The organism is Pseudomonas sp. YuFO20 (assembly GCF_035064975.1).
GTDB classification, from domain to species: domain Bacteria; phylum Pseudomonadota; class Gammaproteobacteria; order Pseudomonadales; family Pseudomonadaceae; genus Aquipseudomonas; species Aquipseudomonas putida_AE.
The window spans coordinates 1-57671 of record NZ_JAXDEO010000031.1 but is presented as its reverse complement, the minus strand read 5'-3'; the positions used below and the strand labels follow the sequence as shown (position 1 = coordinate 57671).

General features: G+C 55.4%; 52 protein-coding genes and 1 other RNA gene (1 of these 53 running past the window's edge). 24 read left to right on the top strand and 29 right to left on the bottom strand.

Annotated elements, in window-relative coordinates; translation table 11 throughout:
- The 13 genes from SOP85_RS18430 to fabF all read left to right on the top strand — a co-directional run.
- A protein-coding gene (locus SOP85_RS18430) for a sugar transporter (RefSeq protein WP_323627799.1) crosses the window boundary here: on the top strand, positions 1-1125 show its 3' portion. Its footprint begins 306 nt before the window's first position; the window shows 1125 of its 1431 coding nt (coding positions 307-1431); the start codon falls outside the window, past its left edge; its stop codon occupies positions 1123-1125.
- Positions 1126-1272: 147 nt separating this feature from the next.
- Positions 1273-2700, top strand: coding sequence for a hypothetical protein (locus SOP85_RS18425; RefSeq protein WP_323627798.1), 1428 nt, complete (start codon positions 1273-1275; stop codon positions 2698-2700).
- A gap of 162 nt (positions 2701-2862) precedes the next feature.
- On the top strand, positions 2863-4068 hold the full coding sequence (locus SOP85_RS18420) for a glycosyltransferase (protein ID WP_323627797.1): 1206 nt from the start codon (positions 2863-2865) through the stop codon (positions 4066-4068).
- Positions 4069-4070: 2 nt separating this feature from the next.
- On the top strand, positions 4071-5105 hold the full coding sequence (locus SOP85_RS18415) for a polysaccharide biosynthesis protein (RefSeq protein WP_323627813.1): 1035 nt from the start codon (positions 4071-4073) through the stop codon (positions 5103-5105).
- A gap of 4 nt (positions 5106-5109) precedes the next feature.
- The gene (wbjC, locus tag SOP85_RS18410) at positions 5110-6228 is read left to right on the top strand and encodes a UDP-2-acetamido-2,6-beta-L-arabino-hexul-4-ose reductase (RefSeq protein ID WP_323627796.1); all 1119 of its coding nucleotides are present in this window, start codon (positions 5110-5112) and stop codon (positions 6226-6228) included.
- 67 nt (positions 6229-6295) lie between these two features.
- On the top strand, positions 6296-7426 hold the full coding sequence (wecB, locus tag SOP85_RS18405) for a non-hydrolyzing UDP-N-acetylglucosamine 2-epimerase (protein ID WP_323627795.1): 1131 nt from the start codon (positions 6296-6298) through the stop codon (positions 7424-7426).
- An 18-nt stretch (positions 7427-7444) separates the two neighbouring features.
- The gene (locus SOP85_RS18400) at positions 7445-8647 is read left to right on the top strand and encodes a glycosyltransferase family 4 protein (protein ID WP_323627794.1); all 1203 of its coding nucleotides are present in this window, start codon (positions 7445-7447) and stop codon (positions 8645-8647) included.
- On the top strand, positions 8644-9579 hold the full coding sequence (locus tag SOP85_RS18395; protein ID WP_323627793.1) for an NAD-dependent epimerase/dehydratase family protein: 936 nt from the start codon (positions 8644-8646) through the stop codon (positions 9577-9579). The genes SOP85_RS18400 and SOP85_RS18395 overlap by 4 nt, the downstream gene beginning before the upstream one ends.
- Before the next feature lie 25 nt (positions 9580-9604).
- Positions 9605-10648 (top strand): MraY family glycosyltransferase, encoded by a 1044-nt coding sequence (locus tag SOP85_RS18390; RefSeq protein ID WP_323627792.1) that lies wholly within the window; start codon positions 9605-9607, stop codon positions 10646-10648.
- 114 nt (positions 10649-10762) lie between these two features.
- Positions 10763-12757: a polysaccharide biosynthesis protein gene (locus SOP85_RS18385; protein WP_323627790.1), complete on the top strand. Its 1995-nt coding sequence runs from the start codon at positions 10763-10765 to the stop codon at positions 12755-12757.
- 112 nt (positions 12758-12869) lie between these two features.
- Positions 12870-13205, top strand: coding sequence for a ComEA family DNA-binding protein (locus tag SOP85_RS18380; RefSeq protein ID WP_323627789.1), 336 nt, complete (start codon positions 12870-12872; stop codon positions 13203-13205).
- A 206-nt stretch (positions 13206-13411) separates the two neighbouring features.
- Positions 13412-14206, top strand: a complete 795-nt coding sequence (locus SOP85_RS18375) for an SDR family NAD(P)-dependent oxidoreductase (protein WP_323627788.1) — start codon at positions 13412-13414, stop codon at positions 14204-14206.
- Between the two features lie 31 nt (positions 14207-14237).
- On the top strand, positions 14238-15512 hold the full coding sequence (gene fabF, locus SOP85_RS18370) for a beta-ketoacyl-ACP synthase II (protein ID WP_323627787.1): 1275 nt from the start codon (positions 14238-14240) through the stop codon (positions 15510-15512).
- Here fabF and SOP85_RS18365 read toward each other — a convergent pair.
- Positions 15493-16065, bottom strand: a complete 573-nt coding sequence (locus SOP85_RS18365; RefSeq protein WP_323608447.1) for a TetR/AcrR family transcriptional regulator — start codon at positions 16063-16065, stop codon at positions 15493-15495. The two genes, fabF and SOP85_RS18365, sit on opposite strands and share 20 nt — an antisense overlap.
- A 174-nt stretch (positions 16066-16239) precedes the next feature.
- On the opposite strand from SOP85_RS18365, the gene SOP85_RS18360 reads away from it, so the two are divergent.
- The 4 genes from SOP85_RS18360 (at position 16240) to SOP85_RS18345 (ending at position 19615) form a co-directional block, all read left to right on the top strand.
- Entirely contained in the window at positions 16240-16893 is a 654-nt protein-coding gene (locus SOP85_RS18360; RefSeq protein WP_323627786.1) for a GntR family transcriptional regulator, read from the top strand.
- Positions 16894-16908: 15 nt separating this feature from the next.
- On the top strand, positions 16909-17760 hold the full coding sequence (locus tag SOP85_RS18355; RefSeq protein WP_323627785.1) for an urea carboxylase-associated family protein: 852 nt from the start codon (positions 16909-16911) through the stop codon (positions 17758-17760).
- A 399-nt stretch (positions 17761-18159) separates the two neighbouring features.
- An RNA gene (ffs, locus tag SOP85_RS18350) (signal recognition particle sRNA small type) lies at positions 18160-18256 on the top strand.
- 270 nt (positions 18257-18526) lie between these two features.
- Positions 18527-19615 carry a type I restriction endonuclease gene (locus SOP85_RS18345; RefSeq protein ID WP_323627784.1) on the top strand — a complete coding sequence of 363 codons (1089 nt, stop codon included), beginning with the start codon at positions 18527-18529 and terminating at the stop codon, positions 19613-19615.
- Positions 19616-19754: 139 nt separating this feature from the next.
- Here SOP85_RS18345 and SOP85_RS18340 read toward each other — a convergent pair whose 3' ends face one another.
- From SOP85_RS18340 to SOP85_RS18295, 10 genes are all read right to left on the bottom strand, one after another.
- Positions 19755-19973, bottom strand: a complete 219-nt coding sequence (locus SOP85_RS18340) for a hypothetical protein (protein WP_323627783.1) — start codon at positions 19971-19973, stop codon at positions 19755-19757.
- 109 nt (positions 19974-20082) lie between these two features.
- Complete coding sequence (locus SOP85_RS18335) at positions 20083-20985, bottom strand: hypothetical protein (RefSeq protein WP_323627782.1); 903 nt, start codon at positions 20983-20985, stop codon at positions 20083-20085.
- Entirely contained in the window at positions 20982-22388 is a 1407-nt protein-coding gene (locus tag SOP85_RS18330) for a DUF3696 domain-containing protein (protein WP_323627781.1), read from the bottom strand. Before SOP85_RS18330 ends, SOP85_RS18335 begins: the two co-directional genes overlap by 4 nt.
- 567 nt (positions 22389-22955) lie before the next feature.
- Positions 22956-23510, bottom strand: a complete 555-nt coding sequence (locus tag SOP85_RS18325; protein WP_323627780.1) for a tyrosine-type recombinase/integrase — start codon at positions 23508-23510, stop codon at positions 22956-22958.
- Positions 23511-24149: 639 nt separating this feature from the next.
- The gene (locus SOP85_RS18320; RefSeq protein WP_323627779.1) at positions 24150-25070 is read right to left on the bottom strand and encodes a hypothetical protein; all 921 of its coding nucleotides are present in this window, start codon (positions 25068-25070) and stop codon (positions 24150-24152) included.
- A gap of 506 nt (positions 25071-25576) precedes the next feature.
- Positions 25577-26926 carry a helix-turn-helix domain-containing protein gene (locus tag SOP85_RS18315; RefSeq protein ID WP_323627778.1) on the bottom strand — a complete coding sequence of 450 codons (1350 nt, stop codon included), beginning with the start codon at positions 26924-26926 and terminating at the stop codon, positions 25577-25579.
- Positions 26927-27307: 381 nt separating this feature from the next.
- Positions 27308-27730 (bottom strand): hypothetical protein, encoded by a 423-nt coding sequence (locus SOP85_RS18310; protein WP_323627777.1) that lies wholly within the window; start codon positions 27728-27730, stop codon positions 27308-27310.
- Between the two features lie 219 nt (positions 27731-27949).
- Complete coding sequence (locus tag SOP85_RS18305; RefSeq protein ID WP_323627776.1) at positions 27950-28384, bottom strand: hypothetical protein; 435 nt, start codon at positions 28382-28384, stop codon at positions 27950-27952.
- 684 nt (positions 28385-29068) lie between these two features.
- Positions 29069-30376, bottom strand: a complete 1308-nt coding sequence (locus tag SOP85_RS18300) for a site-specific integrase (RefSeq protein WP_323627775.1) — start codon at positions 30374-30376, stop codon at positions 29069-29071.
- 412 nt (positions 30377-30788) lie between these two features.
- Complete coding sequence (locus SOP85_RS18295) at positions 30789-31103, bottom strand: helix-turn-helix domain-containing protein (RefSeq protein ID WP_046819450.1); 315 nt, start codon at positions 31101-31103, stop codon at positions 30789-30791.
- A gap of 272 nt (positions 31104-31375) precedes the next feature.
- Between SOP85_RS18295 and SOP85_RS18290 the strand changes: the two genes are divergently transcribed.
- Positions 31376-33106 carry a putative bifunctional diguanylate cyclase/phosphodiesterase gene (locus SOP85_RS18290; RefSeq protein WP_323627774.1) on the top strand — a complete coding sequence of 577 codons (1731 nt, stop codon included), beginning with the start codon at positions 31376-31378 and terminating at the stop codon, positions 33104-33106.
- On the opposite strand, the gene SOP85_RS18285 is transcribed toward SOP85_RS18290, so the two are convergent.
- Complete coding sequence (locus SOP85_RS18285; protein WP_323627773.1) at positions 33073-33825, bottom strand: substrate-binding periplasmic protein; 753 nt, start codon at positions 33823-33825, stop codon at positions 33073-33075. The two genes, SOP85_RS18290 and SOP85_RS18285, sit on opposite strands and share 34 nt — an antisense overlap.
- A gap of 123 nt (positions 33826-33948) precedes the next feature.
- On the opposite strand from SOP85_RS18285, the gene dnaX reads away from it, so the two are divergent.
- The 5 genes from dnaX to SOP85_RS18260 all read left to right on the top strand — a co-directional run bounded on the left by dnaX (position 33949) and on the right by SOP85_RS18260 (position 39730).
- A complete protein-coding gene (gene dnaX / locus SOP85_RS18280) occupies positions 33949-36006 on the top strand; it encodes a DNA polymerase III subunit gamma/tau (protein WP_323627772.1) in 2058 nt (685 codons plus the stop codon).
- Between the two features lie 67 nt (positions 36007-36073).
- Entirely contained in the window at positions 36074-36412 is a 339-nt protein-coding gene (locus tag SOP85_RS18275) for a YbaB/EbfC family nucleoid-associated protein (RefSeq protein ID WP_007933349.1), read from the top strand.
- Between the two features lie 273 nt (positions 36413-36685).
- Positions 36686-37723 (top strand): NADP-dependent oxidoreductase, encoded by a 1038-nt coding sequence (locus SOP85_RS18270; RefSeq protein WP_323627771.1) that lies wholly within the window; start codon positions 36686-36688, stop codon positions 37721-37723.
- Positions 37724-37785: 62 nt separating this feature from the next.
- Positions 37786-38388, top strand: a complete 603-nt coding sequence (gene recR / locus SOP85_RS18265) for a recombination mediator RecR (RefSeq protein WP_323627770.1) — start codon at positions 37786-37788, stop codon at positions 38386-38388.
- Between the two features lie 193 nt (positions 38389-38581).
- The gene (locus tag SOP85_RS18260) at positions 38582-39730 is read left to right on the top strand and encodes an acyl-CoA dehydrogenase family protein (protein ID WP_323627769.1); all 1149 of its coding nucleotides are present in this window, start codon (positions 38582-38584) and stop codon (positions 39728-39730) included.
- A gap of 146 nt (positions 39731-39876) precedes the next feature.
- Here SOP85_RS18260 and SOP85_RS18255 read toward each other — a convergent pair whose 3' ends face one another.
- The 16 genes from SOP85_RS18255 to ccoN (SOP85_RS18180) all read right to left on the bottom strand — a co-directional run bounded on the left by SOP85_RS18255 (position 39877) and on the right by ccoN (SOP85_RS18180) (position 56041).
- Complete coding sequence (locus SOP85_RS18255) at positions 39877-40425, bottom strand: adenine phosphoribosyltransferase (RefSeq protein WP_046819458.1); 549 nt, start codon at positions 40423-40425, stop codon at positions 39877-39879.
- A 77-nt stretch (positions 40426-40502) separates the two neighbouring features.
- Complete coding sequence (gene fnr, locus SOP85_RS18250) at positions 40503-41237, bottom strand: fumarate/nitrate reduction transcriptional regulator Fnr (protein ID WP_274077968.1); 735 nt, start codon at positions 41235-41237, stop codon at positions 40503-40505.
- Between the two features lie 93 nt (positions 41238-41330).
- Positions 41331-42713: an oxygen-independent coproporphyrinogen III oxidase gene (gene hemN, locus SOP85_RS18245; RefSeq protein ID WP_323627812.1), complete on the bottom strand. Its 1383-nt coding sequence runs from the start codon at positions 42711-42713 to the stop codon at positions 41331-41333.
- A gap of 176 nt (positions 42714-42889) precedes the next feature.
- Complete coding sequence (locus SOP85_RS18240) at positions 42890-43573, bottom strand: sulfite exporter TauE/SafE family protein (RefSeq protein WP_323627768.1); 684 nt, start codon at positions 43571-43573, stop codon at positions 42890-42892.
- A complete protein-coding gene (gene ccoS, locus SOP85_RS18235; protein ID WP_008057874.1) occupies positions 43566-43784 on the bottom strand; it encodes a cbb3-type cytochrome oxidase assembly protein CcoS in 219 nt (72 codons plus the stop codon). Before ccoS ends, SOP85_RS18240 begins: the two co-directional genes overlap by 8 nt.
- Before the next feature lie 22 nt (positions 43785-43806).
- The gene (locus SOP85_RS18230; protein WP_323627767.1) at positions 43807-46257 is read right to left on the bottom strand and encodes a heavy metal translocating P-type ATPase; all 2451 of its coding nucleotides are present in this window, start codon (positions 46255-46257) and stop codon (positions 43807-43809) included.
- A gap of 138 nt (positions 46258-46395) precedes the next feature.
- A complete protein-coding gene (locus SOP85_RS18225) occupies positions 46396-46935 on the bottom strand; it encodes a FixH family protein (RefSeq protein WP_323627766.1) in 540 nt (179 codons plus the stop codon).
- 11 nt (positions 46936-46946) lie between these two features.
- Positions 46947-48362: a cytochrome c oxidase accessory protein CcoG gene (gene ccoG / locus SOP85_RS18220; protein WP_323608436.1), complete on the bottom strand. Its 1416-nt coding sequence runs from the start codon at positions 48360-48362 to the stop codon at positions 46947-46949.
- A 781-nt stretch (positions 48363-49143) separates the two neighbouring features.
- A complete protein-coding gene (gene ccoP, locus SOP85_RS18215; protein ID WP_323627765.1) occupies positions 49144-50127 on the bottom strand; it encodes a cytochrome-c oxidase, cbb3-type subunit III in 984 nt (327 codons plus the stop codon).
- Entirely contained in the window at positions 50124-50309 is a 186-nt protein-coding gene (locus tag SOP85_RS18210; RefSeq protein ID WP_032831505.1) for a CcoQ/FixQ family Cbb3-type cytochrome c oxidase assembly chaperone, read from the bottom strand. The genes ccoP (SOP85_RS18215) and SOP85_RS18210 overlap by 4 nt, the downstream gene beginning before the upstream one ends.
- A 5-nt stretch (positions 50310-50314) precedes the next feature.
- The gene (gene ccoO, locus SOP85_RS18205) at positions 50315-50923 is read right to left on the bottom strand and encodes a cytochrome-c oxidase, cbb3-type subunit II (protein WP_274077974.1); all 609 of its coding nucleotides are present in this window, start codon (positions 50921-50923) and stop codon (positions 50315-50317) included.
- On the bottom strand, positions 50923-52365 hold the full coding sequence (ccoN, locus tag SOP85_RS18200) for a cytochrome-c oxidase, cbb3-type subunit I (protein WP_274077975.1): 1443 nt from the start codon (positions 52363-52365) through the stop codon (positions 50923-50925). The genes ccoO (SOP85_RS18205) and ccoN (SOP85_RS18200) overlap by 1 nt, the downstream gene beginning before the upstream one ends.
- A gap of 481 nt (positions 52366-52846) precedes the next feature.
- The gene (gene ccoP, locus SOP85_RS18195; RefSeq protein ID WP_323627764.1) at positions 52847-53800 is read right to left on the bottom strand and encodes a cytochrome-c oxidase, cbb3-type subunit III; all 954 of its coding nucleotides are present in this window, start codon (positions 53798-53800) and stop codon (positions 52847-52849) included.
- Positions 53797-53994, bottom strand: a complete 198-nt coding sequence (locus tag SOP85_RS18190) for a cbb3-type cytochrome oxidase subunit 3 (protein ID WP_323627763.1) — start codon at positions 53992-53994, stop codon at positions 53797-53799. Before SOP85_RS18190 ends, ccoP (SOP85_RS18195) begins: the two co-directional genes overlap by 4 nt.
- A gap of 3 nt (positions 53995-53997) precedes the next feature.
- Positions 53998-54606, bottom strand: a complete 609-nt coding sequence (gene ccoO, locus SOP85_RS18185) for a cytochrome-c oxidase, cbb3-type subunit II (RefSeq protein WP_274077978.1) — start codon at positions 54604-54606, stop codon at positions 53998-54000.
- A 10-nt stretch (positions 54607-54616) separates the two neighbouring features.
- Positions 54617-56041: a cytochrome-c oxidase, cbb3-type subunit I gene (gene ccoN / locus SOP85_RS18180; RefSeq protein WP_323608432.1), complete on the bottom strand. Its 1425-nt coding sequence runs from the start codon at positions 56039-56041 to the stop codon at positions 54617-54619.
- Between the two features lie 81 nt (positions 56042-56122).
- Here ccoN (SOP85_RS18180) and SOP85_RS18175 point away from each other — a divergent pair, with 81 nt between their 5' ends.
- Positions 56123-56800: an alpha/beta fold hydrolase gene (locus tag SOP85_RS18175; protein WP_323627762.1), complete on the top strand. Its 678-nt coding sequence runs from the start codon at positions 56123-56125 to the stop codon at positions 56798-56800.
- 115 nt (positions 56801-56915) lie between these two features.
- On the opposite strand, the gene SOP85_RS18170 is transcribed toward SOP85_RS18175, so the two are convergent.
- Complete coding sequence (locus SOP85_RS18170; protein WP_323627761.1) at positions 56916-57377, bottom strand: hypothetical protein; 462 nt, start codon at positions 57375-57377, stop codon at positions 56916-56918.
- Positions 57378-57671: the final 294 nt, after the last annotated feature.

The window sequence follows — 57671 nt, the reverse complement described above, 5'->3', positions numbered from 1 at the left end:
TATTTTTCATCGGTGGCTTACGTTTTTTTGTGTGTTTGGTTGTTGTGCTTTGGTCAAATTCTGTTCTTCTTTCTCTCTTCTGCGTGCCAGGCAGGTTTTTTTGTAAAGCAGCAATTGGTAGCGGTTATCTTGCAGGCTGTCACGCAAATTGCATTGATAGTTATCTTCTTCAGGTTCTTTGAAGTTGACTTCAGATATGCCTTGTTTTCGCTGGCTTTAGGATATTTTGCTGGCGCATTTTTTTTGTTGTATACACTTCTCAAGATATTTAGTGCTTTTAATCCTTTCTCTAATGTCGGTTTGTTCAAAGAAAATCTAAGGCTTATTTTTCAGTATGGTGCTGCACTTTCGCCATGGATATTAGGAATGCTGGTGATGGTTGGAGCTGATAGATTTGCAATTGGTTTTTATAATGTTGAGTCTGGCGATGCGTATTTGTCATTGAAGGATCTGTTTGTGGGGGCAGCTGGGTTGTTGAGTATGCCTTTGTTGATGATGGTCCATCCTTTCGTTATTAAACGCTTTAGAGAGGGTGTATTCGCGATTAATGTGATAGAGAGTTCCTCAGGGTTTTTGATAGTCACATTCTCGCTTCTCTGGGGGGCGCTGTATTTTGTAGGGTTTGGATTTTTTGAAGTTGTCACCGGAAAACTTATAACTGTTTCAAAGCTGGCTATTCTCTTTGCGTTTATTGGCGTCTTCTTGAACAGTGCTGCGGTGTATTTTCAAAAGAGACTTGAAGTGCATCGTAAAATGAAACTGCTAGCGTATCTTTCGGTTATTTCTTCGCTCATATCCGTTCTTTTTGCATGGGTCGGCGCCCGGTACTGGGGTGTGATCGGTGCGTCTCTAGGTGTGTTACTCGCGCAAATGCTGTATTTTTGCCTCGTCACCGCGAGTCTGTTCAAGCGTCTGGATTTCTATCGAAGCTTTGGCGCACCCGCGATGGTCTCGTCGCTGGCTTTGCTGGCAGGGTATGCGCTAAGCGTCGGTTTGGAGGTCATCGCCGGGTCAATGATCGAGTGGCAAAGATCCATTTACTGGCTAGTAGGATTTTCGGCAATTTCTCTATTCTCTCTATGGAAAGGGGTGAGGTGGAGTGAATTTATGAAGGCCTCCGTGTAATGGGTCTGCTTGATTTGATCAGGGGTAAGGTTGAGGGCTTGACCGCCTGTCTGGTGCAGGAATGGATTGCTGATGTGCAGTTAGATTATCTTGTGGTATCTGGATGGATCGAGTTCGTTGATAATTTTATAGGTAGGTGTTCTGGTAATGATGCTTCTTGACAAGCTAAGAGTGTGGATTTCAAAAAACCTGGCACCGTTGATATTTTTATCAGCATATTTTGTGACAGTGGTTTTGGGGAATATCTTGTATGCTCTACCCTATGGGCGAGAGCAACTCGAAAAGAACCGCTATACAGCCGATATTCTGCAGTTTGAAACGTTGTTTAGTCCGGGTTATTGGTTGTTGTTGTTGCTTCCATTTATAGTAACTCCAGTTGTAATTGTATGTGTGCGAAAGTTTGCCGGGCAGTACTTGGAGCGTTGGAGTAGGGTATTTCCAGAGTTCACGAAGTCAGAGTATCTGTTTATTATAACTGCTAGTTATTTGTTCGTGCTGTACGCAATGTTCAAGGCCGACGCCTTCTCCTTGTTCTTGGCGGGTACCGACCCGGTTGCATCGGTCGAGGCGAGATTCAAGATCAGGAATCAACTCGGGTTCATACCTTTAGTAGTGCTGATGTCACTTCTACATTATCTCTCCATATATTCACTGGTCAGATGGATAATGGCAAGCAGCCGATTTTGGGTGGTGGCGACCATTGCTAATGCCATCCTGATGTCGGTGTTTCTTGTGCTTCTGAATATGAAATGGCCGATTCTCATATTTTACGCAGGTTTGGTATTGGCCGTTTTTGTTTACTCCAAGCGCTACCCGTATCTAAAGGCAGTGGTTGGCGGCGTTTTACTGATCACAATGTACTTCATGATTTCAGCGTTCGTTTTTCGTCTGATACCTGCGGCGCAGGCACCGGATGAAAATATTCCGCAGATCACTGAGATTACTCAGGGCCCCATTACCTCTGCCACACCTCAAGTGCAGCTGGAGAGTCCAAAAGTTTCTGAAGGGGTTAAAGGTGCAACCGGAGTTGGGGCTATCGATAAAACTTTGAGCGTTGGGCAGGCAGCGGCAAGCAACGCGCCAATGCTGCTATTCAATGTGGTCAATCGAATGGCAATCATATATCCGTATTATTATCAGGTTTTCACAACGGAAGGCCAGGTTTGTGGCGGGATTATTGCTCAGGCTAGAATTGGCCCTGCCTGCCGTCCAAGCACCTTTATCTATAGTCGCATTTTCAATGATAGTTTCAATGGCCGTGGTACTGCCCCTGCGGCGGTACAGATATCAGGTTACGCATTAGGTGGATGGCCAATTGCTATTTTTGCACTGTTGTGTGCATCGGTCGTTCTCGGCTTGTTTGCGTCGCTTCCGTTAAATGCTGGAGCAGTCGTTGGCTCGCTAGCAGTAACTGGTGCAATTGTGGGCTACCATTTTTCCCAGATTCCGGGCGAAGGTCCGATTTTTTACGATCATGGTGTCTTTTGGGTGGTGCTGGGTCTGGTTGTATTCAAGGGATGGCGCACGCTAGGGCGGCGATTTGGGTTCGGAAACCAAACGCTGGACATAAAATAAATAGAAATCGCCGGTCTCTCCTTGCGGTTAGCCGGAAACGAAGTTGCTAAAGGAGCGCAGCCCGACCTCCCTGGTTAAAACAGTAGGTGTGCGGGTTGCCTTTTCAGATGGTGAGTATCCTGTTCGGTGCTATCCATCGAATTGGTTGTTGAGAAGGCGAGAATGGGCAAAAAAATTGTGCTGTTGGGGTTCTACGTAGGCGACTCATATTTTGATAAGTACTCAAAAGATGACGCTTTCCCGCAGATAGCCGCTTACAAGCTTGAAAAGCGATTTCTCGAAGCGCTGCGTTTTGCTGGTGCATGCGTACAAACCATAGCGAGCATTGCGGTATCAACCTATCCGCGTAATAAAAACTGGTATTTTCCTGGTGGTTCTTTTGCAGATGCGTCGGGAACCGGGATCGTCACACCAATTGTAAATCTGCCAATACTTAAAGTGTTTACTCGATTGTTGGGTTCTTTGGTGGGTTTGATCAAGCACAAAAAAAACGGGCTTGATGCTGTTTGTGTCTACGCGGCTCATACGCCGAACCTGCTCGCGGCATTCATAATGCGGAAGTTGTACGGCATCCCTTTTTTTGTCTTTATTCCTGATCTGCCGTCTTACATGGATATGGGAATGAACAGGTCGATGGTGCTTAGGGGTTTGAAGAAGATGGACGCCTACATCATTGATCGATTGATAGCTGCTTCGTCGGGTGTTTTTGTGACGAGCCAGCATATGGTTAAAGATAATTTGGTGTGGTCAGATAAAGAATATTTGGTAATTGAGGGTATATCGAACTCCTCTGCGCTAACTGCGGAGGAGGGAAACAGTTCACCAGATCGTAAAAAAGTCATTTTTTATGCCGGTGGTCTGAATAAAGCATATGGTATAGTTCAATTGATTGAGGGGTTTATTGCGTCCGAGGTTGATGCTGAGCTTTGGCTTTGTGGGCGGGGGGAGTTGGAGGGGTATATTACCGAAGTTTCCAGCACGCACCCGGCTGTTAAATATCTTGGGTTCTTGAGTGCTGCAGAAGTCGAGCGTATTCAATCCTCAGCCTCCTGCCTGGTTCTGAGTCGAAGTCCGGAACAGGCTTATACCCGGTACTCATTTCCCTCTAAGTTACTTGAGTATCTTGTCAGCGGCGTTCCAATTCTAACAACGCGTCTGGCGGGGATTCCTGATGAATATTTCAAATTCGTCAATGTTATCGAGGATAGCACTTCTAGCGGTGTAGGCGCCGCACTGAAGCGGTTTTTTGCAGCTGATCAACAATTTTTGTTGGAGAAGGCTGCTTGTGGTAGAATTTGGGTTTCAGAGACCAAGTCTAGTGTTGCCGTCGGACAAAAAATTGTAGATTTTATGGAGAAAAATAATTGACTATTTTCAGCGGTAAAAAACTGTTAATCACCGGCGGTACTGGCTCTTTCGGCAATGCTGTACTCAAACGCTTCCTGGATACCGATATTGCCGAGATTCGAATCTTCAGCCGAGATGAAAAAAAGCAGGACGATATGCGTAAGCATTACGCAAACTCCAAGCTCAAGTTTTATATCGGCGATGTACGCGATTATCAAAGCGTGTTGAATGCCACTCGCGGTGTTGATTATATTTTCCACGCTGCCGCTCTAAAGCAAGTTCCCTCTTGCGAGTTCCACCCAATGGAAGCAGTCAAGACCAATGTCATGGGTACTGAAAACGTACTCGAAGCCTCCATTCAGAACGGCGTTAAGCGCGTTGTTTGTTTGAGCACGGACAAGGCTGTTTACCCAATCAACGCCATGGGTATTTCAAAGGCGATGATGGAAAAGGTCATGGTCGCCAAGTCGCGCGGCGCAGATGACGATAAAACTGTCATTTGTGGTACGCGTTATGGCAACGTGATGGCGTCGCGAGGTTCGGTCATTCCCCTGTTTATTCAGCAAATTCGTGACGGAAAGCCGCTGACGCTTACCGATCCGAACATGACCCGCTTCATGATGACGCTGGCCGATGCGGTTGACCTGGTGTTGTATGCCTTCGAGCATGGCAATAATGGTGATTTGTTCGTGCAGAAGGCTCCGGCGGCGACTGTGGAAGTGCTCGCCCAGGCATTGACCCAAATGCTCAATCTGCCGGAACACCCGATTCAGGTGATTGGCACACGCCATGGTGAGAAGCTATACGAGGCATTGCTTAGCCGAGAAGAAATGGCATGCGCAGAAGATCGCGGTGAATACTTCCGCGTGCCGCCTGACTTGCGTGATTTGAACTATGCAAAATTTGTTGAGGTGGGTGAGGAGAAGATCTCTCGCATGGAAGATTACAACTCCCACAATACCCAGCGACTGGACGTGGAAGGCATGAAGCAACTCCTCCTGAAACTTGAATTCATGCGCGCTATCCAGCGTGGTGAATTTGCGACTCCAGAGGAGTGACGTGATGAAAGTCTTGATCACAGGGTCAAATGGTTTTGTAGGCAAGAATCTGATCGTTCATCTTGGCGAGCGTAACGATATTGAAGTCCGGTGCTTTACTCGTGCGGACGATATCGAGCAACTCCCTGGACTAGTGAAGGACATTGATTTTGTTTTTCACTTGGCAGGTGTGAATCGCCCGCAAGACCCTGAGGAGTTCAAGACTGGCAATACAGATCTGACCCGCGCGCTATGTGATGCGATCGTTGCGAGCGGGAAGCGTATTCCGGTTCTCTACACTTCTTCCAGCCAGGCTGAACTGGATAACCCTTACGGTAATAGCAAGCGGGGTGCTGAGGAGTTGTTGGAGGCGTTGGCTAAGCAGCACGGCTCGTCCGTGTATTTACTCAGGTTGCCAAACGTGTTTGGTAAATGGGCGAAGCCAAACTATAACTCTGCTGTTGCCACGTTTTGTCACAATGTTTCGCGCGGCTTGCCGATTCAGATTAATGACCCGAGCGCTGTCATTAATCTCGTTTACATCGACGATGTCATCCGCACCTTCATTGCTGTTATGGACGGGAAGTTCTCCTCCGAACGATTTGTGCAGGTGCAGCCGCAATACAGTATTGCCGTTGGAGAGTTGGCGCGACAGGTGCAAGCGTTTCGCGACAGCCGCGATACGTTGATCACTGAGTCTGTGGGTACTGGCCTGATTCGGGCGCTCTACTCAACCTATGTCAGTTATCTGACCCCTGATCGCTTTACCTACCAGGTGCCCAAGTACGGGGATGCCCGCGGCGTGTTTGTAGAAATGCTGAAAACGGGAGATAGCGGACAGTTTTCTTACTTTACTGCGCACCCAGGTATTACTCGTGGTGGGCATTATCATCACACAAAAACTGAAAAATTTTTGGTGATCAAGGGATCTGCGTGCTTTCGTTTCCGTAATGTGATTTCCGATGAGTTTTACGAGCTGTTTACGACTGGAGATCAACCCGAGATCGTGGAAACGGTTCCTGGATGGACACATGATATTACCAACGTCGGGACCGAGGAAATGATCGTGATGCTTTGGGCCAACGAGATTTTCGACCGCGAAGCACCAGACACTTATGCGCGACCAATAGTCTCTGAAGCATAAGAAGCAGGATTTCGCCAACGAGAGTTGTCGGTCGTTTTCATCACCAATTAAAATGTGACGTTAAAAAATGAAGAAATTGAAAGTCGTAACCGTAGTGGGTACCCGTCCTGAAATCATTCGACTATCCCGTGTCATGGCTGCCTTGGACAGAGATTGCGATCATGTTTTGGTACACACTGGGCAAAATTACGATTACGAACTGAATGAAATTTTCTTTCAGGATCTCGGCATTCGTAAGCCTGATCACTTTCTTAACGCTGCGGGTTCTACCGGTGCGGAAACCATCGGCAACGTGATTATCAGTGTCGATCGAGTGCTTGGCGAGGTCCAGCCTGAAGCGCTTCTGGTGCTCGGGGACACCAACAGCTGCATGGCGGTCATTCCGGCCAAGCGCCGCAAAATCCCCACGTTCCACATGGAAGCTGGCAACCGCTGCTTCGATATGCGTGTCCCCGAAGAAATCAACCGTCGTATTGTCGATCACACGGCTGATATCAACCTCACGTATAGTACGATTGCTCGCGATTACTTGTTGCGTGAAGGCCTGTCTCCGGACATGGTAATTAAAACAGGCAGCCCGATGTTTGAAGTACTTAACCATTATCGGGAAGGCATAGATGCGTCGGATGTTTTGCAGCGTTTGAATCTTGAGCCTGGAAAGTTTTTCGTGGTGAGCGCTCACCGCGAAGAGAATATTGATTCCGATAAGAACTTCCTGAAGCTGGTCGATGTGCTTAATCAGACGGCGGAGGTTTTTGGGCTCCCGGTTATTGTTTCGACTCACCCCCGGACACAGAAACGTGTAGATGCCATGGGCGTGAAGTTCCATGCAAACGTGCGCTTGCTCAAGCCGTTGGGCTTCAAGGATTACAACAAGCTGCAACTGGAATCAAAGGCTGTTCTTTCCGATAGCGGCACCATCAACGAAGAATCCTCTATTCTGAACTTCCCAGCCTTGAATATCAGGGAGGCCCATGAGCGTCCTGAGGGTATGGAGGAGGCGGCCGTTATGATGGTGGGGCTGGAGGTTGATCGCGTAATGCAGGGGTTGCACTTGTTGCAGGCGCAGACTCGTGGCGATCAGCGAACTTTCCGCCTTGTTCAAGACTACAGCATGCCTAACGTTTCGGAAAAAGTAGTCCGGATCATTCATAGTTATCGTGACTATGTTATGCGTGTCGTTTGGAAAAAATACTGATCAGGGCGAGACGTATTAATGGTAAAGGTTTTTATTGTTTCGGAATATGTGGGTGCTGAGCAGAATTCTACCGGTTTTTTTTGGTCAAAAATCGTAAATAAGATTGGGGCTGAACTGGGGAGCGTGACAGTCATTTATCCGCGCGCGGATAAGTGCTCAGATTTTTTTTCGAGCCCCAAAATTAAAGAAGTGGCATTCACATCACCGAAGTTTAATAAAAACAAACTTTTGTTCAGGTTGGTAGGTCAACTTTGCCAAGTGGCAGGTTTTTGTTGGCATGTTCTCCGGGATGTCAGGAAAAACGATGTTGTGCTGACCGGGACTAATCCGGCACTGCTTTTGATGGTTATCCCCCTTTTGAAGTTCATCAAAGGCTTCAAATGGGGGGTGCTGGTTCATGATGTGTTTCCTGAAAATTTGGTACCTGCTGGTATAATTAAACCCACCAGTACCATTTATCCCATCATCAATCGACTGTTTTCGAGTATTTATAACTCCGCAGAGTTGTTGATTGTTATTGGTCGCGATATGCAGGAATTGGTCAGACTTAAGGTAAAGGATTCAGCAAAAGTCGCATTTGTGCCAAATTGGGCAGATGAAAAAGAGGTCTATCCTCTACCTCGTCACAGCGCCCCTTTTTTGAAAGAGTTGGGATGGCAGGAAAAAGTTGTATTTCAGTTCTTCGGAAACATCGGTCGTCTGCAGGGCATTGAAAATATTCTCGACTCCATTGCGCTCGTCGAGGATGATCGCGCTGCGTTCATCTTTATAGGGGACGGTGCGCTCGTTGCGAAGGTAAAAGAGTTTGTTAAAAGCAATCCTCAGAAAAATGTTGCCTATGCGGGCTCTATTCCGTTGAAGGACAAAAATCAGGGGCTTGCCGCAGGTGATGTAGCTCTGATTACCCTGGAGAAAGGAATGCTCGGTTTGGGTGTACCCAGCAAGGCCTATTTTTCTCTTGCCGCGGACAAACCTCTTTTGGCGGTTATGGATGATGATGCCGAGATATCCCGAATGATTCGTGAAAACGGCGTGGGGTGGCAGTGCAAGCCAGCAGACCCGCGTGCCTTGGCCGACGTGATAGCGACAATCTGCAACTCAGATCTTGCAGCCTTGAGCGGATGCTCGCTGGCTGTCTTTCGTGAGAGTTACGCTGAGGATATCGCGTTGAACAAGTTCTACGCAAATGTCGCTAATCTCATTGGAAAGAACAAGGTATGAAAGTTCTCATTACTGGCGCCAATGGATTTGTCGGGCGACGCTTGGCGAGCGTACTTCGCTCTGAATACGATCAGCTGATTTGTTGTTCGCGCAGCGCCGGGTCTGGCGCTGAATTTGTTACCTCACCTGCCTTAAGTGCCACCGCGGACTGGGTTCCACTATTGACCGACGTCGATGTTGTGATTCACTTGGCTGGTAAAGCTCACAATTTAGGGGAGTCTAGGGACGTAGCCCTGGAGGGTTTCAAGCGGACGAATGTGGAGGGGACACTGCGGCTGGCAGAGCAGGCACTTGCCTGCAATGTCAAAAGATTCATCTTTATCAGCTCAATTGGTGTCAATGGTTCGTCGACGACCGAGGCTGCATTTAACGAATCTTCTCCGGCGGCACCTCATGCAGATTATGCCGAATCAAAGTTAACGGCTGAGCAAAAACTCGAGGCGTTGTGTCGGGGGTCTTCAATGGAGCTGGTGATAATAAGGCCTCCTCTGGTGTATGCGGGGCAAGCGCCTGGTAACTTCAGGCGATTACTGAAGATAGTCTCATCAGGGCTCCCTTTACCTTTTGCGGCTATAAATAATCGACGTAGCATGATTGCCCTGGATAACCTGGTCGATTTCATCCGCGTCTGCGTGACGCATCCACAAGCCGCCAATGGTCTGTTTCTTGTTTCCGATGGTGTTGATCTTTCCACCGGCGAGATAGTCAGGCTGCTAGCCAAGGGTATGAATAAAAAAGCTCGTCTCATAGCTGTGCCCCAGTTTTTGCTGTTGGCCGGGGCTACTCTACTGGGGCGGCGTGCGATCTATACACAGCTTTGTTGTTCGCTGGTAATTGACTCTTCGAAAGCACAATCAACATTGGGTTGGGTCCCTGTCGTCTCTCCTCAGCAGGCATTGACAGATTCAGGTCGGGATTTCAAGGCCCTCTAATTTTTTTGTGTACGGTGTTCTTATAATGATAAATGCACATTTTCAAACTGAATATTTCTGGTTCCTGTTTCCTGTAGTGATTATTTTATCACTCGGCTTGACTGGAGCCTTGCGTGTTTACGCATTGAAAAACAGTCTTATCGATGTTCCAAATGGGCGCAGCTCACATTCAATTCCTACGCCTCGTGGCGGCGGCGTTGCAATCGTCGTTTGTTTTTTGCTCGTCATGCCGTTTCTCTCCTTGGCCGGACTGGTGAGCTGGTCACACGCGTTGGGATTGATTGGCGCTGGCGCCTGGATTGCGGTGATCGGTTTTCTTGACGATCATGGCCATATTGCAGCTCGCTGGCGGCTATTGGCTCATTTCATCGGCGCGATCTGGGCATTGTTCTGGCTTGGAGGCCTAGCGCCGGTCAGCATGTTCGGAATGACGATCGATTTCGGTTGGATAGGTCATGTCATTGCCGCTTTCTATTTGGTCTGGATGCTTAACCTGTACAACTTCATGGACGGAATCGACGGGATCGCGGGGGTTGAGGCCGTAACCGCAAGCGTTGGTGCTTGCCTGATTTACTGGCTTACCGGTTTCGAGGCTCTGGTCTGGGCTCCCTTGCTGCTCGCCGCCGCGGTGCTCGGGTTCCTCTGCTGGAATTTTCCGCCTGCCCGAATTTTCATGGGGGACGCGGGCAGTGGCTTCCTGGGTATCATACTGGGCATTTTCTCCCTCCAGGCATCCTCCAATGCACCACAATTTTTATGGGTGTGGTTGATTCTGCTTGGCGTATTTATTGTCGATGCTACATTCACCTTGTTGCGACGTTTAATGCGTGGCGATAAGGTTTATGAGGCGCATCGCAGCCATGCTTATCAATTCGCTTCGAGAAGCGTCGGCCGCCATTTGCCGGTTACAGTGGGTGTTTTGCTGATCAACCTGTTCTGGCTGCTTCCGGTAGCCCTGTGTGTTGGAGTATGGGGCTTGGATGGCCTGCTCGGCCTGCTGATCGCTTATGTTCCGCTCGTTCTACTCGCTGTCAGATACCGCGCGGGCGAATTGGAAAAGGCGATTTGAGGTGTATTTCACCTCATTGACAACGTCATTAGAGCTGTCCAGGTGTTTAAATAATGGATTTCTGTTTTCAGGTATCCAGCGCTTGAAGCTTTTCAGGAGTGCGAAAGGGGTTTTATGGATAATGTTCGGGCATATTTGTTAAGCCTTCCGCGTAGACGCAAGCGTATCTTGCAAGTCATCACTGACTGCTTGCTCGTCTGGGCCGCCTTGTGGATGTCATTCATCGTACGCTTGGGTATTGACGAGATGATCAATCCGTTTACCCAGCATTTTTGGTTGTTCGCGGCCGCTCCCGTAGTCGCAATTCCACTTTTCATTCGCTTTGGAATGTATCGGGCTGTGATGCGTTACTTTGGTAACGATGCCCTGATTGCGATAATCAAGGCCGTCAGTCTGTCCGCGTTGATTCTCGGGATGGTTGTGTATTGGTATAGCAATCACCAGTTTGTAGTGCCCCGCTCAGTCATTTTCAACTACTGGTGGCTCAGTCTGATCATGGTGGGCGGGTTGCGTCTTGCCATGCGCCAGTTTTTTCTGGGTGACTGGTTTACAGCCGCGCAGCACGTTCCTTTCACCAGTCGTGACGACGGCTTGCCGCGCGTCGCTATTTATGGCGCAGGTGCCGCCGGCAACCAACTGGTCGCCGCTCTGCGTATGGGCCGCGCCATGCGCCCTGTCGCTTTTATCGACGATGATAAAAGTATCGCCGACCGCGTGATCTCCGGATTACAGGTTTACAAGCCCAAGCACATTCAACGCATGATCGATGTTACGGGCGCACAAGAGATACTGCTCGCTGTACCATCCGTGAATCGCGGGCGTCGGCGTGAGATTCTCGGCTTTCTGGAAAGATTTCCACTGCATGTCCGCAGCGTTCCCGGTTTCATGGATCTGGCCAGTGGTCGGGTCAAGGTTGATGACATTCAGGAAGTCGATATCGCAGATCTGCTTGGCCGGGATGCGGTACCGGCACAGGGAGATCTGCTGGAGCATTGCATCAAAGACCTGTCGGTTATTGTGACGGGGGCCGGGGGATCTATCGGCTCCGAACTGTGCCGCCAGATTCTGATTTTGAAACCAACTACACTTTTGTTGTATGAGCATAGCGAGTTCAATCTGTACAGCATCCTGTCAGAACTGGAGCACCGCGTCGCACGTGAATCACTAACGGTGCGCTTGATTCCGATCCTCGGTTCGGTGCGTAACCAGGACAAGTTGCTGGACGTAATGAAAACTTGGCATGTAGACACGGTATATCATGCTGCTGCTTACAAGCATGTCCCGATGGTCGAACACAATATCGCCGAAGGCGTGTGGAACAATGTGATCGGTACGTTGAATACCGCACAGGCGGCGCTCCAGGCTGGCGTTTCGAACTTCGTGCTGATCTCAACCGACAAAGCTGTTCGACCCACAAATGTCATGGGTAGTACCAAGCGCCTGGCGGAACTGACGCTGCAGGCGTTGAGTCGGGAAGTGGCCCCCGTGATGTTTGGTGACAAGACCAATGTTTCTCGTGTAAATAAAACCCGCTTTACCATGGTCCGCTTTGGCAACGTGCTCGGTTCTTCCGGATCAGTCATTCCGCTTTTTCATAAACAGATCAAATCGGGTGGGCCGTTGACCGTTACCCATCCAAAAATCACTCGTTACTTCATGACGATTCCCGAAGCCGCGCAGTTGGTGATTCAAGCGGGTTCGATGGGGCAGGGAGGGGATGTATTTGTTCTGGATATGGGGGAGCCGGTCAAAATTGTAGATCTTGCCGAGAAAATGATTCATCTTTCCGGTTTCAGTGTGCGTTCGGAAAAAAACCAGCATGGCGATATTTCCATAGAGTTCACGGGGTTGCGACCAGGTGAAAAGCTTTACGAAGAGTTGCTGATTGGCGATAACGTTGCCGCAACACCGCACCCCATGATTATGACTGCTACTGAGGACTATCTCAGTTGGGACGTGCTTAAACTCAAGCTGGGGGAATTACTGGCGGCTGTTGAACGTGATGATTATTCGCAAGTTCGCCAACTATTAAGAGAAACAGTCAGTGGCTATACCCCCGACGGCGAAATCGTCGACTGGATCTACCAGCAACGTCGCCTCGAACCCTGATTGTCTCACATCTCGCAATAGACACATTTTTGACACCCTCCCTACATCGCCTAACTTGAGGAAGCAGCTGCGGAAAAGCTGCTTCCTCAATCGATGTCATGGAGCGTCATTTATGCGTACAGGCTATTTCTATTCCCTGGTTTTTGCCCTGCTCACCAGTGCCTCTATCACCGCAAATGCAGCGCCTGCAGCAAAGCCGGAGGCTTCCAAGGCTCCGGTGGCGATGGAGGCTTCTGCGAATGCGCAACTGGTCAAAGTGGACCTCAACAAGGCCGATGCGCCGACCTTGCAGCGTGAGTTGTCCGGCGTGGGGGAGGCCAAGGCTTTGGCGATTGTTGCGTATCGTGAAAGTAATGGTCCGTTTGCATCCGTCGACGAGTTGCTCGAAGTCAAGGGTATCGGCAAGGCCCTTCTGGATAAAAATCGCGAGAAGCTTCAGGTGAACTAAGCTTGTCACTCAGCCTTGGAGGCCGGTCATTGACCGGCCTTTTTGCTTTCTGGCGATTGCTGCAAGGTTTTGCCTTTCGTCAGCGTTTAAAAAATTACGGCTATCATACTGCAAATAAATTATGCATATAATAAATAGGCTTTCCGCCCAGGCGCGCTGAGATTTGGCGCCTGTCCATTCCTCTGGCATCTCCCAGGAGCAACCTCATGTCTTCCCTTCAGTCCCAAGGCACCGCCCTCGTCACCGGCGCCTCTTCCGGTATCGGCGCTATCTACGCGCAGCGCCTGGCGGCGCGTGGTTTTGATTTGTTGTTGGTCGCCCGTGATCAGGAGCGGCTTGAAGCGGCGGCGAGTGCGTTGCGCGACGCCCATGGTGTGCAGGTCGAGGTGCTCAAGGCGGATTTGACGCAGAAGGATGACGTGCTGAAGCTTGAGCAGCGTCTGCGCAGTGATTCGAGTATCAGCCTGTTATTGAACAATGCGGGGGTGGCGGCGGATGGGTTGTTGGCCAATGCTGATCTGGACCAGCTGGAGCGCATGATTCAGTTGAATGTCACGGCGGTCACGCGTTTGGCGTCGGCTGCGGCGGCGGGTTTTGCCAAGGCGGGGCGGGGCACGATCATCAACATTGCATCGGTGGTGGCGTTGTTTCCTGAGCGTTTCAATGCGACGTACAGCGCGAGCAAGGCTTATGTGCTGAGTCTGACCCAGTCGTTGAACGCAGAGCTCGACGGCACCGGCGTCAAGGTCCAGGCTGTATTGCCAGGGGTGACGCGTACCGAGATCTGGGAGCGTTCGGGTATCGATGCTTCGCAGATTCCGGCGGAGATGGTTATGGAGGCGGGGGAGATGGTCGATGCAGCCTTGGCAGGTCTGGATCAGGGTGAGTTGGTCACCATTCCGTCCTTGCCGGATGCTGGCGACTGGGATGCATTTGTGGCGGCGCGTCTCGTCATGGCGCCTAACCTTTCCAAAAGCAAGGCTGCCGCGCGTTACAAATGACGCGGGCGAACCGGTATGAGGTGGTTGTGGTATGAGTGATCGTCGAGTGGTAGTGACAGGCATGGGGTTGGTGTCGCCGCTGGGTAGCGGCGTCGAAGCGGTCTGGGCGCGGTTGTTGGCCGGACGTTCGGGGTTGCGCACCTTGCCTGGCGAGGTGGTGGCCGATCTGCCGACCAGTGTCGGTGGGGCCGTGCCGACCCTGGCGGAGGATCCGGAGGCGGGTTTTGACCCGGATCGGGCAACACCGCCCAAGGAACAGAAGAAGATGGACCGGTTCATCCTGTTTGCCATGGAGGCGGCGCGCCAGGCCATCGAACAGGCGGGTTGGCAGGCGCAAACAGGCGAGGCCCAGGAACGCACGGCAACCATTATCGGTTCCGGTGTTGGTGGTTTCGGGGCGATTGCCGATGCGGTGCGCACCACGGACAGCCGTGGGCCGCGACGTTTGTCGCCGTTTACCATTCCTTCGTTCCTGGTGAATCTGGCGGCGGGTCATGTGTCGATCCAGCATGGGTTCAAGGGTCCGTTGGGGGCGCCGGTCACGGCTTGTGCAGCCGGAGTCCAGGCGATTGGCGATGCGGTGCGGCTGATTCGTTGTGGTGAAGCGGATGTGGCGGTGTGTGGCGGCGCGGAGGCGGCGATCGATCGGGTCAGCCTGGCCGGCTTTGCGGCGGCGCGTGCCTTGTCCAGCGCGTTCAACGACACCCCGGAGCGCGCCTCGCGACCGTTCGATCGGGATCGCGATGGCTTTGTCATGGGCGAGGGGTCTGGCCTTCTGGTAGTCGAATCCCTGGAACATGCCTTGGCCCGGGGGGCTCAACCCCTGGCAGAAGTGGTCGGTTATGGCACCAGTGCTGACGCCTATCACCTGACCGCGGGGCCTGAGGATGGCAGTGGCGCACGCCGGGCGATGTCACTGGCATTGGCACAGGCGGGAATTTTGCCTGAGCAGGTTCAGCACCTGAATGCACATGCCACCTCGACGCCGGTAGGCGACTTGGGAGAGTTGGCAGCCATCAAGTCATTGTTCGGTTCGAACAACGACATTGCGGTGACATCGACTAAGTCGGCCACCGGGCATTTACTCGGTGCTGCCGGCGGCATCGAAGCCATTTTCACGCTGCTGGCGATCCGCGATCAGATCGTGCCGGCGACCCTCAATCTCGATAACCCGGATCCGGCTTCCGAGGGCGTGGACATTGTCCATGGCCAGGCTCGGCCGATGGCGATCGAGTACGCGTTGTCCAACGGTTTCGGCTTTGGCGGGGTCAACGCCAGCGTGCTGTTCAAACGCTGGGCTGGCTAGTGCCGGATCGATTGAGATAGCTACGAGTCACCTCGAGGATCTCAGCGGCCAGCTCGGGATTCTCGACGCTGCGCGAAAGCAGCAGCGCGCCGATCAACGTGGACATGATGACGATGCTGCGGTGCTCGGTGTTTTCGCCCTCCAGCGTGCTTTCAATCTGGCGCAATCGTGCATGGAGTACCACGTCTGAAGTGGGGCTCGGCTGGCCGCGCATGCCGAGTTCCGAAGACATGGTCGGCAGCGGGCAGCCTTCGTGGGGCGAGGTTTGGTGCCATTCAGAGAGGTAGGCGTTGATGAACGCCTCCAAGGGCCGGTCCTGGGCGAACAGCTCAGCGCACCGGACGTCCACTTCATCCCCGGCAGCCTGTAGCGCTTTTTCCACCAGCTCGTCCTTGGATTTGAAGTGTGAATAAAAGCCACCGTGGGTCAAGCCCAGCGCTTTCATCAGGGGCTGCAGGCCGGTGGCGCCGATGCCGTCGCGGCGAAAGCGTACGGAAGCTTCCTTGATGATGCGTTTGTGGGTCTGGGCTTTATGGTCCTGCGAATAACGCATCTGATATCTCCACATCAATGCGCCATATTAACCAATGAAAATTGGATGGTGACTGTACTTCTATTTCTAAAAAGCATGCAGATGCGTCGAACTTGATTGAAACGCCAATGGAATATGGCACGAATAGTGATTACTCACTCCTCATCGATTGTTGAACAATCCGAGGTAACGGGTATGAGCAGCGGACTGTCATTGGCCGATCACATCACGCTGGAGTTGCGCGCCGACATCATTGGTGGACGCTTGCTGCCCGGCATGGCCTTGGTGGAAAACGATCTGGTGGCAACCTATAACGCTTCGCGCAATACCATTCGCGAGGCCCTGCATCGCTTGGGGCAGGAGGGGCTGACTCGCTATGTGCGCAACAAGGGTGTGATGGTGCGCCGGTTGGGGATCGAGGATGTGCGGGACCTGTTCCAGGTTCGTCGTACGCTCGAATTGCAGGCAATCGGTTCAAGCCGGCCCCTGTGCGAGTCTCGGTCCGATCGCATGCTCCAAGCCCTGGAGGCTACCGAGCTGGCCCGGGACCGCGAGGACTGGCGCGCCGTCGGGACCCATGGCCTGGCCTTTCACCAACATATCGTCGGGCTGTTGCGCAGTCCGTTATTCGATGAGTTTTTCACCAACGTGGTCGCGCAGTTGCGCCTGGTGTTCTGCACCGCCCCCGATGAATCACGTTTTCAGGCGCCCTGGCTGGCTCGCGATAGGCAGATCCATGAGCTGCTCGCCGAGGGTGACAAGCGAGGGGCCGCAGATGCCATGAACCTGTATCTCGACGATTCCGAACACTTGCTGTTGCAAATGCTTGCCCCTGCTTCCCATCACTGATCGAGGATCTGTGCCATGTACAAAGACTATCCGGCGGCCTACCAAGTCAGCAAAGGCTCGGCCTTGCAGGTGGACAAGGCCTTCTACGAGCGGGTTCGCGACGCGAAGGACGGGCGCACCTTGATCGAGTCGTTCGAAGTGCCGATTCGCACCGGTCGTGCCTGGACGGTCCCGGCCGGGCATGTGTTTCGTGTCACCACGCCGGTCGGGCCGCAAGTGGGGGACTTCAATGTGTGGAACGCCAACGATCCGCGCGAACGCTTGTGGGCGGCGCGGACCCGGCAGTTGCAGGGCGCGCACGTCAGCACTCACGACAGACTCTGGTCGAACCTGCCTTTTTTGCGGCCGCTGGTGACCATTACCGATGACAGCCTCGCCGCTTATGGTATCGATGAACATGGCGGCCGCCTGCACGACTTGCTGGGTACGCGCTGTGATCCCTATGTGAACAAAATGCTCACCGGCGAGGACTTCCATCATCACTGTCATTCCAACCTGACCCGCGCGGTAATGCCCCACGGCCTGACCGAATTCGACGTGCATGACGTGCTGAACATTTTCCAGTGCACGGGGCTGAACCACGATGACATGTATTTCATGAAGGCCTGTCCGGCACAGAAGGGTGATTATCTGGAGTTCTTCGCCGAGATCGATTTGCTGTGTGCATTGTCGACCTGCCCGGGTGGCGATCTGTCGCTGGCCATGTGGGGGCCGGATGCGCAGGATCCGCTGAGTGTGTGCCGGCCGCTGGGGGTGGAGGTCTATCGCCTGGATGATGCGTTGCTCGAGGGGTGGAGCCAGCCGGAGCGTGCGGCGTACAAGGGGTTGCATGGGTTGCAGATTGCGAAGGCGGATTGGGAGGTGTAGGGGCTGGCTTGCCAGCAAAAAACGCAAGAGCGCCGGGGTGAGCCAGTTAACACGCGTTATCGTTTAACGACCATCGCCGGCAGGCCGGCTCCCACAATAGATTGGGTGCAGTCGTGAGTGATTGGGCGAACTTGAGGCTGCCTTCGCTGGCAGGTCGGCTCCCACAATAGATTGGGTACGGTCGTGAGTGATTGGGCGAACTTGAGGGCGCCTTCGCTGGCAAGCCAGCTCCTACAGGGGGGCATGCGTCGGATCTCGATCTTTACTACGAGATTTTCAAGGTTATTGCATGTCCTTGAACCAGTTCATTTTTTTTAATCCGCTCGAACGGTTGTAACTTCGTCTCAGATAGGTACAATGGCGCGGCTCGCCGTCAGGTGAGCGTCGTTATGGTGACCCCATCGGTCCCCCCGCAACGATCAGCCGTGAACCCGGTCAGGCCTGGAAGGGAGCAGCCGCAGCGGTGACATTGTGTGCCGGGGTGTGGCTGGTGGGGTTACCACCTATCTCTAAATCCTTGATTCTACAAGGATTTATCAGTAAAAAAACTCGAAGTGTGACAGCGTTTAGGTACACCTAAGTGGTGCACTTTGCTTCGCATTCTAGCTTGCTCCAACACTCTCTCCAAGTTCGCTCTCATCGGTGTGCTCTCAGCAATTTGCTCGCCCTGGCTTCCATGGATCTTCTTTGTCAGGCAAAACGTGATTTGCAATTGCCAGTATTGTGGGCTGCCACTAGGATGAGGCATCTGAGCAAGGAGCGAGACATGGAATTCGTAGAGCGACTGAACGCGTTATCCGCCAAAATCCGCCAACAGGGCCCGGCAATCCAAACGGAAGAGGCGACCAAGATCGCCTTTGTCATGCCCTTCATAAACTCCGTCCTGGGCTACGATGTTTTCGACCCTTCTGAGGTCACCCCTGAGTACGTCTGCGACGTGGGTACAAAGAAGGGCGAGAAGATTGACTATGCCATCATGAAAAATGGCGAGATTCAGATACTGATTGAGTGCAAGAAGATCGGCGAGCCGCTGCACATCAACCACGCGAGTCAGCTTTTCCGGTATTTCCATGTCACCAGTGCCCGCATCTCGATCCTTACCAATGGTCAGGTTTACAGGTTCTTCACTGACCTCGATGCTCCGAACAAAATGGATGAGAAACCCTTCCTTGAGCTGGATCTTCTGGATGTGGATGAGCATGCTCTTCCTGAGCTTCAGAAGCTGACCAAGTCCGCCTTCGACGTTGATTCAATAATCAGCGCTGCTGGCGAGTTGAAGTACGTCGGGCAGATCAAAAAAGAGATGGCTTCACAGTTCAGTCAGCCCTCTGATGACTTTGTGAAGTTCTTCGCAACTCGCGTATACGATGGAATTATCACGCAGAAGGTCAGAGATCAATTCACTACGTTAACGCGTAAGGCCGCTATTCAGTTCTTGGGGGATCAGGTGAATGATCGTCTGAAGTCGGCAATGAGTGGTGCAGTTCAACCTTCATATGCGTTAGCTTCCGTGCAGAGCGAGTCGGTAAGTGAGCCTGTTCACCCTGAAGAGTCTGGCGAAGACTTGGTCCAAACGACGCTTGATGAGCTGGAAGGCTTTCATATCGTAAAGGCTATCGTCAGGGCGGTAGTGGACGCGAAACGGATTGTTCACCGGGATACGCAAAGCTATTTCGGCATTCTGCTGGATGACAACAATCGCAAACCAATTTGCCGTCTTCACTTCAATCGGAGCCAGAAGTACATCGGCATTTTTGATCATGAGAAGAGCGAGACTCGGCATCCCATAGCTTCCGTGGATGACATCTACGGCTTTGCAGAACAGCTGAGGGGGGCTATCTCGTACTACGAGTGATCAGTAGCTTTCTTTCATCTGGTAGCACGATCGAAGCGCCAAGCTAATTAGTGAGGCAGTTACAGCTATGGCTGGTATCCGCACAGCTTGTAGCAGGTGAAGACCGAAGAGATCATCATTCCGAAGCAGGTGATGATCTCTAGGACTGCCGTAGCCGCATAATCGTATTTGTGATGGCTTGAGCATTTGTGTCCAGCGTTTCCATTGCCGTCGTTGCGTTAGCGGCCACACCTCCCACTCCGTTCTCTGAGAGCCACTTGGTGATCTCTTCTATGGCCGCACCTATGGCGTGCTGGTTGTGCAGTAGCAAGGTCAGTGCGTCCGCTGTGGCGATGTTGGCTTCTGAGTTATCTGACATCGGTATGTCCCTGATTGATGAGGCAGGAAGCTAAAGAGTTTGCATATAAAACTTTATAATTTAGGGTATTCGCCACTGCCTCTATGCGGGCAATGGCGAAACACCAATACTATCCTTTCGACTTAAGCTTGAAATTCTTGCGAACTCCAGCACCGAACTCCATATAAGCCCCTGAGTTATGAACGCAGTGTACGGTTATATCTGCGTCGGAATTTACCCAAGTAGGAGTTCTTCCAAAGCAATCCACGCCGCTAGAAAAAGTAAGTTGAAAGCGATCACCTAAAAACATAAACCTATCATGGAATTTTCCTATCGTCGCCTTGTCTGCCTGCAGCACTTCAATTGTACCATTAACCTTTCCTTTGTTTAGGTACACTTCAAGATCCTGTCGACTTAGCAGTCCCCTATTCACGCTGCCACTAAAATTCGACATGACTATAATCTTGCATTTAGGTGCGACGAACTTTGTAATCTCGCATATAAAATCCGCACCACTTAAATTAATGCTCTTGTCAAAGATAAGTATTTTGTTTTCTTTTAGTAGATATTTTTTTAAAATCGCCGGCTCTACATTTCCTGCAGGCACAAGTGAAATTATTTCGGCAACCTTCGAGCCTGCCTGATTAGCAACGGTCGAATGTTTATAGCTTTTTGCATCAACTATTGATACGCCCCACGAAGATGGTGAGAGCACATTAAATGGCGTTGCCGAGTCAGCAATTATGGGGCCTGAGTTATGAAACGCAGCCCCAATATAGTTCGAGTGTATGCACGCAACATTCAAATGATACTTGCTCAAGCTCTCCGGTGCGATAAAGTAATAATTATTTTGTGTGCTGAATGTTTTATCGAACCACTCTTTAAACATGCCGGCGCCATCTGAAATACTCAGATATTCTTGTATGATTGCAGGTGTAACACCTAGCACAGCCGAATGAGCTGTAATAAAAATATCTGAAAGGGCACCAGAGAAGCTGTCCTGTAAGACTTTTTTCTCAATTACCGCTCTCATGCCTCTTGCCTCGTGAGCTTACTGATTTTATTGTTAATTATTCTTTTTGTGAGATTGTATGACTCATCAAAAAAACCTGCCGGCCAACCATCAATCAACTCCCCGTCAGAGTTTATCTTGATTTCAAAGGCTCGTTTTTCCAGCTCGCTCGGGAAGTAGTAAACTTTCAAGTCATCCTTTTTTATTCCGACTTTCTCATCTATAGAATTATCTGATATTGCCAGCTGCAGTCCTCGCAGTATGTGCTCGCTATGAGTTTCAATAATGAAGCGTTTCCCCTCCCTGCAAGCCTCAACCAGAAACTGCGAAAATGCTACTTGAGCACGAGGATGCAAATGCAGCTCAGGCTGTTCGATAATCATGCACTGATCTTTTCCCAAGGCTGCAGCTTGTACAACAATCGGTAGAACCTGAGAGAAACCAAACCCCACATCTTGAATTGAGTCTGCAATTCCACCACGGGTAATCTTTAGTTTGACCAGTTCCTCATAATCTTCGACAGCGATTGATCTTCCAGGGAAGAGAAGATCAACCCAATGTTGGATTTTTTTGTATGATTCTTTGTTTGCCTTAATACTTTCGCTACTTCGCTTAAGATATGATATTACAGAAGGAGTGTTTTCACCTTTTGGACCAACATCAGAACTTGCCGCAGATAGAGTGTAGCTTCGGCTGGGGCTGGAGCGAAGAGGGCCCAAGTATTTGTATTTCTCCGGAATATCAAATAAGGCATATATAAAACGATCCATTAATCGTATCTTGAATAGGGAAACATCATCTTTGCTGCCCGATGCAAGATTAAATGTAAATCCTTCCGTGTAGTAAAGCTTGGTCTTTAAAGCAGCAGTGCGCTTTATCTCCTTGTCTGTCGCCTTGATCTTTAAATGACTATATACAGTTACCTCTCTTTTCAAAGTCTCAAAATTAGTAACTATTGTATAGTAGGATTTTGTCTCGGCCCTTTTTAGCTTGAAAATTTCTACGCGACTATCATCGCTAAAGATCGCTGAAGTATCAATCGAGTATATTCGTGCCTGCTCCGTATATGGCGATCTATCATAACATAATCTTGTTATATACTTGATTGCTTTTCCAGAGTTGGTCTCCAATGTCGGATTCCAATGCGCAGGAGGTGTGGTAATGGATATAGTGATTTTATTAGATGTGTCGTGAGCATGCACGTAGTCTTTGAATATGCCGAGATTTGCATACTCCCCTTGAGCCACGAGTGGCTCGTGCTTATTCCTGCTCCAGCTAAATGTTTGAATTAACGCAGCAAGACCTTTAAGAATAGATGACTTCCCCGAACTATTTTCACCGTACAGCAGAGTAATAGGTTTGTCTAAGTCAAGGCTTTCGCTCTTGAAACGTTTAAAATTATCGAAGCCAATTTTTTGTATCATATTAAGAACCCGATTTTGATTGGGCGGTACGGAGAGAGGGAATAGCAATATTCATCTTAAGCTCCTGCTAGCGGGGGGCATCAATGCATTTTTTTGAGTCAATCTGCTGTACGTTAAGCGCGACACTACAGAGCCTGCTCACTCGTAAGGCGCAGTGGCAATATGCTATGCGAGTCATCGTATCGGTTACCACCTGGTTTTTCCAGTGGATCACAGAGCTCGAATTCAGCGACAGTTTTTGGGTCGATTTCTGCCTGTGGCCGTCAGCAGCAGTCGGCAGCTCCTTGCCGGTCATTGCGATTTAGCTTGTTGGTCATGTTTAGTACAATTTCGGAACAACCAAATTTCTCAAAAATTACACCAGCACTTGGTGGAAATCACCCGCAAATCTGCGGACGTAATATCAGAGGGTTATCTGGTGAAACTGAGGAAATTCCGCACCGGCTGGTTCGAGGTTAAGCGCAATTCCCGTGCCACCTCGGTATCAGCGGCTACAAAATCAAAATATCACGACCATAAAAATGCCGCCCGTGGGCGGCTTGTAGTACTTGCGGGACCTTACAGCGTCTAGAACACGAACTCATGATAGGTCGCATCGACTTCGGCCTGTGTGATGCCTATATACGCCATCGTGACAGCTGGGGTGGAATGGTTCAGTACCTTGCAAATCTTCTCGATGGACACACCACCGTTGTACATCAACCAGCCGCGAGTCTTGCGCATCGAGTGAGTGCCGAGTTGCAGGCACATTTCATCGCCAACGGCCTTGAAGGCATTAGCCACTGAGACACGGCTTACGGACTTGCCCTTTGCTCGGTTGCTGTCTACCTCGAATAGGTATGTGTGCGAGGGGTGAGCAGCCCTACGACGCCCGACGATGGACTTAACAGAGCTGTTCAGGTCAATAACGCGAGTCTTACCGGTTTTGCCTTCCTTGATCACCAGCCTGTCGCCTTGCACATCCTCGAAGGTCAGGCTGAGAAGGTCACTAATGCGAAGGGCAGTGTTGACCCCAAACCGCCAGATGTCCGCGTACAGGGAATTGCCCCTCGCGTTCTTGGTCAGCTTGCGAGAGATGGTTTCGGCTTCGCCTTCTGTTTTCACCGCTTCTACGATGTTCATCTCTAATTAACACTCCGTAGTATTTTTCGATTATGTGTTAATTAGACCATGAGGCTTCATGTGAGGTCCAGTGTTTCCGTAGGTTCGCTAATTAACACAATACCATTCTGTTAATTAGAAGCGATCCTGTGACCTTAACACGCAATTAACTCCTGTGCGGAAAGTAGCCCACGGGTGATAACTAACGGACCTAGGCCGGTGGCCGATGGGTTGGCAAGCGCCGATGTAGTGCAGGAAGTGGCGATTGCTGGTTCAGTGAGCTAGCGACCACGGGAAATTTTGCAGTCGCTAGTAAAGCTGCGTGCTGCGGGGGTATGGCTTAGCCCCTCTGCTTGCAACTCCAACGTTTCCGGGCTTTCGATAAGGGTGCAGGCTTGGGAGCGGAGCAAGGCAGGGGGCGAGGGGGTAGTTTTGGATTAGTTCCGCCTATAGCTTCTAAATTTAGGTCGGTTGATTTCTCAACCGTCTCTTTCGCGAACAGGTCGTGAAAACCGCCGCTGAAATCGCCAAGCTTCACCGACTCGATCCCCTCCACCGACTCTGTTAACTGGACCGGTTGCCGGCCCATCCGCTCTCGTTGCAGATGTGGAAGCGATCGCCAATTGATATCTCCTCACTTTTCCCTGCTTCGAGCGCTGGCTAGTCTGGCATCAGCAAATCATTGTATTTGCCCGGCACTAGCGCGATCTCACCCCAAGCAAGTCTTTCCACACCCAATCCACTGCCATTCGTGGTGATGACCCCGTAGAACATAACGATCCGCCCAGTCGAATCGTCGTTTATACCCTTGTCTCTGCAGTCTCCATCTGGATACTTGACAGTGAAATCACGGATCGTTGAATCGCACTCGATCCGAGTCATACGTGTCGAGTTTGAGTGTTGCCCCGCGTTCCAGCTGCTCTTGATTCTCCCGAAGTACAACTTGGGCGACTGTTCGATGTTCAGAATGTCGAAAGTCAGCTCGGTCACGTTCGTTAGTAGTTCAGCCAGTTTGACCGCGTGCTGAGCGCCAGGAAGGAAGAAATACTTGTCTTTGTTTACTTCGAAGTTGCAGCAAATCCCCGCAACAGTCGTTATTTTGCTCGGCAGTTGGAAGGATTCTCCTTGATGCCGCCCTATCGGTACCCATGACAGCGGTCCACTAACATCCTCAACAGGGGTTTCATCATATTCGGCACCTGGCGTAAGCTCGATCTCTGGCTTGGACTGGAGAAATTCCTTCACGATTGTTAGATGTCCGTGGTCGATTGCTCGCTTAGCCTCCTCGTATGAGTCATACCGTTTACCTTCTGGTTTTTTTGCTCTCAGAACACAACCTACGTGCTGCCAGCGGCTAAGGTGGCGATAGAAAGGGGCACGCCGATTGGTGAAAAGGTCTTTCTCCTTTGGGGTCCGCTCAACGTTCGTATAGCAACTAGGGCAGAAAAGGTTACCCGCCATCTCTTCTTCGTACTCATCCGGTGTGACTTGCCGGCTCGCCTTTAAAGCCTCTCTGCTACCGCCATCGTATTCCCAGCCGAGCAGGTGATGAGCGTAGGCAATTTTTCTCTTGGTAGACATCAGGTAATCCTTAGGAGATTGGTACTGCCAACTAGCCGTACCGATAAGCGAAAACTAAGTAGGTGGAGCACAAGGTTGGTGCTTGGCAAAACAATTTCCGTATGTCCGATAAGTCTCATTGGTCGACACTTCAGTGTAACGGCTGCATACTAAGGTACTTCTAGTTAGTGTCCTCTAGTCCATCTGGTTAACTACTGATATGGCTTGCCGATGGAGCAACCCTGCACACTAGTGATGAGTTCTTTGACGCTCCTTATGCGGTTCGGCATGATTAGCATCAAGGTCACGGGTGGTGCAGCACCACTCCACCCTAGAATAGAACTGTTATCTTGCCTCACGGCTTAACGTTTAATCATTGGGGCAGGCAGGGGCAGAAAAGCCCCGAAGGCTTTTTGCTTCAACTGTTCCGGTGTACTGTGACATGCCGTCACGTAGTAATAGTCTCTACGGCGCTTCGCATGGCGGATGCGAGCTGCTTGCGGTGGAAAAAACCTCTTAAAGAATCTCTAAGAAGAAATTTCCACTCGGCCTGCTTGCTGCAACTTTCGGTATGGACTAAGCCAGTTCCTTACCGTTCTCGGTGTCTTCCCGATCTCTTTGGCGATGTCATCGATGTTGTACTTCTTCTCCCATAGGGATATTGCCTTCTGTTTTAGACTCTCTTTCTTTGTTTTCAATGCTGACTCTGGGGCGATGTAATCTTCAGAGAACGCTTCGTTAATTTCGCAATTACCTAAGTTTTCAGCAAGGAAGTTTGCGATATCGAGGTCTTGTACAAATAACAAGATGCTGGAGAGGCTTGTTCTTGACCTCAGGGCAGTTCTGCAAGCAGATTGAAGGGTGGACTCGTAGAATCGTTCGTACTTCACTGCATCCTTGATTTCATTGGGGGTTACTGTGCTCTCGATAGAGAGTAGTTCTGCAAGTGTGTACAGACTCCTGCGTTCCATTGGGGTTATATTCCCGTGCTGTAGGCAAATAGCAATGTTGTATTCGGAATATTCGTTGATGCCTCTGTTGTCGATGGGGATGAACTTTATATTACTATCGTCGTGGCCTTGCGGAACTGGTAGTTCAGGTTTGCACCACTGATGTGCTACTAGGATCGCTCTTCTGCTTCCGATTATTCTAAATACATCGACTTTCAGCCATGCATCTAGCAAGCAATCTTTTTGATAGTCTGGATAAAGCTTGCCTGCCTTCATGAGTGCTGATCTCTTTGAGTAAGACCTGTTCCTGAAGAACGGGTGAATCTCTACCTTGTTTCCATACCCAGTAAAATCTATGTTTGCCTCGATGGGGCGAATGCACCAGCCTGCTCCTTTCAGGATAATTCCAAGAAGTGTTTTCTCCACTTCGGCACCCATGATTACCGCTTCCTCTGCTGCAGCGAATGCAGGGATGTAATGTTTGATTCCAATGATTCTGATGGTTCGCTTCAGCTTGGCGTCGAGTTCTTCAACTTCAACAACATACCTGCAATCAAGCAGTGCCTTGAGAATGCTGCGTGCATCAGAGGTAAGAGTTGAATCGTCTCCGTTGGCCAGTCCTTCAATTAGAGTACGGCAATCTTCCTTCGCATTTATTCTGCTCTTGTCGCCTATTTTAGTCACATCGGTGAGGGTGCCAAACGCTTTACGGTAGGAGAGATCGGTGAAACTGTATGTCGAACAATCCCAGGTTGTCGGGACTTCATCTACGTACAGTCTCCATCCATGCACGGTCTCAGGGTTGATCAACCGCAGTGACTCGTGGGTACAGATGAGAATCCTGTGGGTGCGGTTGAGCAGGCTTTCTTCTAGGCACTTCACGACAGAGCCTTTTACGGTACTGCTATCGATGGCATTGAAATCCATCTTCAGGTCCTGCATTCGGCTTTGCACTTCCGCTGAAAGAATCTTGGTTGGAAACGCAAGTACAGAGCATTGATCGTTTAGCTTGGCCAGTTGGTTAATTAGCCAAGATGTTTTTCCTGCACCTGGCGGTGCAATTAATGTGTGTATGGCTTTCATAAACGTTTTGGCTTTGAAGTGATTAACTGAATTCAGGGCGGAACAATGCACTGCCAGAGCTATGAGTCTCTGGTCAAAGGTATGTGAAGTCTCAACAACGCTCTGGCAGCTTTTGATGAAGCTTGTCGTTGGGGAATAATTGTAAGCCGTGTTTTCCCGATTCAGCGAACTTTTGGAGCTGGGGCTGGTTAATGAAGGTTCACTGATTGTTTGTGTGTGATGGTATTAATCATCTTTTAAGATGTTGTTTTTATATTTTAAGTAATCCTCCCTCATTTTGGATGTCCGGTCTTTCCGATAGTGAAGAAGGGATGATAGCGTCGGCGTAAGGTGAGGGTATTGATTGGTAAATAGTTTAAGAAAAACCACGTCGGAGCTATCCGCAGTTACCGAAAAATACTCTTCATGATCATCGTAATCATGTGTTACACCCCTTATTTCCCCGTTGGGAGTGATCTGGAAGTAGTGAGAGGGAGGGGTGATATAGACATCCTCATCATAATCGTTGGAATCTATTAGGGTGGTGTCTATTACAGTAGCCCACTGAATTGGGTAGAGCTCTCCATGTTCAGGGTTAATGAATGGCTGGTTGTCATAGATAAAGTGATCTTTGTGGTTTGCTGTTGGGAATGGCGTTTTATTTTTCATAAGGCAATACCTATCAGTCTCTCATAGTACTTCGTGCTTGTACTTGAAGTGAGAGGGGGGTAATGGTTGTTGTTAAAGGGGGTCTTAGACGGCTTATTCAATATGTGCGTATATGGGCTCTAAATGCTTTTGGAGTAGGTTTTATCTAATTGATTGAAAAGCCTGCCAGGATTAGATAGATGAATCCTTGCTCTTGGTCTTGGCTACGACTCTGGAAAGTTAGGTCAAGTTTTTCAGTCGTTCAATCTTGGCCATATGCTCGCGACGCTTTTTCTTTGGGTAACTTTGCTTGATGTCAAAAAGGGCTTTTCGAGCTTTGTGATATGCCCGATAAGTCTCAAGCTGCCAGTAATGTAAGTTGGAGTCCGGCCAGTTGATCTGGAATTGCACAATGAAATCACATTCGGCTTCGCTCGCAGCTACGCAGTGCTGTCCCTCATGAATAGAAGGCTCATAGGTAAATCCGGTAATTTCCATGTCGTTTGTCATCAGGAAATACATTTGATGGATCTTGTAAGGCTCAGCCTCTGTAGCGATTCCACAGTAGGGCGAGAGAAACGCGTTAAGAATTGCTGCCAATTTTTCTGGATCACAATCAGTACGGTTACTGTTCTCTTGGGGGTTAGCAATATTCATGTTTTCTGAAATGGCCATTAAAGTTTTGGGTGGGTTAGTGCGCCGATATCACTAAGAATAGTTATCGTCGCATGCTAATTTATATGTGCGATGTTTGCCAGCGGGGTTGAACTTGTTGTTGAGTGCTATCTGGCTCTCTTGTGAGTTCTTTAGATTTGGAGTGGAGATTTTTTGCTGTAGCGGCTGAGCCGGTCCAGCTGGATGAAGTCTTAAGGCTTAATGGTTCCCTGTCAATACTTTTTAAAAAATTATTTTTATGCGCGTTACTTGATAATTCAATGGCTTGGTTGCTTGGTCATTTTGTCATTTGGTTGCTCGCTTAATTAATTGCTTGCGTACCTGAACACCCACCGGAATACTTATCTGAGCACCTACCCAAATACCTGAATTCCCACTGGAATACTTATCTGAGCACCTACCCAAATACCTGAACACCCACCGGCATACTTATCTGAGCACCTACCCAAATACCTGAATTCCCGCCGGAATACTTATCTGAGCACCTACCCAAATACCTGAACACCCACCGGAATACTTATCTGAGCACCTACCCAAATACCTGGGTGGGTGACCAAGTGAATGGGTAATGGGTAAGTACCCACATATATAGGTAAGTAATCGCTCACTCACGTAAGCACGCAAATGCATAAATCTATATACAAGCATCCGCCTTCCATGCTGCGGCTGTTGGATATATTGAGGTCAGGCTGGGTCGTGGATGCTGATGTGATGAAGGGCGTTCGCCATTGCCTTCAGTGGGCTGCGGCTACCATAAATACTGAACGTCACCGCTCCGTCCTCGTGGCCTGCAATCCGTTTGATCAGCGAGTCTTGTACTCCTGCGTCCCGCATATCGTCGATGAGCGTGTGCCGAAAACTGTGGAACGTCTTTCTCGGGTCGGTGATGCCCTGCTTGGTCTTATACCGACTGAACCACTTTGACGGTGCGTGGCCAAGCTTCCCTCGTACGGCTTCCAGTTCAGGGAACAGCCGATCTGCTCCGGTGATCCGGACTGCTTCGACATGCTGCATCAGACCCAAGTTGAGCAGAGCGGGGTGCAAGGGGAGAATGCGTCGGCTGCTGGAGTTCTTCAGGTTCTGACTTTCGCGGCTGTCATCGATGCGGATGCACTGGATGCCCTGTTGTTCGATGAAGTCATCTACACGCAGTTGGCAGAGCTCTTCCAGTCGTGCTCCAGTAGCTCGACCCAAGAGCGGCAGCCAGTAACGCCATGGATGCTTTCGGGCTTCTGCTCTCAGTGCATCCAGGTTGAGAAGGGTGGTCAGATCCTCACGATCAAATGACAACCGGGCCTCTTTGGCAGACCCGGTCATGACTTTGAGTCCCAGCAGCGGATTGTCAGTGATGTACCCGTTCGACTTGCACCAGTTCAGGAAGGCCGAGAGTTTGCGAAGACGGTTGTTTACAGTAACGGCAGTGATGGTTTTGTAAGAGGCGCCAGACTCAACAACCTGCTTCAGGGTCTTGCCCTCATACTCGGGGCGTAGTCCAAAGTACTGCGGACAGCGACTTAGACGATCTTTCAACAGTCGGGCTTGCTGTACGTCGAATGCTTCAACGGACATGTCGCCCATCAGTTCGAACAAATCTCGCAATGAACGTTCGACTTCGTGTGTGCTGACCTCACGCCACGTACCCCCACGTTTTCCTTCCTCTATATAGAGCTTGGATAAGGTGGCGAGGGTAGGGCCGTCGCTGTGCCGCTTCACGGTAACCACTGGTGCCTTTCTTGGAACAGTCTGAATTGGCTGCGTTGGAGCAGCGTCTCGCCACTCCGAACACAATGCACGGAGCGTCTGAAGGTCAGTCATGGGGTGGACGTTCAAGTGGTTGTGCACTTGTTGTGCAAGCGAAGCGGCGAAGAACAGGGCGCTCTGCCGCTGCCGGATGTTCAGGCTCAAACGTAAAGTGTGACACCTCGGGAAGAGGTGCTTGGGCAGCTTGAGATTGAGGTAGTAGAGCGCCCCGCGCTTGATTAGGTAGGCCATGGGTGTGACACCAAAGTGTTACAGCAAAGTGTGACAGTGCTGGCTACACCCCGAGTCTTTTACTGCCCGTGCAGGGAGTTCGCACGTTAGATATCCAGCAGCCTCATAAGCCTGAAACCCTTACCCCATAAGGCCCGCAACGATTGCCGAGCATGCTGGCATGCCACCCGGTCAGGCCTGGAAGGGAGCAGCCGCAGCGGTGACATTGTGTGCCGGGGTGTGGCTGGTGGGGTTACCACCTTAACGAACCGCGAGACCCTCTCTCGCGTTATCTGCCTCGAACCATTTTTCCTGTACTGCCATGGCATCTGCCCATAGCGGTTTTTTGTCGTCCGTGATTTTCCTGCGACATGGAAAAAGGAGGGCGACCTGTCGAGCGCGACACGTCGGTCTCCTTTGTTCTTTTCTGGCTCTAAGGCTTGGACAAGGCCTGGTCAACCGCTGCAATCAGCTTTCCCAGATCCTTTGGGGGGGCTTTATGTATGACATCGAACAGATACGCCCGCTGTTCGTCTTCATCGCCAAGGTCGGCGAAAAAGGCTTTCAGCTTCACCCCCAGCACATTGGCAAACATGAACAGTGCATCCACGCTGGGGGTATAGGTGCCGGTTTCGAAGCGGCTGATGGTTTTGGGGTCAAAACCGGTTTTTTCGCCTAGTTCAGCCTGAGTAAGCCCCGCGACCTTGCGGTACCGCCGGATGGCTGGACCCAAACTTGAAATGTGCATCGCTCAATTCCCATTTAGAATCAAGAACTTAACGATAGATTTTCGCATTAGACAACTGCATGATCCATCACCTTGCTTTTCAAAATGTGATGTATTTCGTAGAATTGCCGCGCTAATGCGACATTGAATGAGCTTGTTTCAGATTATGGAACGATGTGAAAAAGCCATTAGTGCGCGTTCACGCAAGGCGGCGAGAGCTCTTGCACAATATTACCAGCATCGGTGTTGCTGCCTTGAACGGGTTCCACCGCCAGCGACAGCGAGCCTGACTCATGGATGAGAAGTACCGCAGGGCGGTGGATGCCGCCGCGATTTTTTCCGAGACCGATCTGAGCGGCCGGATCACCCACGTCAATGATCAGTTTTGCGCAGTGTCCGGCTATAGCCGTGAAGAATTGCTTGGTCAAAACCATCGCATGCTCAATTCCGGTATGCACGCCACTGAATTTTTCGTCGAGATGTGGCGCACCATCGCCCTGGGTCAGATCTGGAAGGGCGAGATCTGCAATCGCGCCAAGGATGGCAGCCTGTATTGGGTCGACAGCACCATGGTGCCGGTGATCGATAGCGCCACCGGGCGGGTCGAGAGGTATCTGTCGATTCGGTTCGACATCAGTGAAAAACGGCAACTCCTGCATTCCCTGCAATGGCGGGTCGGCCATGACGTGCTCACCGGGCTGCCCAATCGTGCGTTTCTTTCGGATCTACTCGATCAGGCGCTGGAGTTCTCCCGCCAGGAGAACATTGCGCTGGCGGTGTGCATGCTCGATCTCGATGGCTTCAAGGCGGTCAACGATGGCTACGGACATGCCACGGGCGATCTGCTGCTGGTGGAGGTGGCCAAGCGCCTGCGCAACATCGTGCGTGGCGAGGATGTAGTCGCGCGGCTGGCCGGCGATGAGTTCGTCCTGGTGTTGCGGTACGTACACGATCTGCCGCAACTGCGGGCGGCGCTGAACCGGGTGCTGGGAGCCATATCGGTACCGTATTCGCTGCATGGCAAGGACATCCATGTGTTTGCCAGCATTGGCGTCACGCTCTTTCCTGACGATAACGAAGATGCCGGGACCCTGTTGCGGCATGCCGACCAGGCCATGTATGTGGCCAAGCAGAGCGGTCGCAAGCGCTTTCATATATTCGACGTTACCCGCGACCGTGAGGTCAAGGCGACTCACGAGACGGTCGAGCGGGTACGCCAGGCGCTGGTGGACGGCGAACTGCGCCTGCATTTCCAGCCCAAGGTCAACATGCGCCGTGGCCGGGTCGTCGGCTTCGAGGCATTGCTGCGCTGGGAGCATCCGCAAAACGGCCTGGTGCGCGCATGGGAATTTCTACCCCAAGTGGAAGAGACAGACCTGATCATCGATATCGGTGAATGGGTCATCGATCAGGTGTTGGCCCAGTTGGATCGATGGCGACAGGATGGGCATGACTGGCCGGTGAGCATCAATATTGCGGCGCGGCATTTTCAGCGGGCGGATTTCGTCGAGCGGCTCCAAAACCTGTTGGCGCGGCACGATCGGGTCGCGCCGCAGCGCCTTGACCTGGAGATCGTCGAGTCGGTCGCAGTCGAGAACATCCAGCATGTCAGTGCGTGCCTGCAGGCCTGCCAGGCGCTGGGGGTGCAGTTTTCCCTGGGGGATTTCGGCACCGGCTACTCATCCCTGAGTTACCTCAAGCGCCTGCGCACCCAGACCATCAAGATCGACAAGTCCTTTGTGCGCGACATTGTTCACGACGGTGATGACCTGGCCTTGACCACGGCCGTGATCGGCCTGGCCCGGGCATTTGGTCGCCAGGTGGTCGCAGAGGGGGTGGAAAGTATCGAGCACGGAGAGCTGCTGTTGCATCTTGGCTGCGAAGTGGCCCAGGGGGATTTCATTGCGCAGCCGATGCCGGCCGTCGATGTGCCGGGCTGGGTCGCCGGTTTTGTCGCGCCAGCGCAATGGCGGGTGGCGCAGGCAACCGGTCACGGCCTGGCTTCAGCCTTGCCGCCAATGTAGAGCCGAATGATGTCATCGATCTCCCCAGACATCTTCATCCGCAGCAGGGTGCGCAGAATGCGCTGCACCGGCACCTTGGGATCATTGCGCACATAGCAGCCGACGTTTTGTTCCTGCAGCAGCGCCACCCTTTGCAGTTGCTGCTGGGGTAGCAATCGCTGGTTGAACCAGTCCAGGGTCCATTGGTTGCTGACCGCATAACGGTTGCGCCCGGCATGTAGCTTCTCCAGCACTTGTTCCTGGTTGCGTGCATCGTCGCGCTGCAGCCGGTTGGTGTCGAACAGCAGTTGCAGGGTCGGGTAGCTGTAGCCGAGTACCGTGCCGATCGATTGATGGGCCAGGTGAGTCGGATTCACTGACGTCGGAGCACCGGATTGGCTGATCAGCAAGTCAGGTTGCGTCCAGAGCGGAATGCTCCAGATATAGTCGCCGGACTGGTTCGGCGTCCATGACTGCGCGGCGTAGCAGCGAATGTCCACCTCGCCATGCTCCATGGCGCTCTGCACCCGACCGCGGGGCAATACGTGAAACTGCGCCGGTACGCCGACCTGGGTGGCGAGGCTGAGCATCACGTCATACAGGATGCCCTGGGTCGGCCGCCCACGTTCCAGCTGCACCATCGGCATGGCCCAACTGTCAGGTATCACGAAGCGCAGCGGCGCGTCAGCGGCCGCCCCGTCCAGGCTGATCAACAGCAGTGCCCCCAAGCCCAGCCGCATAAACGCTCCGATAAATCCTTCCAAAGAGCAGCTTAGCCAGATTAGACGAGCGCACCGGATGCAATTTGTGCCTTGCTCCGCTAGCATTAGCCGCTTCTGCTTCCTTCGCTGCGACGGTTTTCGATGAGTTATCAGGTTCTTGCACGTAAATGGCGTCCGCGCTCGTTCCGCGAAATGGTCGGCCAGACCCATGTGCTCAAGGCTCTGATCAATGCCTTGGACAGCCAGCGGCTGCACCACGCGTACCTGTTTACCGGTACGCGCGGGGTCGGCAAGACCACCATTGCGCGGATCATCGCCAAATGCCTGAACTGTGAAACAGGTATCACTTCAACGCCTTGTGGCGAGTGTTCGGTGTGCCGCGAGATCGATGAAGGGCGCTTCGTCGACCTGATCGAGATCGACGCCGCCAGCCGCACCAAGGTCGAGGACACCCGCGAGCTGCTCGACAACGTGCAGTACGCCCCCAGCCGCGGGCGCTTCAAGGTCTACCTGATCGACGAAGTGCACATGCTTTCCAGCCATTCCTTCAATGCGCTGTTGAAAACCCTCGAAGAGCCGCCGCCTTACGTCAAGTTCATCCTGGCCACCACCGACCCGCAGAAACTTCCTGCAACGATTCTTTCCCGTTGCCTGCAGTTCTCCCTGAAGAACATGACCCCGGAGCGGGTCGTCGAGCATTTGAGCCATGTGCTGAGCGTCGAGAACGTACCGTTCGAAGACGACGCGCTGTGGTTGCTCGGTCGTGCCGCCGACGGTTCGATGCGCGATGCCATGAGCCTCACCGACCAGGCGATCGCCTTCGGTGAAGGCAAGGTCATGGCCGCTGACGTGCGGGCGATGCTCGGTACCCTCGATCACGGTCAGGTCTATGACGTGTTGCATGCGTTGATCGAAGGCGACGCCAAGGCCTTGCTCGAAGCGGTCCGCCACCTGGCTGAACAGGGCCCGGACTGGAACGGCGTGCTCTCGGAAATCCTCAATGTGCTGCACCGTGTCGCCATTGCCCAGGCCTTGCCTGAAGGCGTCGACAACGGTCACGGCGACCGCGACCGGGTGCTGGCCCTGGCCCAGGCCTTGCCGGCCGAAGACGTGCAGTTCTATTACCAGATGGGCTTGATCGGCCGCCGCGACCTGCCGCTGGCGCCAGACCCCCGTGGCGGCTTTGAAATGGTGCTGTTGCGCATGCTGGCGTTCCGCCCCGCCGATACTGCGGACGCGCCGAGGCAACCGCTAAAGACAGTGGGGATCAGCCAGGCCACGGTTGATTCCGCCAAATCAGTGGCTGCCACGCCGGTCGTTGCGCCTGTAACCGCTGCGCCTGTTGCAGCCGTGGCTGCGGCACCTGCGCCGGTTGCTCCCGTTGTAGTACCTGAGCCAGTGCCTGAGCCGGTGGTCGAGGCGGTCGTGGTCGAAGAAGTGGTCGACCTGCCGTGGAATGACCCGGTCGAGCCGGAAGTCGTTCAGCAGCCAGCCGTCGAGCCGGTGCTGGAAACCGCCAGCGAGCAGCCCGAGTTGCCGCCGATGCCACTGCCGACGCCGGACAGCGTGGTGCCGGACGCGCCGGAGTGGGCCGCCGCGCCCATTCCAGAGCCGTCGGTGGCCGAAGTCGATGCCGCCACGCCGGGCATGGACCTGGATGACGAGCCGCCGCTGGACGAAGATTACATCGAGCCAGACATGGACTCGGCCTACAGCTACCTCGACGAGTTGGCCAGCGAGCACGCCGCCGAGCCGGCCGCAGAACCCGAGCCGGAGCCTGCCGCAGCACCGGCCACCGGCCTGGCCCTGCAATGGCTGGAGCTGTTCCCGAACCTGCCGATCTCCGGCATGACCGGCAGCATCGCCGCCAACTGCACGCTGATCGCCGTCGATGGCGACAATTGGTTGCTGCACCTGGACCCGGCCCACAGCGCCTTGTTCAACGCCACGCAACAGCGGCGCCTCAACGAAGCGTTGAACCAGTATCACGGGCGCACCCTGACCCTGACCATGGAGCTGATCAAGCCCGAGCAGGAAACCCCGGCCCAGGCGGCGTCCCGTCGGCGTGCCGACCGTCAGCGCGAGGCCGAGGAGTCAATCCATGGTGATCCGTTCATCCAGCAAATGATGCAGCAGTTCGGTGCGGTCATCCGTAACGATACTATTGAACCTGTCGAGGCCCTGGTCAGTCAGGGCTAATAACTGAAGGCGCTCGCCCGAACGGGCGGGGCGCCGTTTTAATCCAAGTACTTTTGAGGTGATTCCCATGATGAAAGGTGGCATGGCCGGCCTGATGAAGCAGGCACAGCAGATGCAGGAAAAAATGGCCAAGATGCAGGAAGAGCTGGCCAACGCCGAAGTCACCGGTAAAGCCGGTGGCGACATGGTCACCGTGGTGATGACCGGTCGTCACGACGTCAAGCGCGTGACCATCGACCCAAGCCTGGTCGAAGGCCTGAGCGAAGATGACAAGGAAATGCTGGAAGCGGTGTTCGCTGCGGCCGTCAACGACGCCGTGCGCAAGATCGAAGCCAACAGCCAGGACAAAATGGGCAGCATGACCGCTGGCATGCAACTGCCACCGGGCATGAAACTGCCATTCTGATTCGCCTTCAGGCGGCAGATGAGCTACAAAAAATGCCAGGCATCGCGTCTGGCATTTTTGTTTCTGGCAGGAAGAAGTGCTGTGACTGCCAGGCCCTCTTCGCGAGCAAGCCCGCTCCCACATTGATTTTGTGCACGCCGCAGATCTAATGTGGGAGCGGGCTTGCTCGCGAAGGGGGCAACGCGGTCTCACTGAATAAACATCGAACGCCATACCGCCACAAAGGTCTGCTCCCTATATCACCGAACTTCATCGATCAAAGGAGACGCTGCCATGTCCGACCCCATGACCCTCAACCAACGAATCGTCCTGGCTTCGCGCCCGGTCGGCGCGCCAACACCGGAAAACTTCCGCATGGAGCGGGTCGCGCTCCCCGATCTGGAAGAGGGTCAGGTGCTGCTCAAGACCCTTTATCTGTCGCTGGATCCCTACATGCGTGGGCGCATGAGTGATGCGCCGTCCTACGCCGCGCCGGTGGAAATCGGCGACGTGATGACCGGCGGTGCGGTCAGCCGGGTCGAGCGTTCGCGCCATCCCAAGTTTCATGAAGGGGATCTGGTGGTGGGCGCCACGGGGTGGCAGAGCCACAGCATCAACGACGGTCGAAGTATCATTCCGGTACCGTCGGGGCTGCCCAGCCCGTCCATGGCCCTGGGTGTGCTGGGCATGCCGGGCATGACTGCCTACATGGGCTTGATGGACATCGGCCAGCCAAAGGAAGGCGAGACCCTCGTGGTCGCCGCGGCCTCAGGCGCCGTCGGTTCGGTGGTAGGTCAGGTAGCCAAGATCAAGGGCCTGCGTGTGGTCGGCGTAGCCGGTGGCGCGGACAAGTGCCGTTACGTGGTCGAGGAGCTGGGCTTCGATGCCTGCGTCGACCACAAGAGCCCGGACTTCGTAGACGAGCTGGCGCAGGCGTGCCCCAAGGGCATCGATATCTATTACGAGAACGTCGGTGGCAAGGTGTTCGACGCTGTGGTTCCGTTGCTCAACCCCAAGGCGCGGATTCCGCTCTGCGGCCTGATTGCGTCCTACAACGCCAGCGAAGCACCGAGTGGCCCGGATCGTCTGCCACTGTTGCAACGCACGTTGCTGACCAAGCGCGTACGGATCCAGGGTTTCATCGTGTTCGACGACTACGGCGATCGCCAGCCGGAATTCATCAGCGCGATGGCGTCGTGGGTGCGCGATGGCAAGGTGAAGTTCCGCGAAGACGTGGTCGATGGCCTGGAGAATGCGCCTGATGCGTTCATCGGCCTGCTCGAAGGCCGCAACTTCGGCAAGTTGGTGGTACGGGTGGCGCCAGCGCAATAATTGACGCTCAACGGAGGCGCGGGTATAAACCGCGTCTCGTTGTTTTCGTCGGACTTTTCCCCATGAGCTTCAGCCCTTTGATTCGCCAACTGATCGACGCCCTGCGAATTTTGCCAGGTGTGGGTCAGAAAACCGCCCAGCGCATGGCGTTGCAGTTGCTCGAGCGTGATCGCAGTGGTGGCTCGCGCCTGGCACTGGCCCTGAGCCAGGCCATGGACGGGGTCGGTCACTGCCGTCTGTGCCGCACCCTGACCGAAGACGACCTCTGTCCGCAATGCGCCGATACCCGGCGCGACGACACCTTGCTCTGCGTGGTGGAAGGGCCGATGGACGTCTACGCCGTGGAGCAGACCGGTTTCCGTGGCCGCTACTTCGTGCTCAAGGGTCACCTGTCGCCGCTTGACGGGCTGGGCCCGGAGGCGATCGGCATTCCGCAGTTGATGGCGCGGATCGAGGAGGCGGGCACGTTCACTGAAGTCATCCTCGCCACCAACCCGACGGTGGAAGGCGAAGCCACCGCGCACTACATCGCCCAGTTGCTCAGCAGCAAAGGCCTGATCGCGTCGCGCATCGCCCATGGCGTGCCGTTGGGGGGGGAGTTGGAGTTGGTGGATGGCGGGACGCTGGCGCATTCGTTTGCGGGGCGAAAGCCGATTTCCCTCTAAGTTGTGTGGTGTTTTTACTGACGCCTTCGCGAGCAAGCCCGCTCCCACATGGCATTAGCGGTGCATACAGAACCCCTGTAGGAGCCGGCTTGCTGGCGATGCAGGCGCCTCGGTCTCGCTGATTCACACAATCCTGTTGAAAACCAAGCAAGCGCTCGGTTAACTTCCCTGAACCCTTCAGTGGAGTTCGCCGATGCCTGCTTTCGAGGAATACTTCGACCCCAGCCACCAAATGGTCCGCGACAGTGTAAGACGTTTCGTCGAGCGCGAGATCCTGCCGGACATCGACCAGTGGGAAGAAGCCGAAAGCTTTCCCCGAGAGCTTTACCTGAAGGCCGGTGCGGCGGGGATTCTCGGCATCGGTTATCCACAGAGCCTGGGTGGCAGCCACGAGGGCGATGTGTTTGCCAAGATCGCCGCCAGCGAAGAACTGATGCGCTGTGGCTCCGGGGGCCTGGTGGCGGGGCTGGGGTCGCTGGACATCGGCTTGCCGCCGATTCTCAAGTGGGCCAGGCCGCAAATCCGTGACCGGGTCGTGCCCCAGGTGCTGTCCGGCGAGAAAATCAGCGCCCTGGCCGTCACCGAACCCGGCGGCGGTTCCGACGTCGCCAACCTGCAAACCCGCGCCGTGCGTGAGGGCGAGTTCTACCGGGTCAGCGGCAGTAAAACCTTCATCACCAGCGGTGTGCGCGCGGATTTCTACACCGTCGCGGTGCGCACCGGCGAGCCGGGCTTTTCCGGCATCAGCCTGTTGTTGATCGAGAAGGGCTCACCGGGTTTCACCGTCGGACGGCCATTGAAGAAAATGGGCTGGTGGGCGTCGGACACGGCCGAACTGTTCTTCGATGATTGCCAGGTGCCCGTAGGCAATCTGATCGGCAGCGAAAACATGGGTTTTGCCTGCATCATGGGCAATTTCCAGAACGAACGCCTGGCGCTGGCCTTGATGGCCAACATGACTGCGCAGCTTGCCCTTGAGGAGAGCCTCAAGTGGGCGCGCGAGCGTGAAGCCTTTGGCAAGCCGATCGGCAAGTTCCAGGTGATCAAGCATCGCCTGGCGGAGATGGCCACGGCACTTGAAGTCTCAAGGGAATTCACCTACCGGCAGGCGGCGAAGATGGCGGCGGGCAAGAGCGTGATCAAGGAAATCTCCATGGCCAAGAATTTTGCCACGGATACGGCAGACCGGATCACCCACGATGCCGTGCAGATCCTCGGTGGCCTGGGTTACATGCGCGAGAGCCTGGTGGAGCGGTTGTACCGGGATAACCGGATTCTTTCGATTGGCGGGGGGACGCGGGAAGTGATGAACGAGATCATCAGCAAGCAGATTGGGTTGTGACAAGTTTTAGGTTGATGTTGTAGCGGCTGACGCTTTTGCGAGCAAGCCCGCTCCCACAGTTGATTTGCGTCGTGCACAACATTTCTGTACACCAAGATTCCCTGTGGGAGCGGGCTTGCTCGCGAAGAGGCCCTTTCAGGCGCTACTTACTTATCGGTAAGAGCAAACTGCGTCAGGCAAAAAGTAGGAATCCCCATGTCTTCCAGGCGCTGCGATCCACCCAGCTCCGGCAAATCAATGATCGCCGCCGCTTCATGAACCCGCGCACCCATGCGCCGAACCAGGTTCGCCGCCGCAATCAGGGTGCCGCCAGTGGCGATCAGGTCGTCGAACATCACCACCGAATCACCTTCGCACAGGCTGTCGGCGTGCACTTCAAGAAACGCTTCGCCGTACTCCGTCGCATAGCCTTCGGCCAGGACGTCGGCTGGCAACTTGCCTTGCTTGCGAAACAGCACCAGCGGCTTGTTCAGCTGATACGCCAGCACCGAACCGATCAGGAAACCCCGGGCATCCATGGCGCCAATGTGGGTGAAATCCGCCTCGACATAGCGGTGGGCGAAACTGTCCATCACCAGGCGCAGGGCCGTGGGCGACTGGAAGAGCGGGGTGATGTCGCGAAAGATCACGCCGGGCTTGGGAAAGTCGATCACGGGGCGGATGAGGGATTTGATGTCGAAGGAGTCGAAGACCATCGAAGATGTCCTGGCAGGCTGCAAACGACACAGTATAACGGCGGCTGAACCGTTTCGCTCAGCCGCGATCGGCCGAATCAGCCTTCGAGGGAGCCACCGGCCAGGGCGCACAGCTGGATCGGGTCAAGGATGCGGATTTCCTTGCCTTCGGCGGCGATCAGTTCGTTCTGCTGGAAGCGCGTGAACACCCGCGACACGGTCTCCACCGCCAGGCCCAGGTAGTTGCCGATTTCATTGCGCGACATGCTCAGGCGGAACTGATTGGCCGAGAAACCCCGGGCGCGGAAGCGCGCCGACAGGTTGACCAGGAAGGTGGCGATGCGCTCGTCGGCGGTCTTTTTCGACAACAACAGCATCATCTGCTGATCGTCGCGAATCTCGCGGCTCATCACGCGCATCAGCTGACGACGCAACTGCGGCAGTTGCAGGGCCAGTTCGTCGAGACGTTCGAAGGGGATTTCACACACCGAGGTGGTTTCCAGCGCCTGTGCCGACACCGGATGCTTTTCGGTGTCCATGCCCGACAGCCCGACCAGTTCGCTCGGCAAGTGGAAACCGGTGAGCTGTTCTTCGCCGCCATCGCTCAGGTTGAAGGTCTTCAGGGCTCCGGAGCGCACGGCGTAGACCGAGTCGAACCGGTCGCCCTGGCGGAACAGAAACTCGCCCTTTTTCAGCGGGCGTCCCCGTTTGACGATTTCGTCCAGCGCATCCATATCTTCCAGATTCAGAGAAAGTGGCAAACACAGCGGGGCCAGGCTGCAATCCTTGCAATGTGCCTGGGTGTGAGCGCGCAATTTTACTGGCTCGGACATTTCTTCAATCCTTGTGGGAAAACACACATAAGCTGTAAGGGTAACCCACTGTAGGACATTGAGGCCAGCACGCGGCGGATTTGTCGCAGGGATCTAGATCACCCGGGAAAACCTTTGCTGACTGTGTTGCGCAAGGTAGGCATCGAACACCATGCACACCGAGCGCACCATCAAGCGACCTGCCGGCAACACCGTGATGCGTTCGCTATCGAACTCAATCAGGCCATCCTTGGCCATGCACTGCAATTGCGGCCAAAGTTCGGCGAAATAACCTTGAAAATCGATATTGAAGGCCTGTTCGATCTGGGCGAATTCCAGGCTGAAATTGCAGATCAGCTGCTGAATTACGGCGCGACGCAGTCGGTCATCGGCGTTGCACAGCAGGCCACGGCTGGTGGCCAGCTGTGACGAGGCCAGGGCGTTCTGGTATTGGTTCAGGTCGCTGCTGTTCTGGCAGTACAGGTCGCCGATCTGACTGATCGCCGACACGCCCAGGCCAATCAAGTCGCAATGCCCGTGGGTGGTGTAGCCCTGGAAGTTGCGTTGCAGGGTCCCTTCCTCCTGGGCAATCGCCAGTTCATCGTCGGGCAGCGCGAAGTGGTCCATGCCGATGTAGCGGTAGCCGGCGGCGGTCAGTTGCTCGATGGTGCCCTGAAGCATTTGCAGTTTTTGCGCGGGTGTCGGCAGCTCGTTGCTGTTGATCCGCCGTTGCGGCATGAAGCGTTCCGGCAGGTGTGCGTAGTTGAACACCGAGAGTCGGTCCGGTTGCAGGCTGATGACTTCGTCGACGGTGCGCGCAAAGTTCTCCGGGGTCTGCTTGGGCAGCCCGTAGATCAGGTCGATGTTGATCGAGCGAAACTGCAGGGTGCGGGCGGCGTCGATCACCGCGCGGGTTTCCTCCAGGCTCTGCAGGCGGTTGACCGCGCGTTGCACGGCCGGGTCAAGGTCTTGCAGGCCAATGCTGACCCGATTGAAGCCCAGTTCACGCAACAGGCCCATGGTCGACCAGTCGGCTTCGCGGGGGTCGATTTCGATGCCGTAGTCGCCGGAATCATCGTCCAGCAGATTGAAGTGTTTGCGCAGGTGGGCCATCAACTGGCGCAACTCGTCGTGGCTGAGGAAGGTCGGTGTGCCGCCGCCAAAGTGCAGCTGCTCGACTTTTTGTGTCGGGTCGAGGTGGCAGGCGATCAACTGGATCTCCTGTTCCAGGCGCTGCAGATAGGGCAGCGCGCGGCCGCGATCCTTGGTGATGACCTTATTGCAGGCGCAGTAGTAGCAGATGTTCGCGCAGAACGGCACGTGCACGTACAGCGACAACGGGCGCGCGGCCTTGCGGCTGTCGCGCAGGGCATGCAGCAGGTCGAACGGGCTGATCTGGCTGTGGAATTGCACGGCGGTCGGGTAGGAGGTGTAGCGCGGTCCCGCCAGGTCATAACGGCGGATCAGATCGGTGTCCCAACGAATGGCGTCGAGCATCATGCGGGCATTCCCCCGGATAGGCTGGCAGTGTCAGCCACTTTATGCGAGGGCGGGGTGGGGCATCTTGATTTGCATCAAGGAGGATCAAGATCAAAAGATCGCAGCCTTCGGCAGCTCCTACAGGTGTAATGCCATCCCATGTAGGAGCTGCCGCAGGCTGCGATCTTATGCTTTTAATGCCCCATGAGCCAATGCTGATGCGGCCCCGGCAAGGTCCAGATCCCAAACAACATCACCAACAACCCGCCCGCCATGCGCACGCTGCGTTTACGCAACAACGCCGTCACCCGTTCAGCCGCCAGCCCCGTAGCGAGCAAAACAGGCCAGGTCCCCAGCCCAAACGCCAACATCAACAGCGCACTGTCCAGCGCATTGCCCTGGCTGGCCGACCACAGCAAGGTGCTGTAGACCAGGCCGCACGGCAGCCAGCCCCAGAGCGTGCCCAGCAGCAGCGCGCGGGGCAGGCTCGACACCGGCAGCAGGCGGTTGGCCACCGGTTGGATATGCCGCCACAGGCCGCGACCGACACTTTCGATGCGCGTCAGCCCGCTCCACCAGCCGGCCAGGTACAGCCCCATGGCGATCAGCAGCAGGCCGGCGAGCACACGCATGAACATCGCCGCGGGACTGTTGGCCACCGCCCAGCCGGCCAGGCCGATCAACAGGCCGGCGGCGGCGTAGCTGAGGATGCGCCCCAGGTTGTAGGCCAGCAGCAGGCGAAAGCGGCGGCTGCGCTGCTCCTTGGGGATGGCCAACGTCAATGCGCCCATCAAGCCGCCGCACATGCCCAGGCAATGCCCGCCACCGAGCAGGCCGAGGATGAGCGCCGATACCAGCAGCGGCGCCAATTCAAGCATGGGGCGGCGCCTTGTCGTCGGGTTTCGGCGGGTGGCCGCTGGCCTCGTCGACCGCCGCGGTGTGGTTCGGGTCCTGGTCGTCGAACAGGATGCTGTGGGCCGGGCCGTCGAGGTCGTCGTACTGACCGCTGTCGACCGCCCAGAAGAAGATGTAGACGGCGATGGCCACGATCAACAGCGCGGCTGGAATCATCACGTAGAGAGCTGGCATCTGGACTCCATGCCCGCACGGCTCAGGCCGGCAGCGGGCGGGTTGCTGGCGTGGTGCGGGCAGTCGGCGCGCTCGGCAGGCGAGTCAGGCGCAGGGCGTTGAGCACCACGGTCAACGAACTGATCGACATGCCGACCGCGGCCCACACAGGCGTGATCCAGCCGAGGGCGGCGAACGGCAACATGAGGCCATTGTACAGCCCCGCCCACAGCAAGTTCTCGATGATCACCCGACGGGTGCGCCGTGCCAGGCTGAAGGCTTGCACCAGGGCATCGAGGCGGTTGGACAGGAGCACGGCGTCGGCGCTGGTTTTCGCCAGGTCCGTAGCCGAGCCCATGGCCACGCTGATATCGGCGGCGGCCAAGACGGGAACATCGTTGACCCCGTCACCGAGCATCAGCACCTTGCGGCCTTCCTTGTGCAGTTGTTGCAGGACCTGCAGTTTATCGTCCGGGCGCAGGCCCCCACGGGCCTCGTCGATACCCAGCTCGGCCGCGACACTGGCGACCATCGGCGAGCTGTCGCCGGACAGCAACAGGGTGCGCCAGCCGCGTGCCTTGCAAGCGGCGAGCAGGGCAGGGGCGTCGGCGCGCAAACGGTCGTCGAGCACCAGCCACGCCAGCGGCCCCTGGCTATCGCCGAGCAGCAGCCATTGGCCGGCTTCGTCCGGAATCGTTGGCACAACCGCGCCACTGAGTGCGCAGACAAAACCGGGCTGGCCGATGCGCAGGCGTTTAGCGCCGACCCGCCCTTCGAGGCCAAGCCCTGGCGTGCTGTGAACGTCCTCGGCGGCCAGCGGCGCGCGACCGAAAGCGCGGGCAATCGGGTGTTCGGAACGGTTCTCCAGGGCCGCGGCGAGACTCAGGCACTGGTCGCTGTCGAGAGTGCCGAGGGGGCGGATCGAGCGCAGCGCCAGGCGACCTTCGGTGAGGGTGCCAGTCTTGTCGAAAATCACCGTGTCGATCTGGTTCAATCCTTCCAGCACATGGCCGCGGGTCAACAGCAAACCCAGCTTGTGCAGGGTGCCGGTGGCAGCGGTGAGGGCGGTCGGCGTGGCCAGGGACAGGGCGCAGGGGCAGGTCGCGACCAGCATCGCCAGCACGATCCAGAAGGCCCGCGAAGGGTCCAGCTCCCACCACAGCAGGCCGATGGCGGCGGCGGCGATCAACGACAGCAGCAGGAACCATTGCGCGGCACGATCGGCGATTTCCGCCAGTCGGGGTTTTTCCGCCTGGGCGCGGTCGAGCAGGCGCACGATGGCCGAGAGGCGGGTGTCCTGACCCAGGGCCAGGACTTCGACGGTCAACGGACCTTCCACATTCAGTGTGCCGGCGGTGACGGCGTCGCCCGGGGTGCGTGGCTGCGGAAGGTATTCGCCAGTCAGCAGCGACTCGTCGATGCTTGACTGGCCGTCGAGGATCTTGCCGTCGGCCGGCAGGATCGCCCCCGGATGCACCAGCACCTGATCGCCGACCCGCAGTTCGCTGAGCAGGATGCGCTCGCTCTGGCCGTCGCCACCCAGGCGCAGGCATGAAGCGGGCAATAGATTGACCAGTTGCGCGGTCGCGGCGGCGGTGCGTTCCCGGGCTCGCCGTTCCAGGTAGCGCCCGGCCAGCAGAAACAGCGCAAACATGCCGACGGCATCGAAATACAGCTCGCCGACCCCGGTGATGGAGGTCCAGATCCCGGCGATGTAGGCGCTACCAATGGCCAGCGACACCGAAACGTCCATGGTCAGGTGCCGGGTGCGCAGGTCGCGCATGGCGCCCTTGAAGAATGGCGCACAGCTGTAGAACACGATCGGCGTGGTCAGGAACAGCGCGACCCAGCGCAGGATAGTGTGCAGCTCGGGGCTGAGGTCGATGTTGAATTCCGGCCAGGTGGCCATGGTCGCCATCATCGCCTGGAACCACAGCAAACCGGCCACGCCGAGCTGGCGCAGGGCCAGGCGGTTTTCGCTGGCCAGTTGTTCGCTGGCGCGGTCGGCCTGGTAGGGGTGAGCGGCGTAGCCGATGTGGCGCAGCTCGGCGAGCACCCGGCTCAGCGGCAATTGCGCGTCGGCCCAGCGCACGTGCAGGCGATGGTTGGACAGGTTCAGGCGTGCTTCGGCAACGGCCGGCAAGGTGCGCAGGTGTTTTTCGATCAACCAGCCGCAGGCGGCGCAACTGATGCCTTCGATCAGCAGGGTGGTTTCGGCCAGTTCGCCTTCGTGGCGAACAAAGGGTTGCTGCACGTCGGCGCGGTCGTACAGCGCCAGTTCATCGACCAATTGCACCGGCAGTGCTTCGGGGTTGGCCGAGGCTTCGCTGCGATGCTGGTAATAGCTCTCCAACCCGCCGGCGACAATGGCCTCGGCCACGGCCTGGCAGCCCGGGCAGCAGAATTCGCGGGACTCCCCGAGCACGGCGGCGGTGAAGCGGCTGCCGGCCGGGACGGGCAGGGCGCAGTGGTAGCAGGGGGTTGGGGTGGTCATTCAAAATTGTCCGGGGAGGGCGCTATCGCTGTAGGAGCTGACGAGTGAAACGAGGCTGCGATCTTTTGATCTTAACAAGCAAGATCAAAAGATCGCAGCCTGCGGCAGCTCCTACATTGATGCGCGAAGCGCAGCTTTCTATTTCTTCAGGTCTTCCGCGCCTTGCAGCGGCTCGTCACCCAGCAGCAGCTCTTTGTCGTGGTTGACCAGTTCTTCCTCGAACATGCGCCAGATGTGGTCATCCTGGCTGCCGAGCAATTCGATGAAGCGGCGGCCTTCGATCTTGTCGCTCAACTGGCCGATGTAGCGGCCCGTTTCAGTGTCGCTGCGGGTGAGAGTGATCTTGCGGTCCTTTTCCGGTTGCGTCGGCGAGATCAGGTTCAGCTCAAGCGTCGCCGGCTGGCTGTTGCCGCTCAGGCGCAGGTCGACTTCACCGGTCACGTCATCCAGGTGAATGCTGGCGCGCATCAACAGGGTCTGCGCCAGCAGTTCACGGTCGAGTGAACGGTTGATGCCTTTGCCAGCCTCGTAGTAGTTGTCGTTGACCAGGTTGTCCGGGTTTTTCACCGCGATGGTCACCATGGACAAGGTCAGGGTCACCGAGCAGGCCAGGATCCCGATGATGATCCACGGCCAAAGGTGCTTGTACCAGGGACTTGCGGCAGTTGCTGCGGGCATGATCACTTCTCTCAACGATTTTGTGGGCCGATGAATCGGCTCTTGGCTTCAACGTGGATGCTGGCGTCATCGGCGTCCTTGAGGATGAATTTCACCTCGTTGGTGCTCGACGGCAATTGTTCCGGGGCCACCGACAGTTCGACCGGCTGGCTGATGATGTCGCCGGCCGCCACCTTGATCTCACGCCGGCCTTGCAGCTTGAGGTCCGGCAGGCCGGTGGCCTCGAGCACATAGCTGTGGTCGCGCTGGTCCTTGTTCATGATCTTCAGGCTATAGACGTTCTCGATCCGGCCTTCGGCGTTCTCACGGTACAGCACGCGGTCCTTGCTGACGTCGAAACCGACCAGTGAACGCATGAAGAATGCGGTCACCAGCACACCGATCATCGCCATCAGCACCACGGCATAGCCAATCAGGCGCGGGCGCAGCTTATGGGTTTTCTGCCCGGACAGGTTGTGCTCGGTGGTGTAGCTGATCAGGCCGCGCGGGTACTCCATCTTGTCCATGATCGCGTCGCAGGCATCGATGCACGCCGCGCAGCCAATGCACTCGATCTGCAGGCCGTCGCGGATGTCGATCCCGGTCGGACAAACCTGGACACACATGGTGCAGTCGATGCAGTCGCCCAGGCCCTGGGCCTTGTAGTCGATGCCCTTCTTGCGCGGGCCACGGCTTTCGCCACGGCGCGGGTCGTAGGAGACGATCAGCGTGTCCTTGTCGAACATCACGCTCTGGAAGCGTGCGTACGGGCACATGTAGATGCACACTTGCTCGCGCAGCCAGCCGGCGTTGCCGTAGGTGGCGAGGGTGAAGAAACCGACCCAGAAATACGACCAGCCATCCGCCTCGCCGGTGAAGAACTGAATCACCAGTTCGCGAATCGGCGAGAAGTAGCCAACGAAAGTCATGCCCGTCACGAAACCGATCAACAGCCACAGGCTGTGCTTGCTGAATTTGCGCAGGAACTTGTTGGCGCTCATCGGCGCCTTGTCGAGTTTGATGCGCTGGTTGCGGTCGCCTTCGGTGACCTTTTCGCACCACATGAAGATCCAGGTCCACACGCTCTGCGGGCAGGTGTAGCCGCACCAGACCCGGCCGGCGTACACCGTGATGAAGAACAGGCCGAAGGCGGCGATGATCAGCATGCCGGACAGCAGGATGAAATCCTGGGGCCAGAAGGTGGCACCGAAGATGAAGAACTTGCGCTCAGGCAGGTTCCACCAGACGGCCTGGTGCCCGCCCCAGTTGAGCCACACCGTACCGAAATACAACAGGAACAGCGCGGCACCGCCTGCCATTCGCAGGTTGCGGAAAATGCCGGTAAAGGCACGGGTGTAGATTTTTTCCCTGGAGGCGTAGAGGTCGACGCTGTTGTTCGCGTTCTTGGCGGGCGGGGTGACGTCGTGTACCGGAATCTGGTTGCTCATCATTGCATCCCACGGCAGTGGAAAAATGCCTCGGTCAGTACGTGCCGACCGCGGTCAAAAAGAGGTGTCGCAGTGGCCCAATGATACGCCTGTCGCTCTAGCTCAAGGGTGCGACCTTTGGTCGCGTTGGGGAAAAATCAACAATGGTGTAGCGAATGTAACAAAACATGATGCAGGTCACTTGACTATAGACAATTCGCTTTTGCCCTTTATCCACCCTGGACGATTTCAGGGCTTATGGTCCGGGTAATAGTTTGAGAACAATGCTGGATGGCATCGTCAATATGAAATGCGTACTCTGGATCGGCGACAGTAACCATGTCGCAGCTTGAACATTCAATAATTTACTTAAGGAAAAGTAACCATGACCCATCATGAAGATGAACCCACCGCTGCGCAAATCCCGGCTGCCGAGCCACAAGTCACCCCGGAGCCGAAACCTGTGACCGGTTGCACGGCTCCAGCTCCTCAGACGACGTCCAGTACCACGACTCACACGATTGAGTCTTCTATCGATAAAGCCCGCCCCAGGGGGATTGCTGCTGACAACAAGCGCGGAACGGGTGGCCTGGACTCCTTGGGTGGCGGTCGCCTTCCATAAGCTGCCGGGGGTGCATGAGTCTCTCCCAGGTTCATGCAGGCATTGAATACGCTTGGGTCGCCGTTGCCCATTGCTGCCAGAATGAGTCGTGGGCATCTATAGACGAGCGTAAGCCACAATAGAAACGGCCCCGCCAATTCACATTGGCGGGGCCGTTTTTTGTTGCATCAAGCGTTTGCCTTACTGGGCGTCCGCCACCGGAGCCTTCTCGCCATGCGACAGGCTGTAGACGTAAGCGGCCAGCAGGTGAACCTTGTCGTTGCCCTGCATCTGCTCTTGCGCAGGCATCTGGCCCTGACGGCCGTAACGGATGGTCTGCTGCAGTTGCGCGAAGCTCGAACCGTAGATGAACGCGGCCGGGTGGGTCAGGTCGGGTGCGCCCATCGCCGGGGTGCCTTTACCTTCCGGACCGTGGCACGCCACGCAGTTGGCCGCGAACAGTTTCTGCCCGGCAACCGGGTCGGCCTTGGTGCCTTCCGGCAGCTTGCGGCCATCAAGGTTGGTCAGGACGAAAGCGGCAACGTCCGCCACGCCTTGCTCGCCGATCACTTCAGCCCACGCCGGCATCACCGCGTGACGGCCGCCCATGATGGTGGTCTTGATGGTTTCCGCTTCGCCGCCCCAGCGCCAGTCGGCGTCGGTCAGGTTAGGGAAGCCATAGGCACCCTTGGCGTCGGAACCGTGGCAGACCGAGCAGTTGGAGGCGAACAGGCGGCCGCCCATTTTCAGCGCCTGTGGATCCTTGGCCACCTCTTCGATCGGCATGGAAGCGAACTTGGCGAAGATCGGACCGAACTTGGCGTCCGAGCGGGCCATTTCCTTTTCCCACTCGTGAACGCCGGTCCAGCCGGTCTGGCCGTTGGCAAACGCGGTCTGCTTCTCGTTATCCAGGTAGTTGTAACCCGGCAGCAGGCCTTTCCAGTTGCCCAGGCCCGGGTACAGCACCAGGTAGCCCAGGGCGAAGATGATGGTGCCCACGAACAGCATGAACCACCATTTCGGCAGGGGGTTGTCGTACTCCTCGATCCCGTCGAAGGAGTGGCCAACCGTCTCTTCGGTCGCCTCGGTGCGCTGGCCCTTGCGGGTCGACAGCAGCAGCCAGGTCAGGGAAAAGATCGTACCGAGACTGAGGACTGTGACATACAGACTCCAGAATGTAGTCATTCTTTGTTACTCCTAGAAGCTTGCTCGACGTGCTTGATGGCTTCGGGATCATCCGCAAAAGGCAGCAAGGTCGCGTCTTCGAACTCCGACTTGCGCTTGGGACTGAATACCCACAACGCCAGACCGACGAAGGCCACCATCACGACTACGGTGCCCAGGCCACGAATCATCCCGATATCCATTTAGATCACCGTTTGCTTTTGATGATGGTGCCCAGGCCTTGCAGATAGGCCACCAGCGCGTCCATTTCGGTTTTGCCCTTAACGGCATCCTGTGCACCGGCGATGTCTTCGTCGGTGTAAGGGACGCCGAGCGTGCGCAAGACTTCCATTTTCTTCGCGGTTTCCTTGCCGTCGAGCTTGTTTTCCACGAGGAACGGGTAGGCCGGCATTTTCGACTCAGGCACAACGTTGCGCGGGTTGTACAAGTGCGCACGCTGCCAGTCATCGGAGTAACGACCGCCGACACGGGCCAGGTCCGGACCGGTACGCTTGGAACCCCACAGGAACGGGTGGTCCCACACGCTTTCACCGGCGACCGAGTAGTGGCCGTAACGTTCGGTTTCAGCACGGAACGGGCGGATCATCTGCGAGTGGCAGCTGACGCAACCGTTGGCGATGTAGACGTCGCGGCCTTCCAGTTCAAGGGCCGGGCGGGGCTTCATGCCCTCGACCGGCTTGTTGGTGACGTCCTGGAAAAACAGCGGAACGATCTGGGTCAAGCCGCCGACACTGACGGCGATAACCATGAAGAAGGCCAGCAGGCCAATGTTCTTCTCGACTGCTTCATGCTTCATCAGTGAGCTCCAACTACAGCAATCTGTTCGGCAGCTTCAGCTTCTGCCGGGTTCGAGGCACGTACGGTACGCCATACGTTGTAGGCCATGAACAGCATGCCAGCGGCGAAGAACGCACCGCCCAGGGCACGCACGATGAAGCCAGGGTGGCTGGCCTGCAGTGCTTCGACGAAGGAGTAGGTGAGGGTGCCGTCGTCGTTGATTGCACGCCACATCAGGCCCTGGGTGATGCCGTTGACCCACATCGAAGCGATGTACAGCACGGTACCGATGGTCGCGAGCCAGAAGTGCGTGTTGATCAGGCCGATGCTGTGCATCTGCGCGCGACCGAACAGTTTCGGGATCATGTGGTAGATCGCGCCGATCGAGATCATCGCAACCCAGCCCAGCGCGCCGGCGTGTACGTGGCCGATGGTCCAGTCGGTGTAGTGCGACAGCGAGTTGACGGTCTTGATCGCCATCATCGGCCCTTCGAAGGTCGACATGCCGTAGAACGCCAGGGACACCACCAGGAACCGCAGGATCGGGTCGGTGCGCAGCTTATGCCAGGCGCCCGAAAGGGTCATCATGCCGTTGATCATGCCGCCCCAGCTTGGTGCCAGCAGGATGATCGACATGGCCATGCCCAGGGACTGAGCCCAGTCCGGCAGAGCGGTGTAGTGCAGGTGGTGAGGACCGGCCCAGATGTACAGGGTGATCAGCGCCCAGAAGTGCACGATGGACAGGCGATAGGAGTAGATCGGACGCTCGGCCTGTTTCGGCACGAAGTAGTACATCATCCCCAGGAAGCCCGTGGTCAGGAAGAAACCTACGGCGTTGTGGCCGTACCACCACTGGATCATCGCGTCGGTCGCACCCGAGTAGGCCGAGTAGGACTTGAACAGGCTGACCGGCAGCGACATGTGGTTGACGATGTGCAGCATCGCCGTCACGACGATGAAGGCACCGTAGAACCAGTTGCCCACATAGATGTGCTTGGTCTTGCGCTTGACGATGGTGCCGAAGAACACCAGGCCGTAGGTAACCCAGACGATGGCCAGCAGAATGGCGATCGGCCATTCCAGCTCAGCGTATTCCTTGGTGGTGGTGTAACCCAACGGCAAGGTAACGATGGCGCCGACGATCACCGCTTGCCAACCCCAGAAGGTGAAGGCCGCGAGGCTGTCGGAAATCAGTCGCGTTTGGCAGGTTCGCTGCACGACGTAATAGGAAGTGGCAAACAGTGCACAACCACCGAAGGCGAAAATCACCAGGTTGGTGTGCAACGGGCGCAGGCGTCCAAAGCTCGTCCAGGGCAGACCGAAGTTCAATTCCGGCCAGACCAGTTGCGAGGCGATGAAGACACCGAGCCCCATGCCAAGGATCCCCCAGACCACCGTCATGATGGCGAACTGGCGGACTACCTTATAGTTATAAGCAGTCGGACTGATTGCTGTGCTCATTCTAAGGTTCCACGGTTTGGGTGTTTTATTAGGATTAAAAATCGGCCGCAAGTATGTAGAAAGCAGGGGGTCATTGCAACGCGCCATGACCTGGGTCAATGCTTTCAAATGCTGATTCTGCGGCCTTTCCATGCGCCGCGTAGGGTCAAAATTGGCCTCGGACAAAATGTCGCAGGGAACGGAAGAAGCGAGGGGGTTCAGGTCACTTGTAACGGGGTGTGTTGAAAAGGCCTGATCGCCGACCGACGGCATTTGGCTCGACAGCCGGTATCTACCTGCCTTTGCGGCCTTTCAATCGGCCGATTGGTTGAACACATCGTGCAAGGAAGACCTGGAACCGGCACGGGCCAGTCCCCATCGATCAAGCGTAGACCCGAATCCGGGGATTCGAAAGGGGAGGTTTGGAAGGGTGCGACAATGGGTCGCAAAGGGGCAGGGAACTGCCGCATCCGAAAGAATGCGGCAGTGGGGGTGTTGCGAACTATTGCTTTTTGCCTTCGACTTGCAGGTTTTCTGTATTCAATCCATGTGACAGGCTGTACACATAAGCCGCAAGCAACTGTACTTTATCGTTGCCGAGCAGCTCATTCTGCGCCGGCATGTGACCCTGGCGACCATGGCGGATGGTCTGCTCGAGCTGGGTCAACCCCGTGCCGTAGATGAAACCGGCCGGGTGCGTCAGGTTTGGCGCGCCCATGGCTGCAGTGCCCTGGCCGTTGGCCCCGTGACAGGCGGTGCAGGTGCTGCTGAACGCTTGCTGTCCGGCTTGCAGGTCGGCCTTGCTGTCCGCCGGCAATGGCAGGCCTGCCAATTCATGGCGGACATAGGCGGCAACGTTCTTCACCCCCGCTTCGCCGAGGATTTCACCCCAGGCCGGCATCGCCGCCATGCGTCCACCCAGGATGGTGGCCTTGATGGTGTCGGCGTCGCCGCCCCAGCGCCAGTCGCTGTCTGCCAGGTTGGGGAAGCCGAATGCGCCCTTGGCATCCGAGCCGTGGCACACCGAGCAGTTGGAGGCGAACAGGCGACCCCCCATTTTCAGTGCTTGCGGGTCCTTGGCCACTTCCTCCAGCGGCATGGCGGCGAATTTGGCGAAGATCGGCCCGAATCGGGCGTCGGCCCGGTCCATTTCCTTTTCCCACTCGTGCACGCCGGTCCAGCCGTTGGCGTAGCCGGGCAGGATGCCTTTCCAGTTGCCAAGGCCCGGATAGAGGATCAGGTAACCGACGGCAAACACCAGGGTGCCGGCGAACAGCATGAACCACCATTGCGGCAACGGGTTGTCGTACTCCTCGATGCCGTCGAAGCTGTGGCCCATGGTCTGGTCGACGCTGCCCTTGGTTTCGCCCTTGCGGGTGCCGATCAGCAGCCAGGTCAGGCCGATCAGGCTGCCGATGGTCAGTACGCAGATCCACGTACTCCAGAAAGTGGTCATGGCCGGGTGCTCCTTGTGGCGGATTCTTCGGGGATCTCGGGGTGTGGCTCGTCGGCGAACGGCAGCAGGCGCGCTTCGGCGAATTGCGCGCTGCGCTTGCCGTTGAAGACCCACAGCGTCAGGCCGACGAAGGCCACGAACACCACGACCGTGCCCAGGCCGCGGATCATTCCAGTGCTCATTTCAACGACCATGGCTCACCTCTTGCTCTTGATCGCAGTGCCGAGCACTTGCAGGTAGGCAACCAGTGCGTCCATTTCGGACTTGCCCTTGAGCGACTCGGCTGCGCTTGCGATGTCGTCGTCGGTATAGGGCACGCCCAGGGTACGCATGGCCTTGAGCTTGGTTTCGGTGTGGTTGCTGTCGACCGCGTTGGCCACCAGCCACGGGTAGGCCGGCATCTTCGATTCCGGCACCACGTTGCGCGGGTTGTACAAGTGCGCGCGGTGCCAGTCATCGGAGTAACGCGCGCCCACCCGGGCCAGGTCCGGCCCGGTGCGTTTCGAACCCCAGAGGAACGGGTGGTCCCAGACGCTTTCGCCGGCCACCGAGTAGTGCCCGTAGCGTTCGGTCTCGGCGCGGAACGGGCGGATCATCTGCGAATGACAACCGACGCAGCCTTCGCGGATGTAGATGTCGCGGCCTTCCAGTTGCAGCGCGGTGTAGGGCTTCATGCCTTCCACCGGCTTGTTGGTCACGTCCTGGAAGAACAGCGGGACGATCTGGGTCAGGCCGCCGATGCTCACGGCCAGGATCATCAGGAGCAGCAACAGGCCGACGTTTTTCTCGATAGTTTCGTGTTTCATGGCGGACTCCTCAGGCCATCTGCGCGGCAGCGGCGGCTTCGGCAGGCTGCGAGGCCCGCACGGTGCGCCAGGTGTTGTAGGCCATCAGCAACATGCCGCTGAAGAAGATCGCCCCGCCCACCAGTCGCACGACGAAGCCAGGGTGGCTGGCCACCAGGGTTTCGACGAAGGAGTAGGTCAGCGTGCCGTCCTCGTTGACGGCGCGCCACATCAGGCCCTGGGCGATGCCGTTGACCCACATCGAGGCGATGTACAGCACCGTGCCGATGGTGGCGAGCCAGAAGTGCGCGTTGATCAGGCCGATGCTGTGCATCTGCGCGCGACCGAAGATTTTCGGGATCATGTGGTACAGCGCGCCGATGGAAATCATCGCGACCCAGCCGAGCGCGCCGGCGTGCACGTGGCCGATGGTCCAGTCGGTGTAGTGGGAGAGGGCGTTGACGGTCTTGATCGCCATCATCGGCCCTTCGAAGGTCGACATGCCGTAGAACGCGAGCGACACCACGAGGAAACGCAGGATCGGGTCGCTGCGCAACTTATGCCAGGCGCCCGACAGGGTCATCATGCCGTTGATCATCCCGCCCCAGCTTGGCGCCAGCAGGATCAGCGACATCACCATGCCCAGCGACTGCGCCCAGTCCGGCAAGGCGGTGTAGTGCAGGTGGTGGGGGCCGGCCCAGATGTACAGGGTGATCAGCGCCCAGAAGTGCACGATCGACAGGCGATAGGAGTACACCGGACGCTCAGCCTGTTTCGGCACGAAGTAATACATCATCCCGAGGAAACCGGCGGTGAGGAAAAACCCCACGGCGTTGTGCCCGTACCACCATTGCACCATGGCGTCGGTGGCACCGGAGTACAGCGAATAGGACTTGGTGAAGCTGACCGGCAACTCCATGTTGTTGACGATGTGCAGGATCGCCACGGTGACGATGAACGCACCGAAGAACCAGTTACCGACGTAGATGTGCTTGGTCTTGCGCTGCATGATCGTGCCGAAGAACACGATGGCGTAGGCGACCCAGACGATGGTGATCAGGATGTCGATCGGCCATTCCAGCTCGGCGTATTCCTTGGAACTGGTGTAGCCCAGCGGCAGGCTGATGGCCGCCAGCAGGATCACCAGCTGCCAGCCCCAGAAACAGAAGGCGGCGATTTTCGGTGCAAACAGCTGGGCCTGGCAGGTGCGTTGCACCGAATAAAACGAACTGGCGAACAGGGCGCAACCGCCGAAGGCGAAGATCACCGCGTTGGTGTGCAGCGGGCGCAGGCGGCCGAAGCTGGTCCAGGGCAAATTGAAGTTGAGTTCCGGCCAGACCAACTGGGCAGCGAGAAAAACCCCGAGCCCCATGCCGACGATGCCCCACACCACCGTCATAATGGCGAATTGGCGGACCACCTTATAGTTGTAGGCGGTACTGATAGAAGTGTTCATGGTTCCCCATCCACGGTTCAGCCCAAGTGTGCAAACGCACCCTTTGGCCGGAGTTATAGGCAGACTAAAAGCGAGGCAAGCATGGACAAACAGCACAAGGCCGGTATTGACGGGGATCAATGGGCGCAGTGCGTGCGGGATCACGGATGGTTGTGGAATGCCACCAGCGGCAAGGCCTCGGCGACCCTGATCCTGGCCCACGGCGCCGGCGCGCCGATGGACAGCGACTGGATGAGCGACATGGCGCAACGCCTTGCCGCACACGGCGTCAACGTGCTGCGCTTTGAATTTCCGTACATGGCTCAGCGGCGTGTCGATGGCAGCAAACGCCCGCCGAATCCGGCGGCGAAACTGCTGGAATGCTGGCGTGAGGTGTACGGCGAAGTGCGACGTCATGTCACTGGGCCCTTGGCCATTGGCGGCAAGTCCATGGGCGGGCGCATGGCCAGTTTGCTGGCCGATGAACTGGGCGCGGACGCGCTGGTGTGCCTTGGCTATCCGTTTTATGCCGTGGGCAAACCGGAGAAACCGCGGGTCGAACATTTGGCTGGATTGAAAACGCGGACGCTGATCGTGCAGGGCGAGCGGGATGCGTTGGGTAATCGTGAGGCGGTCGAGGGTTATGCGTTGTCACCGAACATCGAAGTGTTCTGGCTGGTGGCGGGGGATCATGATTTGAAGCCGTTGAAGGCTTCGGGATTTACCCATGAGCAGCATTTGGCTTCGGCGGCGAGTCGGGTGGCGGCGTTTCTCCAGTGAATCTTTCGACAGCGCTCATGGCCTCATTGTGAGTAACCCCACAATGGATAAGGTGCACTCATCCATTGTGGGGGGCAGCTACCACTAGTTGGGATAGCCTGCCACGTCATTAACTTTAGACTGGTTGTCTTGTCAAATCGAATTCGCCGTTGGGAGATTTGACGTTGGAGCCGAATGTCGCTTCAAAGTGACCCTTGAAAGTGTTGTTCTTCGGATCGAGTCTGATAGAGACTTTAGCAGATAGTGCTTCTATTACGTTGTATTTTGGATTGCCGATCGAGTAATAATGTTCAAAGGTAAGCCCCTGCTCTCCTAGATTAAGTGTCTTGTCAATAATGTTTTCGTCAATGTAGTCAAACTGGAAAATATAGTGGAAAAGGTCATTTGTTAGGTGGGAGCCTTTCCGGGCGTACACGCACCATTTTTTCCGTCCACCAGAAAGACTCCAAAGTTCCGCGCGAGCAGTGGTCGCTTCGGTCCAGTCGAGCTCTGAATCCAAGCGCCACCTGAAAGTGCCATCGGTACCTGGGTTCGGTTGTTTCATTGTCTCTAACATGCGTTCGAAATTGTTATCCATTTCAGCTTCATCTCGTGGGTATTGACATTGACGTTCTGTCGATGCCGTGAGGAACACCCTAAGATTTTTTCCGCAGCAGTGTAACTGTCACAAATGACAGTGGAATTATTGATATTTGCGTGGTTTCGTAGATGTGGTTTGTGACGCGAATTCATGAACACCGCAAACCACTGTAGGAACTGGCTTGCCAGCGAAGAGGCCCTGTCAGGCAACTTGGCTTTCACTGATGCAACAAAAAACCCGGAAGCTTTCACTGTCCGGGTTCTGTATCAGCCAGCATCAATCAGCGGTTAA

Coding starts and splice junctions, on each gene's coding strand:
- SOP85_RS18425 (WP_323627798.1), top strand. CDS start 1,273: ATGATGCTTCTTGACAAGCTAAGAGTGTGGATTTCAAAAAACCTGGCA.
- SOP85_RS18420 (WP_323627797.1), top strand. CDS start 2,863: ATGGGCAAAAAAATTGTGCTGTTGGGGTTCTACGTAGGCGACTCATAT.
- wbjC (WP_323627796.1), top strand. CDS start 5,110: ATGAAAGTCTTGATCACAGGGTCAAATGGTTTTGTAGGCAAGAATCTG.
- wecB (WP_323627795.1), top strand. CDS start 6,296: ATGAAGAAATTGAAAGTCGTAACCGTAGTGGGTACCCGTCCTGAAATC.
- SOP85_RS18400 (WP_323627794.1), top strand. CDS start 7,445: ATGGTAAAGGTTTTTATTGTTTCGGAATATGTGGGTGCTGAGCAGAAT.
- SOP85_RS18395 (WP_323627793.1), top strand. CDS start 8,644: ATGAAAGTTCTCATTACTGGCGCCAATGGATTTGTCGGGCGACGCTTG.
- SOP85_RS18390 (WP_323627792.1), top strand. CDS start 9,605: ATGATAAATGCACATTTTCAAACTGAATATTTCTGGTTCCTGTTTCCT.
- SOP85_RS18385 (WP_323627790.1), top strand. CDS start 10,763: ATGGATAATGTTCGGGCATATTTGTTAAGCCTTCCGCGTAGACGCAAG.
- SOP85_RS18380 (WP_323627789.1), top strand. CDS start 12,870: ATGCGTACAGGCTATTTCTATTCCCTGGTTTTTGCCCTGCTCACCAGT.
- SOP85_RS18375 (WP_323627788.1), top strand. CDS start 13,412: ATGTCTTCCCTTCAGTCCCAAGGCACCGCCCTCGTCACCGGCGCCTCT.
- fabF (WP_323627787.1), top strand. CDS start 14,238: ATGAGTGATCGTCGAGTGGTAGTGACAGGCATGGGGTTGGTGTCGCCG.
- SOP85_RS18365 (WP_323608447.1), bottom strand. CDS start 16,065: ATGCGTTATTCGCAGGACCATAAAGCCCAGACCCACAAACGCATCATC.
- SOP85_RS18360 (WP_323627786.1), top strand. CDS start 16,240: ATGAGCAGCGGACTGTCATTGGCCGATCACATCACGCTGGAGTTGCGC.
- SOP85_RS18355 (WP_323627785.1), top strand. CDS start 16,909: ATGTACAAAGACTATCCGGCGGCCTACCAAGTCAGCAAAGGCTCGGCC.
- SOP85_RS18345 (WP_323627784.1), top strand. CDS start 18,527: ATGGAATTCGTAGAGCGACTGAACGCGTTATCCGCCAAAATCCGCCAA.
- SOP85_RS18340 (WP_323627783.1), bottom strand. CDS start 19,973: ATGTCAGATAACTCAGAAGCCAACATCGCCACAGCGGACGCACTGACC.
- SOP85_RS18335 (WP_323627782.1), bottom strand. CDS start 20,985: ATGAGAGCGGTAATTGAGAAAAAAGTCTTACAGGACAGCTTCTCTGGT.
- SOP85_RS18330 (WP_323627781.1), bottom strand. CDS start 22,388: ATGATACAAAAAATTGGCTTCGATAATTTTAAACGTTTCAAGAGCGAA.
- SOP85_RS18325 (WP_323627780.1), bottom strand. CDS start 23,510: ATGAACATCGTAGAAGCGGTGAAAACAGAAGGCGAAGCCGAAACCATC.
- SOP85_RS18320 (WP_323627779.1), bottom strand. CDS start 25,070: ATGTCTACCAAGAGAAAAATTGCCTACGCTCATCACCTGCTCGGCTGG.
- SOP85_RS18315 (WP_323627778.1), bottom strand. CDS start 26,926: ATGGATTTCAATGCCATCGATAGCAGTACCGTAAAAGGCTCTGTCGTG.
- SOP85_RS18310 (WP_323627777.1), bottom strand. CDS start 27,730: ATGAAAAATAAAACGCCATTCCCAACAGCAAACCACAAAGATCACTTT.
- SOP85_RS18305 (WP_323627776.1), bottom strand. CDS start 28,384: ATGGCCATTTCAGAAAACATGAATATTGCTAACCCCCAAGAGAACAGT.
- SOP85_RS18300 (WP_323627775.1), bottom strand. CDS start 30,376: ATGGCCTACCTAATCAAGCGCGGGGCGCTCTACTACCTCAATCTCAAG.
- SOP85_RS18295 (WP_046819450.1), bottom strand. CDS start 31,103: ATGCACATTTCAAGTTTGGGTCCAGCCATCCGGCGGTACCGCAAGGTC.
- SOP85_RS18290 (WP_323627774.1), top strand. CDS start 31,376: ATGGATGAGAAGTACCGCAGGGCGGTGGATGCCGCCGCGATTTTTTCC.
- SOP85_RS18285 (WP_323627773.1), bottom strand. CDS start 33,825: ATGCGGCTGGGCTTGGGGGCACTGCTGTTGATCAGCCTGGACGGGGCG.
- dnaX (WP_323627772.1), top strand. CDS start 33,949: ATGAGTTATCAGGTTCTTGCACGTAAATGGCGTCCGCGCTCGTTCCGC.
- SOP85_RS18275 (WP_007933349.1), top strand. CDS start 36,074: ATGATGAAAGGTGGCATGGCCGGCCTGATGAAGCAGGCACAGCAGATG.
- SOP85_RS18270 (WP_323627771.1), top strand. CDS start 36,686: ATGTCCGACCCCATGACCCTCAACCAACGAATCGTCCTGGCTTCGCGC.
- recR (WP_323627770.1), top strand. CDS start 37,786: ATGAGCTTCAGCCCTTTGATTCGCCAACTGATCGACGCCCTGCGAATT.
- SOP85_RS18260 (WP_323627769.1), top strand. CDS start 38,582: ATGCCTGCTTTCGAGGAATACTTCGACCCCAGCCACCAAATGGTCCGC.
- SOP85_RS18255 (WP_046819458.1), bottom strand. CDS start 40,425: ATGGTCTTCGACTCCTTCGACATCAAATCCCTCATCCGCCCCGTGATC.
- fnr (WP_274077968.1), bottom strand. CDS start 41,237: ATGTCCGAGCCAGTAAAATTGCGCGCTCACACCCAGGCACATTGCAAG.
- hemN (WP_323627812.1), bottom strand. CDS start 42,713: ATGCTCGACGCCATTCGTTGGGACACCGATCTGATCCGCCGTTATGAC.
- SOP85_RS18240 (WP_323627768.1), bottom strand. CDS start 43,573: ATGCTTGAATTGGCGCCGCTGCTGGTATCGGCGCTCATCCTCGGCCTG.
- ccoS (WP_008057874.1), bottom strand. CDS start 43,784: ATGCCAGCTCTCTACGTGATGATTCCAGCCGCGCTGTTGATCGTGGCC.
- SOP85_RS18230 (WP_323627767.1), bottom strand. CDS start 46,257: ATGACCACCCCAACCCCCTGCTACCACTGCGCCCTGCCCGTCCCGGCC.
- SOP85_RS18225 (WP_323627766.1), bottom strand. CDS start 46,935: ATGCCCGCAGCAACTGCCGCAAGTCCCTGGTACAAGCACCTTTGGCCG.
- ccoG (WP_323608436.1), bottom strand. CDS start 48,362: ATGAGCAACCAGATTCCGGTACACGACGTCACCCCGCCCGCCAAGAAC.
- ccoP (WP_323627765.1), bottom strand. CDS start 50,127: ATGACTACATTCTGGAGTCTGTATGTCACAGTCCTCAGTCTCGGTACG.
- SOP85_RS18210 (WP_032831505.1), bottom strand. CDS start 50,309: ATGGATATCGGGATGATTCGTGGCCTGGGCACCGTAGTCGTGATGGTG.
- ccoO (WP_274077974.1), bottom strand. CDS start 50,923: ATGAAGCATGAAGCAGTCGAGAAGAACATTGGCCTGCTGGCCTTCTTC.
- ccoN (WP_274077975.1), bottom strand. CDS start 52,365: ATGAGCACAGCAATCAGTCCGACTGCTTATAACTATAAGGTAGTCCGC.
- ccoP (WP_323627764.1), bottom strand. CDS start 53,800: ATGACCACTTTCTGGAGTACGTGGATCTGCGTACTGACCATCGGCAGC.
- SOP85_RS18190 (WP_323627763.1), bottom strand. CDS start 53,994: ATGGTCGTTGAAATGAGCACTGGAATGATCCGCGGCCTGGGCACGGTC.
- ccoO (WP_274077978.1), bottom strand. CDS start 54,606: ATGAAACACGAAACTATCGAGAAAAACGTCGGCCTGTTGCTGCTCCTG.
- ccoN (WP_323608432.1), bottom strand. CDS start 56,041: ATGAACACTTCTATCAGTACCGCCTACAACTATAAGGTGGTCCGCCAA.
- SOP85_RS18175 (WP_323627762.1), top strand. CDS start 56,123: ATGGACAAACAGCACAAGGCCGGTATTGACGGGGATCAATGGGCGCAG.
- SOP85_RS18170 (WP_323627761.1), bottom strand. CDS start 57,377: ATGGATAACAATTTCGAACGCATGTTAGAGACAATGAAACAACCGAAC.